Annotated in this window: 52 protein-coding genes, 3 tRNA genes and 1 other annotated feature (2 of these 56 running past the window's edge); of the genes, 28 read left to right on the top strand and 27 right to left on the bottom strand. The window is 42.5% G+C overall.

The genetic code is table 11. The annotated features are described in order from the left end of the window. The 4 genes from uppS to rimO form a co-directional block, all read right to left on the bottom strand. Positions 1-448: the 5' portion of a polyprenyl diphosphate synthase gene (gene uppS / locus M0N77_RS03240; RefSeq protein WP_353103484.1), read on the bottom strand. It extends 308 nt beyond the left edge of the window; only the first 448 of its 756 coding nucleotides appear in the window; the start codon lies at positions 446-448; the stop codon falls past the left edge of the window. A 143-nt stretch (positions 449-591) separates the two neighbouring features. Further along, positions 592-1,146: a ribosome recycling factor gene (gene frr, locus M0N77_RS03235; protein WP_353103482.1), complete on the bottom strand. Its 555-nt coding sequence runs from the start codon at positions 1,144-1,146 to the stop codon at positions 592-594. A gap of 73 nt (positions 1,147-1,219) precedes the next feature. Next, a complete protein-coding gene (gene pyrH, locus M0N77_RS03230) occupies positions 1,220-1,945 on the bottom strand; it encodes a UMP kinase (protein ID WP_353103480.1) in 726 nt (241 codons plus the stop codon). Positions 1,946-2,124: 179 nt separating this feature from the next. Then, the gene (gene rimO / locus M0N77_RS03225) at positions 2,125-3,696 is read right to left on the bottom strand and encodes a 30S ribosomal protein S12 methylthiotransferase RimO (protein WP_353103478.1); all 1,572 of its coding nucleotides are present in this window, start codon (positions 3,694-3,696) and stop codon (positions 2,125-2,127) included. A gap of 159 nt (positions 3,697-3,855) precedes the next feature. Between rimO and glnL the strand changes: the two genes are divergently transcribed. The 4 genes from glnL (at position 3,856) to M0N77_RS03205 (ending at position 8,037) form a co-directional block, all read left to right on the top strand. After that, a complete protein-coding gene (glnL, locus tag M0N77_RS03220; RefSeq protein ID WP_353103476.1) occupies positions 3,856-5,064 on the top strand; it encodes a nitrogen regulation protein NR(II) in 1,209 nt (402 codons plus the stop codon). Between the two features lie 93 nt (positions 5,065-5,157). Continuing rightward, positions 5,158-6,858, top strand: a complete 1,701-nt coding sequence (locus M0N77_RS03215; protein ID WP_353103474.1) for a sigma 54-interacting transcriptional regulator — start codon at positions 5,158-5,160, stop codon at positions 6,856-6,858. Between the two features lie 389 nt (positions 6,859-7,247). Continuing rightward, positions 7,248-7,332 (top strand) — tRNA-Leu (locus M0N77_RS03210). A gap of 192 nt (positions 7,333-7,524) precedes the next feature. Further along, positions 7,525-8,037, top strand: coding sequence for a hypothetical protein (locus M0N77_RS03205; protein WP_353103472.1), 513 nt, complete (start codon positions 7,525-7,527; stop codon positions 8,035-8,037). Between the two features lie 19 nt (positions 8,038-8,056). On the opposite strand, the gene M0N77_RS03200 is transcribed toward M0N77_RS03205, so the two are convergent. Beyond that, entirely contained in the window at positions 8,057-9,007 is a 951-nt protein-coding gene (locus M0N77_RS03200; RefSeq protein WP_353103470.1) for a serine/threonine-protein kinase, read from the bottom strand. 203 nt (positions 9,008-9,210) lie between these two features. Between M0N77_RS03200 and M0N77_RS03195 the strand changes: the two genes are divergently transcribed. Further along, the gene (locus tag M0N77_RS03195; protein ID WP_353103469.1) at positions 9,211-10,173 is read left to right on the top strand and encodes an ATP-binding protein; all 963 of its coding nucleotides are present in this window, start codon (positions 9,211-9,213) and stop codon (positions 10,171-10,173) included. On the opposite strand, the gene M0N77_RS03190 is transcribed toward M0N77_RS03195, so the two are convergent. The 6 genes from M0N77_RS03190 to M0N77_RS03165 form a co-directional block, all read right to left on the bottom strand. After that, positions 10,170-11,321 (bottom strand): ribonuclease Z, encoded by a 1,152-nt coding sequence (locus M0N77_RS03190; RefSeq protein ID WP_353103467.1) that lies wholly within the window; start codon positions 11,319-11,321, stop codon positions 10,170-10,172. The two genes, M0N77_RS03195 and M0N77_RS03190, sit on opposite strands and share 4 nt — an antisense overlap. Positions 11,322-11,386: 65 nt before the next feature. After that, positions 11,387-11,614, bottom strand: coding sequence for a hypothetical protein (locus tag M0N77_RS03185; protein ID WP_353103465.1), 228 nt, complete (start codon positions 11,612-11,614; stop codon positions 11,387-11,389). A gap of 173 nt (positions 11,615-11,787) precedes the next feature. Then, positions 11,788-12,456: a glutathione S-transferase gene (locus M0N77_RS03180; RefSeq protein WP_353103464.1), complete on the bottom strand. Its 669-nt coding sequence runs from the start codon at positions 12,454-12,456 to the stop codon at positions 11,788-11,790. Positions 12,457-12,676: 220 nt separating this feature from the next. Beyond that, entirely contained in the window at positions 12,677-13,747 is a 1,071-nt protein-coding gene (gene rarD / locus M0N77_RS03175) for an EamA family transporter RarD (protein WP_353103462.1), read from the bottom strand. A gap of 176 nt (positions 13,748-13,923) precedes the next feature. Further along, positions 13,924-16,758: a DNA gyrase subunit A gene (gene gyrA, locus M0N77_RS03170; RefSeq protein ID WP_353103461.1), complete on the bottom strand. Its 2,835-nt coding sequence runs from the start codon at positions 16,756-16,758 to the stop codon at positions 13,924-13,926. Positions 16,759-17,246: 488 nt separating this feature from the next. Beyond that, positions 17,247-19,133, bottom strand: a complete 1,887-nt coding sequence (locus M0N77_RS03165) for an autotransporter domain-containing protein (protein ID WP_353103459.1) — start codon at positions 19,131-19,133, stop codon at positions 17,247-17,249. Between the two features lie 330 nt (positions 19,134-19,463). Here M0N77_RS03165 and M0N77_RS03160 point away from each other — a divergent pair, with 330 nt between their 5' ends. Further along, a complete protein-coding gene (locus M0N77_RS03160; RefSeq protein ID WP_025647099.1) occupies positions 19,464-19,739 on the top strand; it encodes a hypothetical protein in 276 nt (91 codons plus the stop codon). Positions 19,740-19,821: 82 nt separating this feature from the next. After that, a complete protein-coding gene (locus M0N77_RS03155; RefSeq protein ID WP_353103457.1) occupies positions 19,822-20,700 on the top strand; it encodes a methyltransferase domain-containing protein in 879 nt (292 codons plus the stop codon). Between the two features lie 35 nt (positions 20,701-20,735). Here the strand turns inward: M0N77_RS03155 and M0N77_RS03150 are convergent, their stop codons facing one another. The 7 genes from M0N77_RS03150 to M0N77_RS03120 form a co-directional block, all read right to left on the bottom strand. Continuing rightward, positions 20,736-21,944 carry an ABC transporter ATP-binding protein gene (locus tag M0N77_RS03150; protein ID WP_353105553.1) on the bottom strand — a complete coding sequence of 403 codons (1,209 nt, stop codon included), beginning with the start codon at positions 21,942-21,944 and terminating at the stop codon, positions 20,736-20,738. Between the two features lie 371 nt (positions 21,945-22,315). Further along, the gene (locus tag M0N77_RS03145) at positions 22,316-23,980 is read right to left on the bottom strand and encodes an iron ABC transporter permease (RefSeq protein ID WP_353103456.1); all 1,665 of its coding nucleotides are present in this window, start codon (positions 23,978-23,980) and stop codon (positions 22,316-22,318) included. A gap of 84 nt (positions 23,981-24,064) precedes the next feature. Further along, positions 24,065-25,186 (bottom strand): Fe(3+) ABC transporter substrate-binding protein, encoded by a 1,122-nt coding sequence (locus tag M0N77_RS03140; protein WP_353103454.1) that lies wholly within the window; start codon positions 25,184-25,186, stop codon positions 24,065-24,067. A gap of 180 nt (positions 25,187-25,366) precedes the next feature. Continuing rightward, positions 25,367-26,104 carry a 16S rRNA (uracil(1498)-N(3))-methyltransferase gene (locus M0N77_RS03135; protein WP_353103452.1) on the bottom strand — a complete coding sequence of 246 codons (738 nt, stop codon included), beginning with the start codon at positions 26,102-26,104 and terminating at the stop codon, positions 25,367-25,369. Then, complete coding sequence (locus M0N77_RS03130) at positions 26,097-27,671, bottom strand: 3-deoxy-D-manno-octulosonic acid transferase (protein ID WP_353103450.1); 1,575 nt, start codon at positions 27,669-27,671, stop codon at positions 26,097-26,099. The genes M0N77_RS03135 and M0N77_RS03130 overlap by 8 nt, the downstream gene beginning before the upstream one ends. Positions 27,672-27,814: 143 nt before the next feature. Beyond that, complete coding sequence (locus M0N77_RS03125; RefSeq protein ID WP_353103448.1) at positions 27,815-29,371, bottom strand: tetratricopeptide repeat protein; 1,557 nt, start codon at positions 29,369-29,371, stop codon at positions 27,815-27,817. Between the two features lie 46 nt (positions 29,372-29,417). After that, on the bottom strand, positions 29,418-30,956 hold the full coding sequence (locus M0N77_RS03120) for a cardiolipin synthase (RefSeq protein WP_353103446.1): 1,539 nt from the start codon (positions 30,954-30,956) through the stop codon (positions 29,418-29,420). Between the two features lie 500 nt (positions 30,957-31,456). On the opposite strand from M0N77_RS03120, the gene M0N77_RS03115 reads away from it, so the two are divergent. The 5 genes from M0N77_RS03115 (at position 31,457) to M0N77_RS03095 (ending at position 35,171) form a co-directional block, all read left to right on the top strand. Continuing rightward, positions 31,457-31,532, top strand: a tRNA-Val gene (locus tag M0N77_RS03115). 62 nt (positions 31,533-31,594) lie between these two features. After that, positions 31,595-31,671: transfer RNA gene (locus M0N77_RS03110), tRNA-Asp, on the top strand. A gap of 563 nt (positions 31,672-32,234) precedes the next feature. Then, positions 32,235-32,816, top strand: a complete 582-nt coding sequence (locus tag M0N77_RS03105; RefSeq protein ID WP_353103445.1) for a hypothetical protein — start codon at positions 32,235-32,237, stop codon at positions 32,814-32,816. Then, positions 32,813-33,340, top strand: coding sequence for a hypothetical protein (locus tag M0N77_RS03100; RefSeq protein WP_353103443.1), 528 nt, complete (start codon positions 32,813-32,815; stop codon positions 33,338-33,340). The genes M0N77_RS03105 and M0N77_RS03100 overlap by 4 nt, the downstream gene beginning before the upstream one ends. Before the next feature lie 436 nt (positions 33,341-33,776). After that, complete coding sequence (locus M0N77_RS03095; protein ID WP_353105552.1) at positions 33,777-35,171, top strand: hemagglutinin repeat-containing protein; 1,395 nt, start codon at positions 33,777-33,779, stop codon at positions 35,169-35,171. On the opposite strand, the gene M0N77_RS03090 is transcribed toward M0N77_RS03095, so the two are convergent. Both M0N77_RS03090 and M0N77_RS03085 read right to left on the bottom strand, forming a co-directional pair. Next, positions 35,158-35,718 (bottom strand): transposase, encoded by a 561-nt coding sequence (locus tag M0N77_RS03090; protein WP_353103441.1) that lies wholly within the window; start codon positions 35,716-35,718, stop codon positions 35,158-35,160. The genes M0N77_RS03095 and M0N77_RS03090 overlap by 14 nt on opposite strands. Continuing rightward, a complete protein-coding gene (locus M0N77_RS03085; RefSeq protein ID WP_353103439.1) occupies positions 35,657-36,016 on the bottom strand; it encodes an IS630 transposase-related protein in 360 nt (119 codons plus the stop codon). Before M0N77_RS03085 ends, M0N77_RS03090 begins: the two co-directional genes overlap by 62 nt. A gap of 856 nt (positions 36,017-36,872) precedes the next feature. Here M0N77_RS03085 and M0N77_RS03080 point away from each other — a divergent pair. The 7 genes from M0N77_RS03080 to M0N77_RS03050 all read left to right on the top strand — a co-directional run bounded on the left by M0N77_RS03080 (position 36,873) and on the right by M0N77_RS03050 (position 40,816). Next, a complete protein-coding gene (locus tag M0N77_RS03080; protein ID WP_353103438.1) occupies positions 36,873-37,121 on the top strand; it encodes a hypothetical protein in 249 nt (82 codons plus the stop codon). Positions 37,122-37,193: 72 nt separating this feature from the next. Continuing rightward, positions 37,194-37,571, top strand: a complete 378-nt coding sequence (locus M0N77_RS03075; protein WP_353103436.1) for a hypothetical protein — start codon at positions 37,194-37,196, stop codon at positions 37,569-37,571. After that, positions 37,555-37,815, top strand: coding sequence for a hypothetical protein (locus M0N77_RS03070; RefSeq protein WP_353103434.1), 261 nt, complete (start codon positions 37,555-37,557; stop codon positions 37,813-37,815). The genes M0N77_RS03075 and M0N77_RS03070 overlap by 17 nt, the downstream gene beginning before the upstream one ends. A 586-nt stretch (positions 37,816-38,401) precedes the next feature. Then, positions 38,402-38,665 carry a hypothetical protein gene (locus M0N77_RS03065; RefSeq protein WP_353103432.1) on the top strand — a complete coding sequence of 88 codons (264 nt, stop codon included), beginning with the start codon at positions 38,402-38,404 and terminating at the stop codon, positions 38,663-38,665. 218 nt (positions 38,666-38,883) lie between these two features. After that, complete coding sequence (locus M0N77_RS03060; protein WP_353103430.1) at positions 38,884-39,078, top strand: hypothetical protein; 195 nt, start codon at positions 38,884-38,886, stop codon at positions 39,076-39,078. A gap of 362 nt (positions 39,079-39,440) precedes the next feature. Then, complete coding sequence (locus M0N77_RS03055; RefSeq protein ID WP_353103429.1) at positions 39,441-40,448, top strand: hypothetical protein; 1,008 nt, start codon at positions 39,441-39,443, stop codon at positions 40,446-40,448. Positions 40,449-40,450: 2 nt separating this feature from the next. Further along, positions 40,451-40,816 carry a hypothetical protein gene (locus M0N77_RS03050; RefSeq protein ID WP_353103427.1) on the top strand — a complete coding sequence of 122 codons (366 nt, stop codon included), beginning with the start codon at positions 40,451-40,453 and terminating at the stop codon, positions 40,814-40,816. A 272-nt stretch (positions 40,817-41,088) separates the two neighbouring features. On the opposite strand, the gene M0N77_RS03045 is transcribed toward M0N77_RS03050, so the two are convergent. Beyond that, positions 41,089-42,308 (bottom strand): IS3 family transposase gene (locus tag M0N77_RS03045; protein ID WP_353103426.1). Its coding sequence is split into 2 segments (ribosomal slippage): positions 41,089-42,026 and positions 42,026-42,308, totalling 1,221 coding nucleotides; the frame shifts between segments, so codons are not numbered across the junction. Then, positions 41,917-42,033, bottom strand: a sequence feature (AL1L pseudoknot). Its footprint overlaps the gene before it by 117 nt. A gap of 52 nt (positions 42,309-42,360) precedes the next feature. Between M0N77_RS03045 and M0N77_RS03040 the strand changes: the two genes are divergently transcribed. After that, a complete protein-coding gene (locus M0N77_RS03040; protein WP_353103424.1) occupies positions 42,361-42,642 on the top strand; it encodes a hypothetical protein in 282 nt (93 codons plus the stop codon). Between the two features lie 148 nt (positions 42,643-42,790). Further along, positions 42,791-43,156 carry a hypothetical protein gene (locus M0N77_RS03035; RefSeq protein WP_353103422.1) on the top strand — a complete coding sequence of 122 codons (366 nt, stop codon included), beginning with the start codon at positions 42,791-42,793 and terminating at the stop codon, positions 43,154-43,156. Positions 43,157-43,992: 836 nt separating this feature from the next. Here the strand turns inward: M0N77_RS03035 and M0N77_RS03030 are convergent. Further along, the gene (locus M0N77_RS03030) at positions 43,993-44,433 is read right to left on the bottom strand and encodes a CopD family protein (protein WP_353103420.1); all 441 of its coding nucleotides are present in this window, start codon (positions 44,431-44,433) and stop codon (positions 43,993-43,995) included. Between the two features lie 694 nt (positions 44,434-45,127). Here M0N77_RS03030 and M0N77_RS03025 point away from each other — a divergent pair. From M0N77_RS03025 to M0N77_RS03015, 3 genes are all read left to right on the top strand, one after another. Next, positions 45,128-45,889: a DUF5020 family protein gene (locus tag M0N77_RS03025; RefSeq protein ID WP_353103418.1), complete on the top strand. Its 762-nt coding sequence runs from the start codon at positions 45,128-45,130 to the stop codon at positions 45,887-45,889. 159 nt (positions 45,890-46,048) lie between these two features. Next, positions 46,049-47,035, top strand: coding sequence for a D-cysteine desulfhydrase family protein (locus M0N77_RS03020; RefSeq protein ID WP_353103416.1), 987 nt, complete (start codon positions 46,049-46,051; stop codon positions 47,033-47,035). A gap of 110 nt (positions 47,036-47,145) precedes the next feature. Beyond that, entirely contained in the window at positions 47,146-47,754 is a 609-nt protein-coding gene (locus M0N77_RS03015) for a DedA family protein (protein ID WP_353103414.1), read from the top strand. Positions 47,755-47,803: 49 nt separating this feature from the next. Here the strand turns inward: M0N77_RS03015 and M0N77_RS03010 are convergent, their stop codons facing one another. The 5 genes from M0N77_RS03010 to M0N77_RS02990 form a co-directional block, all read right to left on the bottom strand. Then, positions 47,804-48,103 (bottom strand): DUF4298 domain-containing protein, encoded by a 300-nt coding sequence (locus M0N77_RS03010; RefSeq protein ID WP_353103413.1) that lies wholly within the window; start codon positions 48,101-48,103, stop codon positions 47,804-47,806. A 108-nt stretch (positions 48,104-48,211) separates the two neighbouring features. Next, positions 48,212-49,195 (bottom strand): glutathione S-transferase family protein, encoded by a 984-nt coding sequence (locus M0N77_RS03005; RefSeq protein WP_353103411.1) that lies wholly within the window; start codon positions 49,193-49,195, stop codon positions 48,212-48,214. A 143-nt stretch (positions 49,196-49,338) separates the two neighbouring features. Further along, positions 49,339-50,487, bottom strand: a complete 1,149-nt coding sequence (locus M0N77_RS03000) for a catalase family protein (protein WP_353103409.1) — start codon at positions 50,485-50,487, stop codon at positions 49,339-49,341. 42 nt (positions 50,488-50,529) lie between these two features. Beyond that, positions 50,530-52,095 (bottom strand): peroxidase, encoded by a 1,566-nt coding sequence (locus M0N77_RS02995; RefSeq protein ID WP_353103407.1) that lies wholly within the window; start codon positions 52,093-52,095, stop codon positions 50,530-50,532. A gap of 51 nt (positions 52,096-52,146) precedes the next feature. Beyond that, entirely contained in the window at positions 52,147-52,758 is a 612-nt protein-coding gene (locus tag M0N77_RS02990) for a hypothetical protein (RefSeq protein WP_353103406.1), read from the bottom strand. A 587-nt stretch (positions 52,759-53,345) separates the two neighbouring features. Between M0N77_RS02990 and M0N77_RS02985 the strand changes: the two genes are divergently transcribed. The 4 genes from M0N77_RS02985 to M0N77_RS02970 form a co-directional block, all read left to right on the top strand. Further along, entirely contained in the window at positions 53,346-54,227 is an 882-nt protein-coding gene (locus M0N77_RS02985; RefSeq protein WP_353103404.1) for an IS982 family transposase, read from the top strand. Between the two features lie 140 nt (positions 54,228-54,367). After that, positions 54,368-56,011 carry a glycosyltransferase family 2 protein gene (locus tag M0N77_RS02980; protein ID WP_353103403.1) on the top strand — a complete coding sequence of 548 codons (1,644 nt, stop codon included), beginning with the start codon at positions 54,368-54,370 and terminating at the stop codon, positions 56,009-56,011. Between the two features lie 149 nt (positions 56,012-56,160). After that, on the top strand, positions 56,161-57,429 hold the full coding sequence (locus M0N77_RS02975) for a glycosyltransferase (RefSeq protein ID WP_353103401.1): 1,269 nt from the start codon (positions 56,161-56,163) through the stop codon (positions 57,427-57,429). A gap of 85 nt (positions 57,430-57,514) precedes the next feature. After that, positions 57,515-57,671, top strand: partial view of a hypothetical protein gene (locus tag M0N77_RS02970; protein ID WP_353103399.1) — the start only. The gene runs 1,079 nt beyond the window's last position; only the first 157 of its 1,236 coding nucleotides appear in the window; the start codon lies at positions 57,515-57,517; the stop codon falls past the right edge of the window.

Below are 57,671 nucleotides of genomic sequence, written 5' to 3'. Positions count from 1 at the left end.
CCGCATGGGCAATATCCCACTGACCGCCATAGCTGATGGCGATGACCAAACTCATAGCTTGATAATGAGCGGTTTGCGCTTCAGCATCCGCCATTTGCGCTTGTAGCTCTTGAGACAACTGACTACGATCACCGATAAAACGCAGCTGAATTTGATACTTTTGCATGCGCGGCAATTGCTCACTGATAGTCACCGATAACAGATGCATCAACAATGCCACCTCACTGGGAGGTCGCTGCCAGTTCTCACTAGAAAAAGCAAATACGGTCAATACTTGAATACCGACTTCACGGCAATACTCGACCACAGGATCTAGCGCATCTTTGCCTTTTATATGGCCCTCGCCTTTAGCCAATGCATTTTGCTTTCCATAACGGTTATTGCCATCCATAATAATAGCAATATGCTTGGGTTTGAGCTCTATATCTATGTCGGTTTCTGTAAGCATTGTTTAACCGTCTTAATAATGATAAATTCTTAGCCATAAAAGCTAACTATGAAAAAACTGGCGTCTCGACAATAGCACTTGCAAGAGGCCAGTTCTTAGTTGATATTCAGGTTTTGGACTTTGCGTTGAACCTAAAAAGCAGTTTACACTTCCATCAAATCGCTTTCTTTTTTGGTCAGTTTGCTATCAATAATATCGATATATTTGTCCGTGATTTTTTGAATGTCATCGCTAGCACGGCGCTCATCATCTTCTGAGATCTCTTTTTCTTTGGCTAGATCTTTGATATCATTCATCATATCACGGCGGATATTGCGGATAGAGACGCGGCTGTTTTCCGCTTCACCGCGGGCCAATTTTTGCATATCACGGCGAGTTTCTTCTGTCAAAGATGGCATCGGTACACGGATAACATCAGCAGTCATCGGGTTCAAACCCAAATCCGCCTCACGAATAGCCTTATCTACTGCTTGTACCATAGTACGATCAAAGGGCTGCACTAATAGTGTGCGCGAATCCTCAACGTTGACGCTAGCCACTTGGTTAAGTGGCGTATCAGCACCATAATAGCTGACCATAATACCTGATAGCATACCAGGGTGAGCCCGGCCGGTACGCACTTTACTAAAGGTGCTCTCTAAAGCATCTATGGTCTTTTTCATGCGCTCTTCGCCGTCTTGCTTAATCTCTTTAATCATCATATTTCCTTAATTTATCTATACGATAATATTTGTGGTTAATCATTTTTTGAAAGGTATAGCTAGATATAGATTAGTGATAAACACGGGTGCCTTCGTTCTCGCCCATGACCACATTTAATAAAGCATTTGGTTTGGTCATATCGAACACTTGTAAGGGCACATTGTGCTCACGGCACAAAGCAATAGCGGTCAGATCCATGACGCCAAGCTTTTGCTCGAGCACTTCATCAAAAGTTAGGCCATCATACTTAGTCGCATCGCTATGTAAGCTTGGATCTTTATTATAAACGCCATCAACTTTAGTGGCTTTCAAAATTAACCCAGCTTCGATCTCGATACCGCGCAGACAGGCGGCAGTGTCGGTAGTAAAGAAGGGATTACCCGTACCGGCGACAAAGATACAAACCTCACCGTTTTTTAAGTAGCGAATAGCGTTACGGCTGCTATAGCTCTCAGTGACCTCGCCGATTGGCAAAGCTGACATCAAGCGGGTTTTGATATTGCGGCGCTCAAGCGCATCACGCATCGCAAGGCCGTTCATAACGGTCGCTAGCATGCCCATCTGATCACCAGTAACTCTTCCAACCAAACCCTCTTGCTGTAGTTGCGCGCCGCGATATAAATTACCGCCGCCGACAACGATACCCACTTGCACTCCAAGACCGCGCAAGTGGGCAATAGATAAGCTCATTTTGTCCAATACTTCGGTATCGATACCCATGTCTTTGCCGCCCGCTAAGGCCTCACCTGACAGCTTGAGCAAGATACGCGAATAACGGGGATTTTTATCAGACATAAGAGTACCTTTTCATCATTAGTCGTTAGTTAATCATTATTTAAATAATTTCATTAGCTTATATTTGAACTGAGTCAAATTGCGCTAATTGTAGCAAAAACTACTCGCTATTGGGCAATTTTCATTGATTATCAGTGTCATTACTAGCCCAGCGTCTATCTACAAAGTCGCTCTGCTAGTTACTCATTGTAGCTGGCAAATAAATCATACTCGCTAGCATCATCGATAGTCACTGTTATAAATTGCCCAACTTTTACAGCAGCGTCAATATTATCGACATAGACATGACCGTCAATCTCTGGCGCATCAGCATAGCTGCGACAAATAGCAATATTCTCTTCTGTGTCAATCTCATCGACTAGTACTTGCAGCGTTTTGCCAACTTTTTCTTGCAATTTTTGTGCTGAGATCTGTTGCTGTAGCGCCATGAAACGCTCGTAGCGCTCCTGCTTCACCGCTTCTGGCACCGGATTAGGCAAATCATTTGCGACCGCGCCTTCTACCTCTGAATAAGTAAAAGCGCCAACGCGATCTAGACGCGCCTCCACCAGCCAGTCAAGCAAACATTGAAAGTCCTCTTCGGTCTCGCCAGGGAAGCCAACCACGAAAGTGGAGCGAATAACGATATCAGGACAAATCGCACGCCATGCTTTAATACGTGCTAAGGTATTTTCGCTATGAGCTGGACGTTTCATGGCTTTGAGGATACTAGGGCTTGCGTGTTGAAAGGGAATATCTAGATAAGGCAGCAGCCTACCTTCGCTCATTAACTCAACGACTTTATCAACGTGGGGATACGGATAAACGTAATGCAAACGTACCCAAATACCAAGCTGATTCAGCGCTTGGCACATGTCATAGAATTTGGACTTAATAGGCATGCCATTCCAAAAGCTAGTTTTATATTTCAAATCCAAGCCGTAAGCGGAAGTATCTTGCGAGATGATTAACAGCTCTTTTACCCCAGCATTTTTGAGTGCCAGTGCTTCATTCATCACATTATCAATAGGACGCGAGACTAAATCACCGCGTAAGCTTGGAATAATACAAAAAGTACAACGGTGATTGCAGCCCTCGGATATCTTTAGATACGCGTAATGGCTAGGCGTTAATTTAATGCCCGCTTCGTTGATCAAATCTATTTTGGGATTGTAGTCTTTATCTTTTTCTTTATAAGGACGTGGCACATGCTGAGCCACCGCGGTGATTACTTCATCATAAGCATGCGCGCCCGTCACCGCCAAAACGGCTGGATGCATGGCTCTAATCTTCTCCGCCTCTTTGCCCAAGCAGCCAGTGACAATGACTTTACCGTTTTTACTAATCGCCTCACCAATGGCATCGAGCGACTCTTGTACCGCTGACTCAATAAAGCCGCAAGTATTCACTACTACCAAATCAGCGCCGTCATAGTCGCTTGCCACTTGATAGCCATCGCGGCTTAATTCTGTGATAATACGCTCGCTATCGACCAAAGCTTTTGGGCAGCCTAAAGACACAAAACCAATCTTTGGCGCCGTTGTTAGAGCATTAGCAGTTGCAGCATTGCCACTACTCTCGCCGCTTTGTTCGATACTACGGTTTTGGTTATGGTTGGCCTTATGATGATAAGGCTCATTAGACTCAGTGCGCTGACTTAAATTTGATGTGGCAGGATTGAACACGCTAGCGGTATTTTTCAATACTTGAGCGGCGGCGTTTGTTGAATAAGCAGAAATACTATCAGCGGCGGGTGTAGAAGTTTTGGACATAGCGAACCTTGCTTGAGATAAAATGGCTGAGCGCATTGTACGTTTTTTTTGTGATAACCGCTAGTTTTGCCGCGCTATCCTGTTGATTTGTGGTTAAATGTTTAGGTTTAAATCATCAGCGCCTAAAACTTGGCGTCATTTTACTCTATAGGCTTTTTTATGATCAGTCATTTAGCAGCTTCTGCGCGCACGCCAGACTTAGCCTTTATCTCGCAGCAGTTGTTTACCGCTATTTTATGGATCGATGAGTCGCTACATATTAAGTGGGTCAACGCTCAGGCAGAGCAGCTATTAGCTATCAGTTATAGTAGATTATTAGAGCAATCGGTACTGAATTTGCTTGCGCCTAAAGAGCTAAATAATAAATGCACAAAGACCGATCACTTATCAACCGATTCGCTGACGGAACGCTTTTGCCAAGCGCAGCAGTATCAGCAGCCTTTTATCACTCACGATCACACTATAAAGCGCTCATCAAATCCTAGCGCGCCGCTATTGATAGACTATAGCGTCACGCCGGTCACTTATGAGAGCGAAAGTTACTTTATCGTTGAGATGTGGGGCAAAGACCGGCAAAGTCGTATCACTGATGAGCAGCGTCAGCAGCAACAATATAGTGTCGCCCGGCAAATGCTGCGTTCAGTCGCTCATGAGGTCAAAAACCCCTTAGCAGGTATTCGCGGCGCGGCGCAATTATTAGAGCGTCAATTTAATAAGCTTAACGAGCAGACTCTAAAGCAAAAGCTACAGACTTATAGCGATGTTATTATCAATGAGACCGACCGCCTAACTGATTTAATCGGACAACTACTAGGCTCCAATCAGCTCGCTAATTGGCAGAAGCTCAATATTCATCAGCCGCTAGAGCACGTTTTGACTTTAATGCTCAGCCAATATCCCAATATTACCTTACACCGCGATTACGATTTATCATTGCCAGAGCTAGAGGCGGATAGAGACCAGTTAATTCAGCTGTTTTTGAATCTAGTGAATAATGCGTGCGAATCTATGACTGAGTACGAAGAGCAGCTGTCTTTAGCAGACCAACGGCAAGCTTATTACCCAAAGCTCTCTATTCAAACCCGTGTCGCGTTTCAGCACACTATAGGTCATCAGCAGCATAAGCAAGTACTGCAAATTAGCATTACCGATAATGGCAGCGGTATTGATCCGGCGTTTATTGAACAAATATTTTTCCCCATGGTTACTAGCCGCGCTGCCGGAACAGGTTTGGGCTTAGCGATTGTACAAGATATCGTCAGCCGCCATCATGGTATGATTGAGGTCAGCTCAGCGCTCGATGAGGACGATAACCAAACTAGCTTTGTCCTCTACCTGCCTTTTGCGCAGCCTTTAGATCGTCAGTAGAGATTGCTAGCTTATGCTACTATTATTTAAAGCGTACTATTTTGTATCACACCTTTGGGTATATCTTGATTCTATAGCACATTAGGCCTTTATATGACTGTTGATAATAACTTGCAAGCTAGTGCGGTAACTACCGTAGCGACCCTGTGGCTTATCGATGATGATGCCGCTTTGCGTCTGGTATTAAATGATACTTTTAGCGATGCCAATCTAGAGGTAATTAGCTTTGTACAAGCTCAAGCGGCCTGGACTCGGCTCAATGATATCCTAGCGCAGCGCGAGTCAAGAGCGGCCTTACCCGATGTCATCCTTACTGATATTCGTATGCCGATGATGGACGGACTCTCCTTTAGTGACTGGGTCAATAAGCATTTTCCTAAGCTGCCTATCGTTATTATGACCGCGCACTCAGACCTTAGCTCAGCGATTAATAGCTACCAAGCAGGCGCTTTTGATTATCTACCCAAGCCTTTTGATTTGGACGACGCGGTAGCGCTTATTTATAAAGCTATTGGCTATTCTCCTAAACAAGCCGCTACTGACCATAAAACCACTACCACGCCCGCCGCTCAAGTCCCCATCAACCATAAGCCTCCTATTGCTATAAAAAGCAGTCAGCAAACAGGCGATAAAGAGCCTAATAAAAGCGGCGCTAATAGTAGTGATAATACTATTCACAATGTTAACGCTATCACCAATCCAAACGCTATTATCGGTCAGTCGCCAGCGATGCAAACGGTATTTCGCGCTATTGGTCGCCTAGCGCACTCGCCCATTACCGTATTGATCACAGGCGAGTCAGGCACCGGCAAAGAGCTGGTCGCTAGCGCCTTACATCAAAGCTCTCCGCGCGCTAAGCAGTCCTTTATTGCGCTGAATATGGCGGCGATTCCACATGATTTAATTGAGTCAGAATTATTCGGTCACGAAAAAGGCGCTTTTACTGGTGCCACCACCCAGCGACAAGGACGCTTTGAGCAAGCTGATGGCGGTACGCTATTTTTGGATGAGATTGGCGATATGCCCTTTAGCACGCAAACGCGCCTGCTACGCGTCCTAGCGAATGGCGAGTTTTATCGCGTGGGCGGTCAACAGCCCATTAAGGTTGATGTGCGTATCATTGCTGCCACTCATCAAAACTTAGAGCAGCTGGTGCAGCAAGGCAAGTTCCGCGAAGATTTATTTTATCGGCTCAACGTTATTCGTTTGCCGCTACCGCCATTACGCGAGCGCTTGGATGACATTCCGGCGCTTACCCATCATTTTATGCAGCGGGCAGGCAAGCAGATGAATACCTCGGTCAAGCAATTAAGCGTTGACGCTATGCATATGATGCAAGCCTTTGACTGGCGCGGTAATGTCAGACAATTAGAAAACGTTTGTCTTTGGCTGACAGTTATGGCTACAGGTGATACGGTAACGGTAGCAGATTTACCTCCTGAGCTACTAGCCGCTCACGCTGTCAGTGACAATCAAGCCCTGATTCGCTCAAATCGCGCTAAGCAAGTCGATAGCTTAGCTACTGAAGCACAACCCAACGCCGTGGTAGATAGCCAGCAAGCTATCAGCTGGCAACAAGCCTTAGCAGATTGGGCTGAACAAGCACTACAAGCAGGTGAAACCGACATCCTACAACTAGCAGCGCCACAATTTGAACGGGTGCTTTTGACCGCAGCACTCAAGCAAAGTGGCGGCCGAAAAGTAGCGGCGGCTAACCTTTTGGGCTGGGGACGCAATACTTTAACTCGCAAAATGCAATTACTGGCTACAGAAGATATAGTTAATACACTTTAAAACAGATACAGTGCTACTGGAATAAGTTTTGTGCAGCCTCTGGAGTGCGAAGCGCACAGCAAGCAAGGAAAATTTGTACCAGTAGCACGGCACTATAAACGTATCGACTTTATTTCGATTTGACTATACTAAATAAAAAACAGGGTATAATGATAAATATTAGTTTTGTAGTTTAACCTTACTTAAACCCTTGATAAATCTAACATTCCTATAAAACAGCTAGAAAATATGAATAAATAATAGAAAAAATTTAAATTAATTTAAAAAAAGGGCTTGCCAAACTCTTTAAACTCTATATAATAGCCAACCACTGAGACGCACTACCGAATCAGTTATCTATCTATATGTCGTTTGAATTTAATCTTTAACGATGATAGAGTTTTGATAATGGGGCTGTGGCGGAATTGGTAGACGCACCAGATTTAGGTTCTGGCGCCGCAAGGTGTGAGAGTTCGAGTCTCTCCAGCCCCACCATTTTTCGATAGTACCTCTCAAACCAGATTCAACATTAAGCCTGCTTTTTAGCAGGTTTTTTTGTGTCTAGAGTTTGAGATTTGAACCGTAATCCATAGAGCCTAAATAATAGCGTTGGCAAAGCCTTGCCTACCAGAAATATGCCATACTACGCCCTGAGTATGAATACAATAAAACCTCTAGGTGAAATGAATGAGTAAAGGGTTATGGGTCGTTATAGGCTTACTAGTATTGGCTTTAGCTTGGCTGGTAAGTGTGAAGGTTTTATATAAAGCTGATAGCTCGCTCGATGCTACTTCAGCGGCTAATACTAAAGTGATGATGAGCTTAGATAAATTTAGCGGTTACCATCACGATGCAGACATCCTCTTAAAAGAGCTGACAAAGCTTAGATCAGATACGCAAATTGCTATTGAGTCTAAAGATACTAAGCTATTGGCACGAGTTATCAATAATAGCTATCGCGTGATGGATAATATCAATATTAACCGTCTGCCCACTATCAAGCCCTTTGAGGTTTGCGATGAGTCTTTAGATAGCCTGAGTCGCTACGCCACTAGCGCCAAAACTTATTATGCTAACCCTAACGACACCGATGTGACTAACGTTGATAAGTTACAACAAGACTTCGACAGCAAGTTTACTGCCTGTCAAAGCATCGTTAATGATAAGCCGGTCGAAGCGCTATATCAGGATTATCAATAACTGTAAGTTTAATAGCGCTTTATCCAACGTTCAACGTCTGTAAATCTGTTACTAGCTGCTGCATACTTTGATATCTATTTTGCAGCTGCTTTGCCAATGCTTTATTTATAATTGTCTGATAGCATTGATACTGTTTCGGTAGTTTGGCTACTGGCTGTTGGCAATGCTGCATAGCCCATTGTTGTAAACTAGCGCTTTTTGCTGAATCAATGATAAAAGGTCTTTTGCCTAGCAATATCTCATATAGCATAATGCCAAAAGCATAAATATCGCTTTGTAGTGTAGCGCCCTGTCCTTGCCAACGTTCAGGGGCTAGATAAGCAGGCGTGCCAGCATTATTTCCAGAGTTATTTCTATGGTTATTATTAGCTTCAATTGGCTGTGCTAAAGCAAAATCGGTCAGCAGCAAACCGTAATCGGGACTCATTAAGATATTGCTTGGTTTAATATCATTATGTAGCCAACCACTACGATGTAAATTAGCTAATAGCTGCGCCGACTGCACTATAAATTGATGTTTTTGCTCATGAGTTAAAGGCTGCTTTAGATATTTTGCGAGACTACCATGCCAATAATAAGGCATCACTAACAAGGTCAATAGCTGCTCTTGCGCTAAAACCTTTAGATGCATGTTTTCAAAAGCCAACAACAGCGGTGCCATAGTGTTTGCCTGCATATTCTGCCAATTATTTAGTGCTATTAAAACTGCTATTTCATGCTGCAACGAGGTTAAATTTGATGAATGATCAGTATTGACTTGCCATTTAACCATCACTTGCCCAAATTGACTATGAGTAGCGCGCGTTAATCCTTGATAAATACTAGTTTCGCTATCTTGTTGACTGATACTCTGATGAGCTATGGCTTGATAGCCTAATTGCGTAAGCTTGTGGGTGATAATAGGCAAGAGCTTATCCGCTCGTTGCTGCAAGCTTTGCTTGTTTAAGATATGACTTTCACCCTCTTTCATAGTAAAGTAATGCCTTTATCGTATTGTTATATGGTCAGTTCAAAGTAAAATTGTTACGAAATTAAGCGCGCTACTGGTATAAATTTTACTGGCGTGCTGTTATCACAGAGGCTGCATAAAATTCATCCCAGTAGCGCTATATCACTTTTATAGTGAATCGACTATAGTCTATCTTACATTTAATCCTAACTATTAGAATAACTATGTCTGAATTAAATCCCTCCGCTCAGTATGCCCTACCCGAAGCGCTGCTATCCCTACTCGGCCAATACCTGCAAGAGCGAGTCACGCCCAAGATTAAAATAGATCCTGAGCAGTTAGCTTATCGCTGGGTCGGTGGTCGCAGCGGACATCTAGAGCCGCTCTCAGTAAATCTGTTTTTAAGCTTGGATGATCTGCAAGGTATTGAGACACAAAAGTCAAAACTTATTGAAAACACTCGCCAGTTTCTTAAAGGCTATCCGGCCAATCATGTGCTCATGACCGGTACTCGCGGCGCAGGCAAATCCTCACTGATACGCGCTTTATTAAAAGAGTACCACTCTGAGGGGCTACGGATTATTGAGATTGCGCGTGATGATCTGCAAGTCTTAGATAAGATTCGCGCCGCTATCAATGAGCTGCCGACTGATAGCCATTGCCGCTATGTCGTCTACTGCGATGATTTGGCTTTTAACGGACAAGATGAGAGTTATCGCACCCTAAAAAGCGTATTAGATGGCGCGCTGGACTCTGAGCAAGATAAGCTACTGGTTTATGCCACTAGTAATCGTCGCCATTTGCTGCCGCAGCTTATGAAGGACAATCTAGATATTTATAATGGGCAAACCGATGAGGTTAACCCTTATGAGACTATTGATGAGACGGTGTCGTTATCGGATCGCTTTGGCCTATGGCTATCATTTTATCCGATGAATCAGCAAACCTATTTGCACATTGTACAGCACTATTTAAGCTTATCTAATTCCTCAGCACTAGCAGAGAGCAACAATAGTAGTAGTAGTAGCGAAAATAATCTAATAAACGCAGATTTAGCTGATGATATTCGAGCGGCGGCGCTGCGCTGGGCGTCAGAACGTGGTGGCCGCTCCGGCCGCGTAGCTTATCAATTTAGTCGCTATTGGCAAGGCAAAGCTCAATTAGATGCAGCGGATAGTAAGCTTTAGCCTTTGCGTGCTGAGCCTAAATAGTCAACTTTATTGTCTGCGCCATCGACTCTATATTGGGCAAAATCCTCTGCTAACCACAAATTACCCTGATAGACGCTTTCAGCCTCTTTTCGAATATGACCCATATTAGCAGTACGGCTCTGCGGTTCATCAAAGCTTTGATAACGGGCGCTAAAATGGGTCAATATAAGATTATTAATCTCACTTTTCTCAGCAAACTGCGCGATTTGCTTAGCACTACTATGCATTGGATCAAAATTAGTATTTAGCCTTGTTGTTTTGTCTTGAATATTAGCTAACACATCAGTCGTATAAGTGGCTTCATGTATGAGCAGATTGGTGTCTTTTACAGCCGCGCTTAAGCAAGTCGGCGTATCATTATCGCCAGCGACCACTATGCGCGTACGCCGCTTATTATCATGCACATAGTCGGCAGACAGTAGCCGCTGCCCTGCATCGGTGTAGACATCTTGACCTTGTTGCAGCTCCCCCCATAGTTTACTTGGCGTGATACCTTGAGACTTTAATTTATCAGTATTTAAGACTCGCTGACTAATAGTTTGCGTGATAGCAAAAGCGTGCGAAGGTACTCGGTGCGACAGCTTAGTGATATCGATAGCTACGCTATGCTGATTATCTAGTGTTATGGTTAGTTGGTGCTCAGTGCTCTCATCACTGGCTTTTTTATTAACACTACTTTGCTTATGCTTATAAGCGCTTGGATTTTTATTGGCTAAAATATCTTCTATCGCTATAAAGTCGATAGCAAAAGACAAATGCAATTCGGTGGTAGATTTTATGGCTTCAAGATAAGCAGCAATCGCTTGTGGGGCGATAATAGTCAGCGGCGTAGTACGTCCAGACATAGCTGCACTAGCGAGCAGACCTGGCAGGCCATAACAATGATCGCCATGCACATGAGTGATAGCAATGGCTAGTAGCTGATGCAACGATAGCTTAGTGCGTAGCAGTTGCTGCTGCGTGCCTTCACCGCAATCTATCAAAACCCAAGGCCGACCCTTTTTATTTTGCTGAGCGTTTTTGGGATCTTGATAAGGATTGAGACATTCGACAGCTAAGGCGGTGACATTGCGCTGCTTGGTAGGAACGCCAGCTGAAGTACCCAAGAAGGTCAGTTGTAGCATGATTATGAGTCCTTATATAAACTGATACATCCCTCAAAAAGCGATAAAAACTGCTGTCAAATAAACTAAGGCAGTTGACAGATAATAGTACGCTCGCCCTTTATAACCTGACCGCCACTGGCATAGCATTCGTTTGCCATATTGGACTCGTAGGATTTCCAGCCCCCATAAAAGCTGGCTATGCATAATAGCGCAACTAGTAATTTTTGCCCCCAAGATTTGATAGATATCGGTTGCTGCTCAATACTCTGCTCATCAAAAGGCTCATTATTTAGTTTTTTTGGATCGCTCATAGGATAACCTTATATTAGGGTATGGGGCTTGTTACGGATATAAAATATTCATAGCAGCAAGTAGTATAGAGGTGTAGTAGTATAGCAATAAGGGCATGTCATCGATGAAATTTTCGATAACACGCCCTTAGGTATTTATAGGATGATTAAAGTTGCAAAGCTAGTCGTTTGTTTTAAAAACTGACGCGTCCGCCCTTCTCTACGGCTTGCTTAAAGGCTGGACGTTCCTCACAGCGCTTGAGCCAGTTAAGAATATTGGCGTATTTTTTTCTATTTAAACCTTCCCCTGCATTAGCTCCTAATACCGCTAAATGCATCTGAATATCAGCGGCGCTAAACTCGCTCCCTGCAAACCAGCGCTTATCTTCTAAATGCTTCTCCATCATCTTTAGCATGGGCTCTAAACTTGAGCTGATCATGCTTTTTTCGACTTGGCCTTGAATCTTTTTGCTAATAGGCTTGATCAGCATGGGAGATTGCTCAACCACCTTAGTAAATACTAGGCGCATAACCAGCGGCGGCATTAGTGAAGCCTCAGCGAAATGTAGCCAAAAGGTATAATTCTCCCAAGCACTTTCATTATCATCAGCAGGCTTAAACTTCTGCTCTGAATCATAATGCTTGATTAGATATTCGATGATAAATCCCGACTCTAATAACGGGCGACCATCCACCTCCAATATCGGCGCGTGTCCTAGCGGATGCACCTCCTTTAGACTATCCGGAGCGCGGTAAGCCTTATTACGATCATAACAAGTCAGCTGATAGTCTACTGCCAACTCCTCTAACAGCCATAAGATACGAAACGAGCGAGAGTTTTCTAAATGATGAAGATGTAACATAGAGTATCCTAATATAAAATGTCTGTGAGTAAAAATAACCGCTAGCTTTAGTTAAGTAAACTATCACGTTGAAGGTTATAAATGAAAGTGATGTTAATAATAGTTAGATTATTTCATTTATAGCTCGTCTTTACCTACTGTCAGTTACCAAAAATAATATCTTAGTAGTCAATATAAACTTTAGGAACTGATTAAACTCGCTTATTAGCTAAACTGCCTTTTATTTTGAATGCAATTGCTCAATTTTTTGTTCAATTCTATTAACTCGCTGCTGATAGCGACGAATTTTGCGAAATCGCCGCGCTCTTAATACCCCTTTTATACGGCGTTTTATTAAGCGCTGGCGCGGCGGGAAAGTATCGATTTGTGGCTCGTTATAGCCATGTAACCGATCATCACGGCGCCGCGTAATATAACCTGCTGCGCTATCGATAATCATAAACACTAAAGCTAAGCTGACCATGCCATACATGAATAAAGAGCCGCCTTCATCTAGGCTTTGCTTTAATACTGTCACCGATAATACAAACAACAGCATAGGCTCAAGATAGCTCAGTGCCCCAAATAATGAAACGGGCAGCTTGCGACTAGCCACCATCGATAGCGACATCGCAAGCGCACTAAAAGCGCCTAACAGTGGCAACAGATACCAAAACTTGCTGGTCTGTGTCGCCATACTAAAGCCGCCGCTGCTATAAAGCATGATTAATACCACCGGCGATAATAAAGTCAAATCAGAAAGCAGACCAGTAACCGGCGGTACCGCAAGCTTACGTCGCAGTAAATAATAAGGAGGATAGCCCAAGCAGGCAAACAGCGTCACCCAAGATATCGAGCCATATTGAAAAACATCGTAGCTGACGCCCATCGCTGCACAGAGCGCTGCAATCCATTGCCAAAGACTCATGTTTTCTTTATACAGAAACCGCCCAAGCAGTATCATCACCAGTGGCAATAAAAAATAACCCAAGGTCACATCTAGCCCGTAACCATTAACAGGCCCCCACATAAATAACCAAATTTGTCCGCCCAGAATCGGCGTTGGCAATACAAACAACAACCAATCTTTTGGCGTCTTTAAAGTTTTTAGATACTCAAAAACGTGCTGCCACTGCTTGGTAAAGCTCACCAATAGTACCAAACTTAATAACATCATCAGCACACGCCATGAGGCCACCTGCGTACCTGACAAAGGCTGCATAAACAAGCCAAACAAGAACATCAGTGAAAACAAAAAACTTGATGATATTGATGCTACGGTTCCTTGAAAGGTACGATTGGTGGTAATCATGACAACAGCCTTTTAATTTAAAACCCGTTTTGGGACAAACTATTTTTTATAATACGCTCTGCTTAAAATCCTAGTTATTTGAAATATCAGATAAAAAACTAAAAACCTCCAACGATAACGTCAGAGGCTTTTTTTAAAAAAGTTTAAAATTAATATAAGGTGACTAGCGGCAACTATTAATCCTCGTTATCGGCGTCACTATTATCGGCTAAACTCTCATCTTCTAAAGTATAGTCATTAGCGATATCAATAGAATTACTTATTTCTGAATTAGCGCTGCTATCAGTCTTAGCATCTATGTCTCTTTGTTCTTGCCCTTCAACCTCAAAGGTGCCGTCTTCGCGCATAGCATCGATCAAAGCGTTATCTTCTTCTTCATGCTCGACACGTGCCATAGCGACTAGTTTTTCATCCTTCGATAAACGTATCAAAGTCACGCCTTGGGTGTTACGACCTGAGCTTGCTACGTGCTCAACTGGCGTGCGTACAAGCGTACCTTTATCAGATATCAAGATAATATCATCTTCTGGATCAACTTTAGTAGCTCGAACCAAAGCGCCGTTACGCTCGCTAGTTTTGATAGCGATTACACCGCCGCCGCCGCGATGCTGAGTATTAAACTCATCAACGAAGGTACGCTTACCAAAGCCATTTTCGCAAGCAATTAGGATCTCGCGTACATCATCTTCAATCACTACTAATGATCTAATAAACTCATCATCAACCAGACGCATACCACGCACACCTTTAGCGGTACGGCCCATAGCGCGAGCATCGTTTTCATCGAAGCGGATCGCTTTACCACTAGAAGCAAATAGCATCACTTCTTGGCTACCGTTAGTGATACGGGCGCTGACTAATTTATCACCTTCCTCTAAACCAACAGCAATCAGACCGTTAGAGCGAATATTAGCAAACTGCTTGAGCTCTACGCGCTTGACCGTACCATTGGCGGTCGCAAAGAACACAAACGGTGGCTCAGCGGTATTGCTGTCCTCTGCTGAGTCATCTAAATCTTCTGTACCAGCAGAGCTGTTCGCTGATAGCTCTTCTACAAACTTTGGAATTGGTAGGATTGTCGTCACCGACTCATCACCACTTAGGCCAATCAAGTTCACTAATGGACGACCACGCGAGCCGCGGCTAGCGATAGGCACTTCAAAGCCGCGCAGACTAAAGACTCGGCCCGTATCGGTAAAGCATAGCACGGTGGCATGCGTAGATGTGACGACCAAATGATCAATGACATCATCTTCCTTCATCGCCGTGGCTGACTTACCTTTGCCGCCGCGTTTTTGTGCCACATAATCATCGATAGGCTGGGTTTTGGCATAACCGGTACGCGAAACCGTCATTACTACCGTTTGCTCTGGAATCAAGTCTTCACGACTAAAGTCAGTCCGTGAGTCGATAATATCAGTACGGCGCGCATCCCCAAAGTTCTCGCGAATCTCAATCAGCTCATTAGAGATAATCATCATCAGCTTATCAAAATCACCTAAGATCGATTCCAAATTAGCAATCTCACGTAGCAAGTCTTGATACTCTTCAGTTAGTTTATCTTGCTCAAGACCCGTTAGGCGGTGCAGTTGCATCTCCAAAATAGCATTGACTTGCTCTAGTGATAAGCGATAGCCTTGCTCGCCTTGGACGCTATCATCAATCAACCCAAACGGCGCTTTTGGATCTTCGCCTTCGATATAATCCGGACGTACCGATTGGCTACCGGCGGCCGCTAACATCGCCACCACGCTACCAGAGCCCCAAATATTACCTAGCAAGCTCTCACGAGCTTCACCGCGGCTAGCAGAAGCTTTAATCGCGGCGATAATGTCATCGATATTGGCTAAAGCGACGGTCAGACCTTCAAGCAGATGACCACGGACGCGTGCTTTATTTAGCTCAAATATAGTACGGCGCGTCACCACTTCTTGACGATGACGCACAAAAGCCGCAATCAGCTGACGTAGCGTCAATAGCTTAGGCTGACCATTATCGAGCGCTACCATATTGATACTAAAGCTCGACTCAAGCGGCGTTTGCAAGAATAAATTGTTCACGATAACTTCAGCGGTCTCACCGCGGCGCAAGTCGATCGCGATCCGCATACCGTCTTTATCAGACTCATCGCGTATCTCAGTGATACCTTCGATTTTTTTGTCACGGACCAGCTCAGCGATACGCTCAATCAGCTTAGCTTTATTGGCTTGATAAGGCACTTCGGTAAAGACAATACGCTCACGGTCACGGTTGACGCCCATCTCACTCATCGGCTCGATGTGATAACGACCACGCACATGCAAACGGCCTTTACCAGTGCGATAAGCATCTTGAATACCAGCGCGACCATAAATAATACCGCCAGTAGGAAAATCAGGACCTGAGATATGAGTCATCAGCTCCTCAGCTGATATTTGCGGGTTTTCGGCGTACGCTAGGCAAGCATTAATCACCTCAGTTAAGTTGTGCGGCGCCATATTAGTCGCCATACCGACAGCGATACCCGTCGCACCATTAACCAATAAGTTAGGAACACGTGCCGGCAATACGCTAGGCATGCGCTCAGAGCCGTCGTAGTTATCTTCCCAATCGACAGTGTCTTTGTCCAAATCGGCAAGCATCTGATGGGTTAGCTTAGTCATGCGCACTTCGGTATAACGCATTGCTGCCGGTGGATCATCGTCAATGGAGCCAAAGTTACCTTGACCATCAACCATGGGGTAGCGCAGACTAAAATCTTGCGCCATCCGTACAATAGCGTCATAGACGGCACTGTCGCCATGCGGATGGTACTTACCAATCACGTCCCCGACCACACGCGCCGACTTCTTATAAGGCTTATTGTAGTCATTAGAGAGCACGTGCATAGCGTACATCACCCGGCGATGCACCGGCTTGAAACCATCACGGACATCAGGTAGCGCGCGCGAGACAATCACGCTCATCGCATAATCTAAGTAGGACTGTTTTAATTCATCTACAATGCCAATAGGACTGACCGACTCGCTCATATACACTCCTTCACTCATATCCACTTTATTAATTTTGCAGGCTTTATAGATCGCTCACCACACTAAGCGGGCTTTGATAACCATCAAAGAATTAGCCAGTAAAGCAACACCATAAAGCGTGAAAAATCTTAGGAAAATGATGATCGTTTTAGTAGTAAATAAAGAGGACTATTTTAGCACAAATCTGCAAGCTTAGGGGTATCCATATACCAATAAAATCAAGCAAAACAGCTGATTAGCGGGCTTTATTTGCACTTGACAAAACGCTAGTAATATTACTCTGATAACCCGTCTGTTTTTCTATATTTATAGCTGCTTTATCAACAAAAAAACTGCACCCTTTCGGATGCAGTTTTTTTGTATTTGAGCTGTGGTTTTAAATCAGTAGTGAATGATACTTAACGCTTTTAAATCAAAAACAGTCTTAATACCTGCAGTATTACATACAATCTTAGGCAATAGTTATCGCCTTTTATATAAAAAAACACTTAGAACGCGCCGCTAAGGCCCACAAATACACTAGTAGAATCATCGTCGTCACCTTGTGTGTGGTTGACCCCAGCATTAGCTTTTAGCAAACCAAAATTGCGTGACACTCCAAGCGTAACGCCAAAGTTATCGTCATCAGTATCGATAGTGGGCGTCTCAAAGCTGATATTTCTTAGAGTATTTAGACGAGCTGTCGCAGCTTCACGGTTATCATCTAACTGTTTTTGATAATGTAAATCACCAAAAACGTTGAGATTATCTGCTAAGAGTCGATTGGCTTTGATACCGATTTTACCGTAAGTGGTTGTATACTTTTGCTCATCAAAGCTCATAGCAACACCAGAGTTTTCTTGCTCGTCTAATCCATCTATTTTGACACGATTGACACTAGCACCTAAGTAAGGAACGATATCGATGCTACTAACTTGCATCGGATAGCCTGCCTGTAGGTTGGCATAAAAGCGTTTGCCGTCAGCTTCAGATTTAAAGTCTTGCTTAGAGTTACCCAAGGTAACAGCGCGGGTAACTTCAACATCCATGTTACCAAAGCCTGCAGCTGCATCAAGACGGATGTTTGCCAGTCTCTCTAAAGTGGTGCTGTGATACACGCCTAAACCGAATTCATCTATATCTATGTTGCTAAGACCTGCTCTAACATTGTCATTATCAAATTCATTTTGAGTAATATTAGCATATATACCTGACACCGCTGTATCAGAGCCAGGATGAGCAAAATCTACACCTAGTAATACTTGAGTATTGCTATCGCTATCATATCCAGCAGTTTCCTGATCTGCTACTTCTCCAATAGCCCACAAGGTACGTGCAGGATTTAATTCGTTGTTTTGAAGTTGATTCATATGAGACTGAAGACGTTCAGTAGTCGCCAAACCTGCAATCGTCGCCATATGAGGGAGTAAACCGATTTGACTTGGCGCCGTGACAACCGCATTAGCGTAATCAGCAATCAATTGGTGCGTGCGTCCCGTAGGATGGATGCCATCGGCAAAAAAGTAATCGTTTTCCGCATTATCTGCAACGAGATTATCTCGCCCGCAAAGTAGCGAGCTGCCAGCGCCGCAAGCTCTATCAGTAACGTTAGTGAAACCGTAGGCGCTAGGGTTAGCTGCAACTAGCTGGGTCAAGCTAAAAGTATCTAGTGGTATAATATTAGCGCCCGTAGAGGCAACCCCATTAAGCATAGACTGATTGTAAAAGTTAGTAATAGCCGTACTTTGTGCTTGCGCAGCAGGACCGCCACTAATGGCATTAGGCGTTAGACCGACGTCAGGGATATTAGGCACTAAAATGTAGTTAGCGCCATTGTTTTTTAAAGCATTTACTGTTGCAATTTGGCTTTGTACTGCCGACCCGACAATACCTAAAGCATTTGCAGGATTATCATTCACTGCAAGTAGGTCATTAGCACCAGCCCAGACTACGTATAAACCATTAGGATCAACACGGTTATCAGCCAAATAACTGTTTGCTTGAGTATTGGCAGACGCTATATTGATAGGGAATCCAAAATTATTATTGACGACATCTTCACCAGCTCTCGCTCCACCGATCGCGTAGTTGTTACCGGTTTTCTCACTACCAAAAGTATTAGCAACGGCTGTGGTACCTAGCTGTTCGGCAAAAGAAGTCGCCCATACGTTATCGGGATTGGTCGTAAACTGTCCCGATTCAGCAAGTCCTAAGTTGCCTTGAGTAATAGGACTAAAAAAGCCACCATCAGTCAAACTATCACCAAAAAAGGTGACGGTACTGTATTCACTTGCATGAGCAATACTAGCGGTAGCTAGGCTACTAGCGACAGCTACCGATAATAGACAGAGCGACATCGTTGGGATTTTAGACAGATTGGCATGGGGAATGGTCATATTCGCTATCCTTAGCATTGAGTGACAGGGTTTTAATGTTAATTTTAGAATATTAATACAGCGCAATAGCCAATTTATCAAAAACAGCTCTAGTGATTAATAATCTATAATGCATACACCTTACTGTTTATACCGTAAAAGAGCATAAAAAGATACTTCAAATCGATAATTCCGGCTCTTGTATAAGCTCTTGAGCTCTAAGCACTCTAATATCGTTCATTCTAATATACTTATAGACAAAATATTCTTAATCGCTAAACTGACTACTGGTTTTGCCTAGGGTCTGTTAAAGAAGAACCCTCAAACTATTATTTTATAGGTCAATATTTTATGGATATCGTTCTAGCTATCGTTTGGATTTTGGCAATGGTGCTCTATAGCTTCTCTAGTGATTATGCCCAGTACTTTCCTGATCATAATAATCGCGCACTGCCTTTTGTGCGTTGGGGTTCGCTATTAGTCGCGATGGGCTTATCTGCATACCTTGCTCAAGCCTATCAACAACACTTACAAGGCACTGGTATTTGGGTCTTTGTCATTGTCGTCTTTGTTATTATCATATTATCTAAACTCGTCTTTAAATGGGTGCTCAAACGCCGCCGCTAAAGTACAAAATAAAGCTCTAATAAAAGTAAACTCAACATAACTACGCAGCGGTAGTAAATTTAATAATAAAGAAAATCAATTTATGACAGACAACAAAAAAGATGACTCACAAAACCAGCAGAGACAGATACGTACCGATCGTAGCTTTGAGCCGATTGCTGATCATTTTGAAAAAAAGGTTTACGGCGGTTTAAAAGGAGGGATTCGGCTTGCGGTATTGCGCCGAGATATTTTTGAGTATGTGGAGACACAAAGTCAAAACTTAGGACGTCCGCTGCGCATATTAGATGTCGGAGCCGGCTTAGCGCAAATCGCTATAGAGCTGGCAGCGCAAGGTCATACGCTTGTCATCAATGATATCTCTGCCGCTATGTTAGACAAAGCGCAAACTCATGCTGCCGCCCTTGAGACAGACACCAAAACCAAGCTAGATATCAGTTGGCTGGTTTGCCCTTATCAGGAGCTTGCATCCAAGCTTGCTACAGACAGTACTGCAGAAAACAGCGATACTAAGTTTGATCTCATCCTTTGTCACGCGCTGCTCGAATGGCTGGCCAAGCCGGCTGAGGTAATGAGATTTTTTGATACTCAGCTACGCCCTCAAGGCGCATTATCGCTCTGCTTTTATAATCCAGCGAGCTTCGATTATCGCAACCTAATTATGGGTAATTTTAATCTGCTAGATAGACAGCTTGAAGGCAACTATGCCGCCGACAATAAAAAAAGCCTAACGCCCAATCATCCAGTCGCCAGACAAGAGGTAGAGGCGTGGCTCCAACAACATCATTATAAAATAGTGCTTGAGAGCGGGCTACGTGTCTTTCATGATTACGCGCCGCTTAAGCGCGGCGGTCATAACGACCCTGAAGCAGTGATAAAAATGGAGCTACGCTATTCTCAGGTAGAACCGTACAAATGGCTAGGACGCTACTTGCATATCTTAGCGACTGCGAACGGCTGATATTGACTGATATGTTTACTCCTGTTTAAGCGCGCTCAATGTAATCTATCGTACTCTGACCACGTGGTGGCATTGACGTCTTTTTCATCGAACACCACCACATGCTCAAGTAACGGCAAGATACCGACATGGCTACCAACTGCGTGGTTATGGTGGCTCGCGACTAACGACAATACCGTCTGACCACTGTCTAATTGCAGCCGATACAGATAGTTGGCACCGCGAAACACTCGTCCAACGACTAATGCAGTCTGCGGGCTATCATCATCATGAATGATATCATCAGGACGTACGAGTACTTTGATGGGCGTGCCATTAGGATAGTCATACTCGCAGTATTGCGGCTGCCCTGAGGCATCGTACACCTCCATGCGCCGATAGATATCGCCAAGTGCCGTCTCGACATGACCTTCTTTGATAATACCATCTATCATCGCGCCCTCGCCGACGAACTCAGCGACAAAAGGACTAACCGGCTCATGATACAGCTCGCTTGGCGTTGCCCACTGTACCAGCTTGCCTTGATGCATAACCCCGACTTTATCTGCGAGCGCAAACGCTTCGTTTTGGTCATGAGTCACTAAAATAGCAGTAGTATTGGTGCGTTTTAGAATATCACGCACGCTCATCGCTAGTGACTCGCGCAGCACCACATCAAGGTTAGAAAAAGGCTCATCAAGTAATAGTAACTTTGGCTTAGGAGCCAGTGCCCGAGCTAACGCCACGCGCTGCTGCTGACCACCCGATAGCTCAGCGGGACGTTTATCAGCGTGCTCGCTCAGCCCCACCAGCTCTAACATCTCCGCCACGCGCGCTTTTTTATCAGCGCTAGACCATTTATTAAGACCAAATCCAATGTTTTTGGCGACGCTGAGATGACCAAATAGCGCATAGTCTTGAAACACCATACCCATACCGCGCTTGGCAGGAGCCACCGCAAAGGAATGGCGGTTATCTTGTTCGGTTAGACGCTGATGATTGAGTTCAATTTTGCCTTGGCGGGTAGGCTCAAGCCCAGCAATAGCTCGCAGCGCTGTGGTTTTTCCGCAGCCGCTATACCCCAAAAAACAACCGATCTCACCTTGTTGCAGGCTCAATGACAAGCCATTGACGATAGTCACATCATCGTAGCCCACGATTAAGTTTTCTACTTTTAAAAAAGGCTCAGTATCGCTCTTTGAGGCGCGCGGGTCACGGTAGTTACGTTGCCCGTCGCTCTGCTCACTGCTGCTATCGCTACCCATATCCGCTTCACCAAGCGTTTGCGTATTTTGCATAGTTTGGCCTTTTTGCGGTAACGCTGATACCGGGAGCACAGATGATTTTTTGCTCACTTCTAGCCTAGCTTTGGCTTTGATAAGCTTTGGATCTAGACCTTTTGTAAGGGATTGACGGTCTTTAGAAGAAGGCTGTTTTGCATAGCTCTCCTCGGTATCTAAAGTATCATTAGTCAAGTTGGTATACATAGAAGGTACTCGTAAGCGATAAATAAATGAGACGGGCGATAATAAATATTAGGAATACTCGCTGCTATTTAAAGGTGACAAAATTAAAGGAAAAATCTAAAAGTGCTCATACTAACATGTTAATCATGAACGATTACCATTTATGCAGATTAGCTATGCTTTTCACTTTGGCGTAGTAATATCCATACAGGTATTAGCCCCACCAACACAATCAGCAAACTCGGTAACGCCGCTCTCGCCCACATGCCTTCGCTTGTCATCTCAAACACTCGTACCGCTAGCGTATCCCAGCCTTGGCGACGCGTCATTAGGGTGATTGGCATCTCTTTCATCACCTCCACAAAACCCATTAGCAAAGCCGTCAGCACTCCCGGACTAAGTACCGGCAGCACCACTTGTCGCCAGCGCTGTAACGGACTACTGCTTAACAGTTCAGCGGCAGCTTCTTGATTGACCGTCAGTCGCTGTAATTGCCGATCGATCGGCTGAAAGCTTACCGTCATAAAACGTGTTGAGAGTGCTAATAGCATCACAATGACGCTACCTGATAATACTTGCTTGGTGGTAATACCAAAAGCGATCAGCTGATTGTCTAGCCAAGCAATAGGAATAAACACGCCAACAGCAAGCACGGTGCCTGGTACCACATAGCCCAAATTAGCAAGCGTGGTCATCAATTTAGTGCTCTTATCGGCATACTGACGCTTAATCCAAGCAATGATAATAGCGAGAAAGGCAATCAGCACTGTGGTCATGCTCGCAATAAGCAGACTGTTGGTGACAAAATCGATATAGCGCGCATCAAAGTCTTGGCGGTAGTTCATCGCCGTCCAATACAATAGCTGCAAAAACGGTACTAAAAATGCCAATAAAAATACCAGACTACAAAGCAGCGTCATGCCCCATTTAGCTGCTGCGTTACTCGTCAGGCGCTTATTACTGCTTTGCGCGGTTATCGAGCCGCGACGCGCCTGCCAATACTGCTCAAATATCACCACGATAAACACTACGCCAATGAGTAAAGCCGCCAGTTGCGCGGCGGTAGTCAGGCTAAAAAAGCCAAACCAAGCCTTATAGATAGCAGTGGTAAAGGTATCGACATTAAATACTGATACCGCACCAAAATCCGCTAGCGTCTCCATGCTGGCAAGTAAAAGTCCACCAATAATCCAAGGCAGTGCTTGCGGCAGCGCCAAACGAAAAAACACGCGGCTACGACTGAGCCCAAGCATCTGCCCCGCTTCGATCGCGCGGTGACCTTGCGACAAAAAAGCTTGCCGCGCTAATAAGTAAACATAAGGATAAAAAGCAAGCGATAAAATAAAGCCTGCGCCCCAAACGTTGCGCACTGAGGGAATAGCAGTGGTCACGCCCAGCTCTCGCAAGCTCGTCTGCAAAGGCCCACTAAAATCAACCATACCGACAGTGACAAAGGCGAAAACATAGGCGGGTATTGCAAGCGGCAACATCAGAGCCCAAGAAAAAAACCGCTGACCTGGGAAGCGGTACATACTCGTAACCCAAGCCAGCGAAGTACCCACGCTACCCGAGATGACCGTCACCATCGCTAATAAGATAGCGGTGTTTTTTAGTACTTGCGGCAGCACATACTCGCCCATATGTGGCCAGATATCAGCCATCGGCTGTGTCCAAGACAGTAGGACGATCATAATCGGTATCAGCATAAACAACGAAATCAGTCCTAAGACTGATTTCGATAAAACACGTTTAAGAGAGGTACGATCTTTACGGACAATAAGGTCTGTATCGGCCATATCGTCTTGCGGATTAGACGCTTTTGGTATAGTTATCATAACGTTATTACCATCTCGTACCCTTTATTACTCTTGCTACTCTGGAGTTTATGCTAACAAGCAAACCCTTATTTATAACCAGCTTTATTTATAACCAGCTTTGTCCATTAGCTGAATAGCTTGGGTTTGTAGTGAGCCAAATTTTTGTACACTGATATCGTCTCTTTTGAACTCGCCCCATGATCTGAGCATCTCTGATTCGTCAATCCCTTCTTTTACAGGGTATTCTTTATCAGAGCTGGCATAAAGACCTTGTGCCTCGTCAGAAGATAACCACTCCATCAGCTTAAGCGCGCCATCTGGATTATCAGAGCCAGTAACTACGCCTGCGCCCGATATATTGACGTGAGTGCCGGTAGTGTCTTGATTGGCCCAAAATATCTTCACTGGGAAATCAGGTTTTTCATCTAAGATACGGCCATAATAGTAGCTATTGGATAATCCGACTTGGCACTGACCAGCGGCAATAGCCTCAAGCATACTAGTATCATTACTGAACACATCAGTGGCTAAATTATCGACCCAGCCGCGAACCACTTGTTCGGTTTTTTCCTCGCCCAAGTTCTCAATCATACTAGCGATCAAAGACTGATTATAAACAGCGTTTGAGGTGCGCAAACAAAGCTTACCTTTCCATTTAGGATCAGCCAGATCAGCATAGGTAGATAATTCTGAGGCATCGACTTTACTTGGGTCATACATGATAGTACGAGCTCGCAGCGATAAACCAGTCCACTGACCTTCTGGATCACGATACTTAGCAGGCACGTTAGCATTTAGCGTCTCTGAAGCTACTGGCTGTAATAACCCTTGCTCCGCCGCTTGCCATAAATTGCCCGCATCGACCGTCAATAGCATATCTGCTGGAGTATTATCACCTTCCGCCTTTAGGCGCTCCATTAATGGCCCTGCCTTATCGGTAACTAATTCTACTTTTACCCCAGTCGCTTCGGTATATTTATCCAATAATGGTTTGATAAGCTGCTCATTACGCGAAGAATAAATCGTTACCACTTGCTCGCTATCTGCAGGGGCAGCAGTCGTTTCAGTTTCGGTAGCTGGCGTCTCGCCTTGTGTCGTTTGTTCAGGCGTCTCAGCTTTATTACAACCGACTAGAGCTAACATCATGCTAACTACAGCAACAGACAAAGTAGCTTTGATAGGCTGACTTACTGCAAATGGGGCGTTAAGCGCTTGCAACGACATGGCTTTCTCCGAAATAAGGGAATAAATAATTAAGTTATAGTTGGGATTAAGGGGTAGATAAACCGCTTAGAAACTAAAAACACATACTAATAGAAATGAGAGTAATTATCAATAACTTTATACAATTCCTCGTGCTAGCTTTTACTATTGACTGGTTATTATTACGCTGCTGTGATTAGACTAATTATGCAAAAGCCATTGTCCGATAATGGCATTGACCGCCGCTTCTGTGCGCAGTATTCTTGGGCCTATATTGACCGCTTGACAGCCATGCTGCGCTAATAACTCAATCTCATAATCAATCCAGCCGCCTTCGCTACCAATACACAGCACTTGCGGTAAACCTGTCACAACCGCCGCTTGGGTCAAATATGCTGACAAAGATAACGAGCTATAAGGATGGGCAACGATAGCCTGCTGGTTATCTGCTAGAAGACTAGCTAGTTTATCCTCAACGAAAGGTTTAAAGCGTTTTTCTAACGTGATATTGGGCGCGATAGTATCGACGCCTTGCTGCAAACCGGCTAATACGAACTCGTCAAGACGCGCCAGCATCGGGCTTTGCCAATAGCTTTTTTGCGTGCGGTAGCTATTGATGAGCACGATATCACTTACGCCAAGCGCAGTCATATCCATGATTAAGCGGCGAAGCACTTTGGGGCGCGGCAGTGCTAATATCACGCTAAGATTTAACTTACTTGGGGGGTCAATATCTAGCTGCACCTCACGTAGTTCAATAGCATTACGCGTTATTTTATCAATAGTGGCGCTACCAAGTTTGCCGCCTATTTGACCGATTTTTAGGCTGTCGCCTACTTGCAAGCCTAATACCTGATTAATGTGAGTGATTTGCTCAGACGACTGCACTTGTGCCAAAGAGCCTGAGAAACTAGCCTTGGGCAATAAAATACTATTCATAAAGCACGCCACTGCTAGCTTGCTCAACCACCTCTTCTATCATCGTTAATTGACGCGGCAGTACTAATTGCTGCTCAGCGGTTAGTTTTGCGCCGGCTAATCCTGCCGCCTTAGCCGCCGCTGGATGACTTAACCAAAATGCTAGCTGCTGATAAATAAGCTCGTTATCGGTAATAATCTGTGATTTTGAAGGCGGTTTTGTAAATGTCGAATGTTTTGAGGTCGGATTTTTTGATGAAACGCCAAGGCGCGCGTTATCGCTACTGGCTTGATAAAACTCATTATCAGGCTGATAAAGCGCGCCAGCTTCTGCCAATTTGTCCACCACACTTTGACAAGACTCAGTGTACTGCCCCATCACTATCGGCGTGGCAACACTAGCAGGCTCTACCGGATTATGGCCACCGATATCGACCAAAGAGCCACCGACTAAAGCCACATCGGCTAACTCATACCAGCGCATTAACTCGCCCATGCTATCGGCTAGATAAACTTGAGTTTGTGCGCTGATAGGCTCGTTCAAACTACGTCTTGCCATCGTAAGTCCGCTCGCTTGAACTAAATTAGCTATCTCATCGAAACGCTCAGGATGGCGCGGTACAATAATTAATAAAGTCTCAGCTAGTTTGGAGTCAGCTAAAGTGCTAGACAAGAGCTGCTGTTGCCAAGCTAATGCTACGCTCTCTTCACCATCATGAGTACTAGCGGCTACCCATATCGGTCGATTCGATATCTCATCAGAGCGGTCAGATTCAGCGCTCTCAGATGAGGTCTTATTATCCACAGAGTTTAATTGCGGCGTATTAATCACCCATTTCAGCGAGCCGGCCACACGAATTTGAGAGCTACGCGCCCCAAGCTGACGAAAGCGCTTAGCCGACTCTTTATCTTGAGCAATGATTAATGTCAGATTTTGCATCATACTTGCGCTTACCGCACCAATCTTTTGATAGCGGTTAAAAGATGAGGCAGATAATCGGCCATTAACCAACACACTAGCAATGCGCCGCTCGGACAAGGTGCTCAAAATAGTAGCCCATAGCTCCGTCTCTACAAATAAGGCGGCGATGGGCTGCACGTGATTTAAAAAACTGTCGATGACTTTAGGGCTATCCACCGGTACGTAACTATGACTCAGGCGCCCTTGAGCAATATCATCAGCAAAACGGATAGTGGCGCGAGCAAAGCCAGTTTGGGTCGTATTAGTCAACCAAATAGCGTAGCCTTTCGCCATTAAAGCATCTAATAAAGGCGCGATAGTATTAGTCTCACCCAAAGACACCGCGTGGCACCAAATGACTTTTTGCACTTGTTGATCCAAAGCCTGTGATTTTGGCAGTGCTGGGTACTGTCTCCCAAAGCGCTGATCAACTTCCTCTTGATAATTATCGCGTTTATGTGAGCGCTGCCAAACCTGCAAGCGATATAGAGGCTTGAGCACAGCAATAGCGCCTCGGTAATACCAAGGCGGACTCAGCGGAGTACGCGACGACAATAGCGTTGACTTAGAGGTTTTCGTCACGGCGGGCAATGGTGCAGTATCATTTTGAGGTTCAGGTGGCAGCATAAAGGTAAAGGTTCAATTCAAGGGATTATTGAGATTAAAAAAGGGGGTAATTTTAGCCTAAATCATAGCGCGGTGTTTAATAATTATTAACCAAAAACACTTATTCTCAGAGCTTAGACAATACTAAATAAAGCAGCTACTCTTTAGACAAAAATAATAAGCAAAATAGCGGCTATTGAGATGATACCGATAAGCCACTGATAACGCTTAAAGCTATGCTGCTCTTGCTTTTGAGTTTCTATCAATAAATGCGCTTGCTGCCATTGCTTGTTGATAGTTATGGCTTCAGGATGACCATTCTCAGCCGCTTGCTCGAGCCAATACTTACCTTTATCCATATCTTGCTCAACGCCAACTCCTTGATAATAGAGTCTACTAAGAAGACGCTGAGCCCGACTGTCTTGAGCATTAGCCGCTTGCTCTATCAATGTCAATCCTGCTTGCTTCATAGGTGTATTACCCTCAGCACTGATTACAGAATTGGTCGTACTATTGGTTGTAGAGTTGCTTATAGCACTGAAATCAGTAGCTGCTAGTCCTTCGCCTAATAATTGATACATAGCTAAGCGCAGCATCGCTGAGGTGTTGCCTTTATTGGCAGCATCCCTCAATAACCGTAAGGCTTGCTGACGAGCCGCTTGATGAGTCTCAGAAAACTCAACTTGCGTACGTGGTTTGCCTTGCCGAGCGATATGGCGCTCAAATTGATCCAAAATTTTGCAAGCCTGCTGATACTCCTCTGCCCCAGCGTTTTGCGGCATCTCAATCTCAATAAGCTCAGCTAACAGCTTAGTAAATAGCTCTGGGGTGGGTTGAGCTGTTTTTTCAGCTTGCTTAGGCGCTTTTGCTTGTTCCTTTATCAGCGGCTTATTAGCTTCGTTAGCAATATCTTTTTTGACAGTGGAAGTTTTATAAGTACCGATTGCGACTGCACTGTTATTATTTTTAATTAAGGTAGGCTGAGTAGTGGTTGTCACTAAATCCTTATCAACTGCTAGGCTAGCTGCCTTACTCGCCCGTTGTTTTTGTTCAATAGTAGAGGGTTTTATGACTGAGCTATCCGCTTCTTTGGCTTGTCTGGGCTTGACAGTATCAGGCAAACGCTCTTTGACCGCTTGATACAGCCCACTAGCGACTTGGTTGCCTTGCACCGAGGCAAACTGCCTGTCCACATTACCAAATAGCCGCAAACCAATCGGTTCAAGGGCAAAAAACAACTCAGTCGTTAGCTTATTACCCTTATTATCCTCGTCTTCGCTTAGATCACTACTGCGATAAAGGACCGCCATTTCTTGATAAAAATCATCTGCACTCAAATTTAGCTCAGGATAGCGGCGACGTAGCTCCGACTGACTGTACCAATGCGGGACGCTTTGCCAATGAGGCGCTAACACTCGTCCGGCATAAAAAGCGAGAAATAATAATAAATGTCGAAAACGCTCATCTGCTAGGAGCTGTGCTTCATTTACCTCAACGTTACTCTGGTTAGCTTTTTTGAATAGGTCTCGACGTATTTGCGATAGCAGCGTATCTAGGCGCTGTAAGCTAGCCAATGATTCGTCCAACTCGCACGACCGCAGCTGCGGCTCATAAGCAATACCGCCTGCGATAGGACGCTTAGCCAAAAAGTCTTGCCAGTAGCCTTCGGCGCTATAATCAAGCGCCGTTTTGGTCAAAAAAGAATCTGTGGTGGCAGACATAGCTAAAAATCCTTTAAAGGGTTACAGGCTCTAATAATTGCAGACTCTATAATAACGGACTAAATAAGCGTATCACATTATCGAACAAACGCTTAGAGCTAGGACGCTGCTGCCAATACCCTAATTCTAAATATCGGCAGTTCTCTAAATAAGCTTTTTGACAATTTAAAACTTGTGACACCATCTCTGGAGTATAAATGGCTAAACTCACTTCCATATTAAGATAAAAGCTACGCATATCAATATTTACCGTGCCAAATAGACAGTAATCATCGTCAACAACTACGGTTTTAGCATGCAATAAACCGCCCTCAAAGCGAGCTATCTTCACCCCTGCCTCTAACAGCTCTTGATAATAAGCTTGTGAAGCGTGCTGTACCAAAAAAGAATCCACCTTTTTGGGGATAATCAAAATCACATCGACGCCGCGCCTTGCCGCTGTGGCTAAAGCTCCTGATAACGCCTCGTCCGGTACAAAATAGGGGGTAGTAATCTGAATACGCTTATTAGCACGGTGAATGATGGTCACTAAGGTATTATAAATAACGTGACCAGTCAGCTGCGGCGCTGAAGGAATAAGCTGGGCTATAACGTCCTCAACCACTGGCATCTGCGCGATAGCAATTGAGCTAGTTCCGAGAGCGGGCTGCACAGTATGCACCGCTTCATCGACATTAGCGTCAATCACTTGTACGCGGCTATTGATATCGTTGATAGTCGGATGCATGACATAGAGCTTACGAGTGTAATTATTCACCCGTTTATTAAGCTCATATAGATTGTCTTGACTCTCAGCACCAATATCAGTCACCACTACTTTGGTCATAGCAGTCGCGATACTAATCGGCTTGGTGCTGGTACTGCGAATCATCATATCGATCCACTGACCGACATTTTTATCTTGTTTAAAAAAATTAGGATCAACCAAATTAAAACTGCCGATATAGCCTATATAGTCATCGATGACAATGATTTTGCGATGATTGCGCAAGTCTGAGCGCTTAAATAAAGTCTTAAATAAACCAACTGGCAGCGACTGATGGACAAAAACCCCAGCTTCTTGTAACCCTCTATAGGATTGGTGATTTAAAAAACTTAAACTACCAACGCTATCGGCTAATATATGACAATCTACTCCGCGCCTAGCTGCACTCATCAGCGCCTCTAACACCTCAAGCACTTGACCTTTGGGATAGATAATATAAAACTCCATATAAATACTATAAGAAGCATTATGAATGTCAGTAATCAGCTGCTCAAAAATGGTTTTGGGGGTAGTGAGTAGCTGCATTTGGTGGCCAGCAAAGACGCCAAAGCCAGTTTTTCTTGTGCCAATAAGACTAACACCGCGATAATGATCATCTAAGAGCTCTTGGCCTTGATCAAAAACCAAACGCTCGCGAGCCGCTATATCATTGGTCAACAGCTGCGCTTGATCGACACGCTGGCGATAGCGCCGTCCAATCATCGGTTCGCCTAATAAAACATAAGCGATAAACCCCACTAACGGTAGCGTATAGAGCATAGCAATCCAAGCAATAGAGACGCCGATATTGCGCTGTACAGTGACGATGCGTAAGGTCATGACCACCATCAACAATACATGCAATACTAGACCCAGCCCGGCAAAGTCGATCCAAGACCAAGGCGCAAGAGTTGGTTCTGTAGCTAAAGGATCTATAGCGGCCTCCGTTAAAGGGTTTATCTTAGACTATATAGGTATAAATGATTCTAACTCACGCTAGTATACAAGCTTTAAGCTAGTATAAAATAAACGCTATAGTAAGCTGCTATACTATAATTTATCAAATATTCTTTGGTTATATTAGCTACTCATAAGGACTTATTTACGCTAGTGTTCAGCCCTAGTCATTATTTATTTGTGTTATTTATAAAATAGTATTTGACAGCCCTAAGTATTTGTATATAATACACACCCACAGCAAGGGGCTTTATTGGTTCTGAGTTGTTAGAGGTTATTTATCTTTAGTGTGACAGCTTTGGATCTTATGACTTTTAGAAATCCTATTTAAAGAATTTCTCTTGCGAACCTAAAATTGCAATGCAATTTTTTAACGGTTCTCAGGGTGATTAGCTCAGTTGGTAGAGCGTCTGCCTTACACGCAGAATGTCGGCGGTTCGAATCCGTCATCACCCACCACTTATTAGCAAGTGGGTCTTATCTTCTTATAAAAGAAAAAACAAAATGCTAGCACGACCTAAGCAGCGGTAGTTCAGTTGGTTAGAATACCGGCCTGTCACGCCGGGGGTCGCGGGTTCGAGTCCCGTCCGCTGCGCCATATTTAAAACTTAGTTTTAATACAAAAGTTTCAACCTCAAGTATTAGTTTGCTTGAGGTTTTTTTGTGTTTAGATTTCCTCTTAAACCCTTTCTTTATAGGGGCTAGATACTTTCTCTCTATCCATCTTTAACAAACGGTCTGCTCTTTAACAATGCATAGATGATAAGTTTTTGCGCATAAGCGATATCTTTTGAAAATCGGTGACCAACTGCTCGGTGACCAAATGGTGACCATTTTGTGACCAAGGTTGTTGAAAGTTGGAACTACCTTTCAATATCTCAGATTTAACATTGAGGAATTTAAAAAGATATTCAGGAAATGATCAAATTTAAGTTTTTGCTAGTATATATCAAGTAAGTAATAAAAAAACCATCCATAGACTATTCGTTCAAATCTATGAATGGTTCTTAATTTGGTGGTGTTCTAAAAAGTATGCTAGCGATAGAAGTCAATAAGAAATCTATGCTAAGTTCTCTGATTCTATAGGGCTTTAAAGGCTTCAAAAATTGTTCAAGTTTTAATCAGCATACTTTTTGACACACCACCAAAAATTTAAAAGGTATGGGATTTACAGACCAAGGTGCTAGAAATATACAGTTAGCAGCTGATATTCTTGGTACTGGCGGGTTAGGATATGCTGTGGCTGCTAACAAGGTTGTTAGTACTACAGGTAAATATGCTACGTCGAGTACAAATGTTGCTCAAAACACTAGACCTAATTTTATATACAATGACCGACTACAATTCCGAGAAGAACTCGCTCGAAAAGCTGGTATTCCAAGAGGAGTTGAGAAAAACCCTGCAAATATTTGGGGTGCTGATATTAATAAAATTAGACAGAGTTTTGAGATGGATGGTGCTTCATTGATTATAAGAGAACCCAAAATTGGAAAACATTCTGGAAGAAGTGCCTATTATGATATAAAAGGTCATAAAGTTTATAAAGAGGTTGAGTACCATCCAGGTGGTGGTACGCATGAAAGTTCAGAATATTATAAGCTTGTGAAAAACGACGGAACACAAATTAGAATTATCAATCCAGAAAAACCTTTTAAAACAGGCACAATTGCACCAAATCAGATTTACATGAATCCACAGGGTCAAGTGATAATTAAAGAAAACAATAAGTGGGTAAAAAAATGACAAACATAGAGCCAATAATGGATGGAGATATTGTTCCTGCTACAATGGCTGCTGGTATAGAGTTAGGAATAAGTTTTGATTTTTTTAAAAGGCATACAAGAAATATTTTAAAAAAAACTAAGGAGGAATGCTCGACAGATTATACCAATAATTTTTGGTTTATATTTCGTAGGAATGAGTTAACTATTGGCGGTTTCTATATAAATGACATTTATTGCTATTGGGATGATAATGTAGTTTTAGAATTCAGTGGAGATATCCCCATATTGACTGCAATACATGTATCAAATAAATATTCAGGAAAATTATTTAATGTTTTAACGATAGGTAGTAGACTTGATTTGCTAAAGTCTAAGCTTGGTTTTGGTTTTTATTATGGACCTGGCGATGTTCATTACTTGTTATCTAGTTTATCTAAACCAGATGAAATAGTAGAAGGTGTATTTATTAGAACAAATTATCTACTACCTTATTCTGAAGAGTATCAAGAACAGTTAGTTGAGACAATCACAGTATACTTATAAGTTTATTATATAGTTAAGTCTTTATAAAATCGATACAACCTATATCATGAAACAGTTTAGGCAGATTATTCTCCATCCACCCTTGGCGTAGAAACTTAGCCTGAGCCCATTTCTTTTTAATGGAATTAAGATCAGGGCTATAGGGTGGTAGCCAAAGGATACGATGGCCATACCTGTTCAGCTCGTAGGCTAGGTGGAGCTTGCGACACCCAGCGTTTTGAACATCTGAAATAGAAAAATACTGCTCCACCTAATCGTAAAGTATCTGCCCCTGCCGAGGGACGAGGCACAAAGCTAACTATTAAAGATAAATAACCCATGCCTCGCATATTTCACGACTGTTAAAGAACCCAAATCTACAGGCCAAGCTTTTTAATTTTAGTTCTTTTTTTAATCTAACTCTAGTAGCTACACTGAACAAAACCAAGCCTCTAATATCCAAACCAACAACCTAGCCCTGATCGCCACAGGTGCCGGTAAAGACAGTAATATCAATATTAATGGTAGTAACATTAATGTCACCAATAACGCCTTATTCCAAGCGGACAATGATTTCAACGTCAGTGGCGTCGCACAAAACAGTACTACTCGTAGTACGAACTCAAGCTCAAGTGCGGCTATTGGGGGTTATGCTTCAACAGGTAGCGGTGTCGGCATTACCGCCAGTGCCAGCCGCGGCAAAGGCTATGCCAACAGCGACTCAGTGACTTATGCCAACAGCCAAATCAACGTAGGTGGTACCACTACCCTAGATATAGGCAATGACCTCAACCTCAAAGGCGGGGTACTTAACACAGACAAGATCCAAGGCGCTATTGGCGGTGACGTCAATATTGAATCGCTACAAGATACTTACTCTTATGACAGCAAGCAAAAGAATGCAGGCTTTACCTTAGATGTTGACATCCTAAGCAATGGCGTAGGCTCAAGTCTCTCGGTCAATGGCGGTAAGACGGACATTAATGCGGACTATAAAGCGGTAGGCGAGCAATCTGGCATCTTTACAGGTGATGGCGGCTTTGATCTAGTGGTTGGGGGTAAGACCACGCTGATTGGCGGGGCGATTACTACTACCGACAAAGCGCTACAAGCAGGACTCAACAACTATGTCAGTAAAGGCGGTATCACTACTCAAGACATTGAGAACACCAGTAGCTATGAAGGCGATGCGATCCAAGTTGGCGTCAGTCTTGGTATGACTGAGAACAAACCACAGGCTAATACTAACGGTTTAGGCTATGGTACAGATGGTGATAGTGATAGCAGTATTACTAAAGCTGGTATCACCGGTATAGCGGGCAATAGTGGTATCACAACGGACAATCAAGCTGAGTATGCAGGTGCGCTTGAGAACGTATTTGATGAGACGCGTGTCAATGAAGAGCTGGGGGCGCAGACGCAGATTACTCAAGAGTTTGGCAAGGAAGCGCCTAAGGCTGTTGGGGACTTTGCGGTTAAACGGCAATTAGACCTTATTGAACAAGGCAGAGTAGACGAAGCAGATAAATGGGCAGAAGGTGGTGCTTATCGGGTAGCGTTACATACGCTAGTTGGTGCTATTGCCACTGGTAGTGTTGAGGGAGCGTTAGCTAGCGGCACTACAGCAGTCTCTATTCCTGCGGTAGGTCGTTACTTAGATGAGCAAGGAGTTGATGAGACGACTAAAAATGCGTTGCTCTTAGGATTGTCAGCAGGCGTTGGCGCTGTTGTTGGTGGAGACACAGCTAGTACGGCAACTAGTGTCAATCAGACGCAAAATAATTATTTAACCCATTTACAGGAAGCTGCAAGAACAAAAGAGTTGTCTGCTTGTATAGTCAATACAAAATAAAATTGGTACAACCCATATCATGAAACAGTTTAGGTAAATTATTCTCCATCCACCCTTGGCGCAAAAACTTCGCCTGTGCCCATTTTTTCTCAATAGGGTTTAAATCGGGACTATAAGGCGGTAGAAATAGCAGGCGATGACCATGCCTGTTGAGTAATCTCTGAACGCGTTTGTGAAAGCTAGCGTTATCCATGACAATCACGCATTTAGTTTTAAGGCTTGGTATTAGCGTGTCTTTGCACCAGTTGTAGAATATATCGCCATTGATATTCTTTTCGAAGTAATCTAGGGCAAATAACGCTTTTTCATATAAGGCACCAATAACGTTGGTGCGCTTTTTACCTTGCCAGTTATAGCAATCAATGCAAGGGGTTCCAATAGGTGAATAACCATGAGAACGAATGGTTTCAGACTCAAAGCCGCGCGCGTATATGTATACAATTGCATAGCCTTGAGCGATGTAGTCGCCCAGTTTACTTAGATATTTAGCTCTGTTTAATGGGCAAGCTTTTGGATGCTCTAAGGTCTTTTTTTTGACTGATACCAAGACGTTTTAAAGCGGCCTCGATGCCCGACTTACTACAGCCAAAACGCTGTGCTCTCTCGTACATGTAATCGTCTGGATGCTGTTCAACATCTTTTAATAAAGCTTCGTTAGGTATTTTACTGGGTGGTTTATTGCGAGTGAGTTTAATACTAGGATCTTTGAGCCAATTCTGTAGCGTGGCCTTACTAATGTCATAAAATGCACAAGCTTGTCTGATACTCATATCTTGTTGTTCGACACTTTTAATCACTTGAGCACGGAAGTCTGCTGAATAAGTCAAAATCTTTTTACTTTTCATTTATTTTAAAACTACTGTACCACTTTTATAAAGGCTCTACTATAGTCTAACAGATAGAAGAAAAGTTCCAACTCCTTATAATATTGATACTGGAACTATATTAGGTAATTTGCCTAATGCAAATAAAAACTCGAATTCGATTTTGGGTCAAAAATATTACGAAAAAATTATCAATGATAAAATTAACAATGCTACTAAAGCATTTGAGAAAGAGAAATAAGCCAATGAGAAGAAAGGAAAAGTATATATATATAATTTCGTTCTTAATTATAATGATACCGATAATATTTTTCATATATAGATTTATAATGTCAACTATATTTTTAATGGGTGTATAAATACTATTGAAGAATTTAACAGGGTATAGAAATGAAAAATAAATACTTATATGCTTCGATTATAATCATCGTTATTGCTATTCTCATTTTCGCTTATTCATTCATTAAAGGAGTCAATAGCATATTATGGAATGTATAAAAAATATCCCATAAATGGATTGGTCATAAAGACTTTGATGTAGATCCATATATAGATTTTGGTAGTGGTAAAGGTGATAAAACTAGTCTAGAAGATAGAAGAAAGGTTCCAATTATTTCATTAATTGATAGTGATTATATATTTGGTGAACTTCCACGTAAAAATAAAAATCATAATTCAATTTTAGGTAAAGGTTTTAACGATAAAAAAATTGATGATATAACACGAAAAGCTAAAGGGTGCTTCGATAAGTCGAGTAAATAGTATGAATAAGAAATTAAAGTATTTGTTAATAATAACTATAATAATTTTATTGTTATTTATTCTAAACTCATTTATAGATGCTTACGATACAATATCTATTAGTGTATAGGCTGTAGTGCTTATTTATATTAGGCAATTTGCCTCAGAGTTAATGTATGCTGGATATGACAAGTTTAATGATACTTTAGGTGGCAAACTGCCCCTAACCAATTCAGAAAAACTCAATCAAGATATCTACCTTGATGCTATGGACAAAGGCTTACAGATTGACACCAGTAACCATAGTCGAGGCGGGTTGACAGGTAGCGTCGCGCTAAAAGACTTAAATAACAATCAAGGTGTTACACAAGTTCCCATTCGCTAGTCACGCTTTTACGGCACCGCTACTAACGTACAGGACTACGCTGATCAGCTTGCCAAAAATGGATATACTTATGTGGGTATAGACAAAGATGGTAATGAAGTTGTTTATCAAAGTGGTGCTTATTCTGCGGTACACAAAGCGGACTTTGTCGGTCGTCCTCCTATCATACTAGGCGGCAACCCTGCGACAGGCGGCGAGTGTTGGGGTTGCTATTCGCACAGTAGTTATTTTGCGGAGATACCAAACGAGTATCTTACAAATAATCAGGGTCAGTACATTGATAATGCAGGTAAAGTTGTTCCAGAAGATCAAAAAGTAGGTAACCCTGATTTTGAAAAGTTTTTAGATATATGGGGCGAACCAAAAGACAATATTAATCCATCAATTCCTGTTTTAGTAAAACCTAAAAACCCTCAATCAGAAGGAGTTTATGATGAAAATCCTTATTAAAGTTATGGCAGTAGTTTTCTGCTTAAATCTATCCGCTTGTAACTACGGTATTTTTGATTGGAATTCACAACATTATGATAAGACTAGAGCTTATAAGCTGACAGAAAAATGTCGAGTAGAACAGCAAAATATTGCAAGAAATAATCTAGGCGCTAAATATAATGATGAAGTTGATATCAATATTTATAAAATGTGTATTAAGAATCATAATTACAAATTCAAATCCGACCCTAAATATAGGTAGTGATGTTAAGAAGAAAACTATGAAACCAGTCCTTTAGTTATTTTGCGGAGATACCGTCACAGTATCTGAGGGACAATCAGGGTCAGTACGTTAATACAAACGGCAGAGTTGTTACCGTAAAAGAACGTGTAGTCACAGATGAATATATAGAGTATGAAAAAATATGGGGCACCCCAAATCAAACAAATTTATCAGCGCCTATTTTAGTTAAACCAACCGCCACTAACAATGAGTTCAAATACAATGAAAAGCCTTATTAAGATTAACGTTATCATGATGTCGTGTCTGATACTATCAGGATGTTTTCCCTGTAAGTTAGGAGACTGGAATTGTAGCCAAATAGATCCTCAACTCTCAAAAAATGTTAATGAATGTACTCGCACACAGCAAGCGGTAGCTAGAACGATATTGGGTTCCCAGTACACCGATAAAGTGGATTCAGCTATATTGAGTAGCTGTATTAAAAATACAAACTACAAATTTAAGATCACAAACTAAATTGCGGTCTTAATCAGGCTTTAAAAAGCAGATTCATACTAAATAGATTTAAACCAATTAAACTCAAAATCTCAATCAGAAGAAATTTATGATGAAGATGCTTTTCAATATTATGACAGTCGTTTTCTGCTTAAGCCTGTCGGCCTGTAATTACGGTATTTTTGATTGGAATAAACAGAATATAGATAAAACAATTGGTTATAAAAAACTAAACTCTTGTGTTTCTTCTCAGCAAAATATTGCTAGAACAGCTTTAGAAGGCAACTATAGCAAGACTATTGATGATGATATTCTTTATAAATGCTTAGATAAGTCATCTTATAAGTTTAAATCTGATCCTAAGTATAAGTAGGAATAAGGAGTTCAAATACAATGAAGAGCCTTATGACAATTAATGCTTTATGCTTATTTCTTACAAACTATCAATCTTGTCGCTTTCTTGACTAAAATTGTAGTGAGCCAAATCCCAAATGGTCTGATTCAGTTGATGAATGCCAATTAAGCCAAAGCCAAAAAGCCAAAAAGCTAAAAAGCTAAAAAGCTAAACAGATTTTATAAGGAAAATTCGTAATGAAAATAGTTAAGGTCACACTCATCTTTTTAATGTTAAATATGAGTGGCTGTGTTTTAAGTGATTATTACCAACAAGACTGTGCAATCAGTGGAGACTACTACAAGCAACTACCATCGGATGAACAAAAGCGTCTAAATAAGAAGTGTGGCGGCGCACCGCAATGGAAACTGGTGAAACCAGATAATAATTAAGGTGTTTATGATGAAAACCCGTATTAGCCTTGTTGTGTTTAACAAGCAAGCGTAGGCTGATTGAAACTTGTAATCTAAACATCACCAACAACGCCCTGTTCCAAGCCGACAATAACGTCATCATCACCGCCAGTCGTGGCAAAGGCTATGCCAATATCGACTCCCAACATCTTAAAATAAAAAATAGCGTAGCACTGTCCAATTATAAAGCCATACTTTCCCCTGCCGAGGGACGAGGCACAAAGCTAACTATTAAAGATAAATAGCCCATGCTCCGCATATTTCAAGACCATTAAAGAACCCAAATCTATAGGCCAAGATTTTTAATTTTAGTTCTCTTTTCAATCAAACCACAAGCCAACATGAATGGTTTGGGCTATGGCACTGATAGTGACAGTGATAGTAGTATCACCAAAGGCGGCGTGAGTGGCTACAATGATTCACAAGGCATGCTCACTACTGAGAACCGTGAAGCTCTCGGCGGCAAGCTTGATAACAACTTCAATGCTAATGCAGTGTTAAAAGACCTCAACGTACAAGTTGAAATCACCAAAGAATTCCGTAAAGAAAGCTTTCAAGCCATCAACGACTACACGGGCACTCGCCAAGTTGACTTACTCAAGCAGCTTGAAACCGCTAGTGACGAGCAAAAAAATGCTATTTATAATGAGATCTACAAACTACAGTACCAAAAGCGCTTATTACAAACCCTAGTAGGCGTCCTAGCAGGATTACCTGAACCTGCCATTACTCAAGGTAGCTTACAACTGGCAGCCACCAAAATGCGTAAAGAGAGCTTGGATAATTCAAGACAGTCACCAGGCGTGGTATATACTGATGAAAATGGCAATAGCCAAGTTATTAGTAACGTCTCCTATGACAGTGGCTATTTTGATGGGGTTAAATTGGGTGGTACACGTTTATCTACCGATGTGATTTGTGGGGAGGGAAATACACGTTGTGCTAGAGATGCTAATAATCAACTATTGACTGATGTAAATGGTAATTATATTTATGAAGGTAATGATAAATATCCCACCTACCAAAGCTTAAAAGATGATAAGAAAGAATTCAAACCTCAAATTGGCGCTACAGGTGGCTTTCAGGCAGAACAAGGGACGTTATTTGGCTTTGAATACAAGCCTGGAGGACTTATCGATATGAATATTGAAAGCTTCGCGGGTCCGCATGATTTGGCAGGGGGCCAAGGGCCAGGCTATTACGGTGATGATGGTAATACCAAGCCTGGTGATAAGCCATTTCAAGGAGTAGTCACAGGCGCTGCCATTCCAGCCGTCGCCCCATTTGCATTAGCAGACTTACTCTCGCCCGATATGATGATTATGCTATTAAAACTAGGAGGTAACTAATTATGAGAGTTCTATATTTACTGATGTTTGGCGCTGTATTAAGTGCTTGTAATACATTTAACGTTGTCCCTGGCTATAGTCCTTATGTATCATTGTCGCCACCTTATATACAACATTGGCAAAAGTCAGATACTATTGGTCGTACCAACGTTGATAAGCGTTGGCAAGACTTTCAGAGCTGCGGGGTTAAGAAGTATTTTGATGGTAACCTAGATTTAACAGTAGTGTATCCAGACATGACTGTTGAACAAATGTCAAAACGTAGAAAAAAAATAGAATCTTGTATGAAAAATAAAGGCTACGTTTATCTTGGTGCAACCGAATGTGTCGATGGTAAGAATAATAAGCTAACAGGGTTGTGTAATTAGCTTTAGCTTATCTAAATCATTTAACATGGCGCAGGCATTTAGCTTGCGCTTATTTTTTTAGTATCCCAGCCGTCGCTCCATTTGCGCTAGCGGACTTGCTCTCGCCTGACATGATAGCAGTACTCTTACAATTATCAGGAAATTAACCATGAGAATGATTTTTTTATCCATACTTGCAGTTTTATTAAGCGCTTGTTCCGCTTTTTATGTAGTGCCTGGTTACGATCCCTATGTGAACCGCCCCGACTATATCGGAGGCTGATCTACTTGAGTCAGGCAGCGATGCCTGACAGGGTTAAATTATCATAATACCGCTTTTCAAAATCAAAAGGTGACACATAACCAATCGTACTATGCAGTCGTATTTTATTGAACCAATCTACCCATTCAAGGGTTGCCAGTTCAACATCGTTCACACCAGTCCAGTTCTGCTTTAAATAATGAATCACCTCAGACTTGTAAAGCCCATTGACCGTTTCAGCCAATGCATTGTCGTATGAATCGCCTGTTGTACCAACAGAAGCAATCACGCCGCAGTCTGTCATCTTATCGGTATAGCGAATAGATAAGTAATGAACCCCTCGATCACTGTGATGAATGACATCTTTGGGATTGTTTCTATCTGCTATTGCTTGGTTTAATGCCGCCATCACCATATCGGTATTCATGCGATTCGATACTTTCCAGCCCACGATAGCGCGAGCAAACACATCAATAATAAAAGTGGTATAGACCCAGCCGCTTGTCGTCTTGATATAGGTGAAGTCCGCCACCCAGAGCTGGTTAGGGCGATTAGCGCTAAAGTTACGATTAACCAAGTCATCAGCACGCTTTTGGTCGTCACGGCTGTTGGTGGTAATCTTACCCTTACCGCGCCAGACACCTTGTAAGCCGTGCTGACTCATTAAACGCTCGACGGTGCAGCGTGCGATATAAATGCCATCTGCCTTCATCTGCCGCCAGACTTTGCGAGCACCATAGCGACATTTGCTGTCCTGCCAGATGCGTTTAATCTCGCTGAGATAGTAGTCGTCATGCTGACTGCGCAGTGAACGCCTTTCAGGGCAGCACTCTAGGTCTTTAGTACGGTGATAGGTTGACGGGGCAATCGGTAGTACTCTACAAATCAGCTCGACCCCATAACTACCTCTATAGTCATCAATAAACTGAACCATTATCTGGGTGGACGGTCGAGCTCCGCCTGGACTTCAAGACCAGCAGCCTTACGTATAATCTCATTGGCTTGCTTGAGCTCTTTGTTCTCGCGTTCAAGCGCTTTGATACGCTCTTTGTCACTTTGAGCCTGCACTGAGGCGGGAATGGTTTGGTCTATGTGCTTTTTATGCCAGGATCGCAGTGTCTCAGGCGTACAGCCAATCTTTGACGCTATGGCTTGAATGGCTGACCATGTAGAAGGATAGTCGCTCGACGCTTCAATCAGCATGCGAACGGCGCGTTCTTTAATCTCAGGAGTGTAGGTTTGTCTTTTCATTGTCGTATTCTCTCAGAATGTTGAGTCTCCGACAATCCCGGGGCGGTTCAATGTGTCTTTATCACCACCTTATATACAACATTGGCAAAAGCCAGACACTATTGGTCGTACTAATGTAGATAAGCGTTGGCAAGACTTTCAGAACTGTGGTGTCAAAACTTATCGTGATGGTAGCCTAGATCTAAATGTCGTATATCCAAATATGACTATTGAGCAGGCACGTCAACGTAGTAACAAGATAGAATCGTGCATGGATAACAAAGGTTATATCTTTATAAAAACTAAGGAATGTGTCGATCGCAAGAATAATAAGCTAACAGGATTATGTAATTAGTCTTAGCTTATCTAAGCTGTTTAACATGGCGCAGGCATTTAGCTTGCGCTTATTTTTTTAGCGATCCAGTCTCTACACTATTTGCGCTAGCTGACTTATTCTCACCCGATATAATGATTATGCTATTAAAACTAGGAGGTAACTAATTATGAGAGTTTTATATTTACTGATATTTAGCGCTATATTAAGTGCTTGTAATACATTTAACGTTGTCCCTGGATATATTCCTTATGTCTCATTGGCACCACCTCAGATACAAGGTTGGCAAAAGGCAGATACTGTTGGTCGTACTAATGTAGATAAGCGTCGGCAAGATTTTCAGAGCTGTGGAGTGAAAAACTTTCGTGATGGTAGTCTAGATTTAAGTAATGAATACCCAGGAATGACAACTGAAGATGTCATTAGACGCAGTAAAGCTATTAGAAGTTGTATGAAAAACAAAGGCTATATCTACTTGGGTGAAACAGAATGTGTCGATGGCAAGAATAATAAATTAACAGGATTATGTAATTAGCTTTAGCTTATCTAAATTATTTAACATGGCGCAGACATTTAGCTTGCGCTTTTTTTTAGCTTCCTATCCGTCACCCCATTTGCGCTAGCTGACTTACTCTCGCCCGATATGATGGCAATACTGTTACAATTATCAGGGAGTTGACTATGAGAATTTTTTGTTTATCCATACTTGCAGTTTTACTCAGCGATCGCTACTGTCAATCCTGCACAATTAAAATCAGGAGATTTTAGTTACGCAGATTAACTGTAAAATTCAACCTTTATCTGACTTAGCAACCGTCGGTAGTCGTTAGCCATTCGCTAACAATAAAACAGTATGATACGATTTTTGGAGTAGTAAGGGTGTATATTGATTTTCTTTTAGCGATACCTATATAAAATAAAAGTATAAAATGTATACCTATTTTTTACATAAAAGTATAATTTTTATACTTTATTAGTGACCAAAATCAGTATATTTTACTTGGTAAATAACTTTAAATTATGCTAAAAGTCGTTAGGATTATTTCTCTATATGCCTTTTCATACAAGGGTTTGTAGATTAATATACTCTAATATACTTTAACGAAATATGGTGGGTCTAGCCTGTCACGCCGGGGGTCGCGGGTTCGAGTCCCGTCCGCTGCGCCATATTTAAAACGAATTTAAACTTTCGAGTTTAAACAAGTTTCGCCTCAAGTATTCGTTTACTTGAGGTTTTTTTGTGTCTGTATTTTTGTTTCAAGCGGTTATCGAGTAAAAACGCAGACTTCGCCTTTATCAAGTAAAACAATGTGTTAAACCATCGAAACTAACTTTATTAGCAGCTTATAAAATACCTGTCAACGTATTCTATCAACCTAGCCCTGTACGAAATAAAGTGCCAACGATGACAAAGGCTACTGACAATAAAGTCACCAAAATAATATTCACTGAAAAAGATTTTAGCGTATCCGCAGTTAAGTTAGGGATTCTATAAAAACGAGCGTGCAAAGCGACAATGATCGTCAATAGCAGTAATAATAGCTTGAGACTAATAAGAATACTTAAATCATTATCAAGCTCAAACCATGAACCAATATTAGGCAATAACTGATAAGCCATCCAAATACCAGTGATAATTTGCACCGCTAGCGCTGGCATACCTACCTTTTCAAACTTCTCCTCAAAAGCCATTAACCCTTCAATGCTATGCGACGATAGCGCCTTTGGCAAAATAACCAAGGCCAAAATCAGGTGTCCCCCTGTCCAAATAGAGGCGCCTAATAAATGTAGGATTAGCAAAATATTGAGCATAGACAACTTTCCTAAAAGAGTAACGAGATATCAAACTTTTACTAAAATACTTAAATCTTATCAGCGGTAGATTTATCAGCTGTTAGATAAGTAGCTGAACTTTAAGCTCTGCAAAAACCGAAACTGAAGCTCTTGCAGTCAGCTGAGCTTAATAAACTATTCTATTATACGCAGCTTTTCATTTTGATACGTAAGAGTAGTTTTAGAGCCTTTGTTACAAAAAAAATAAAGCTGACCATTTGGTCAGTTATTGTAGCTAAATCATAAACTTAGCTAACATTAGTATCCATTTATCTGTATATAGCTGATTTCATTGATTAAATTAATGTTGTCAGCAGCTATAGAACGTGCTTAACTGTTTCAAAGTGTTAATAAGTATTGCAAAGGGTAACCATATTTGAAGCTCTTTTGCTGTAATTAGAGCCACTTTTGTCTCAAACCTCTACGCTACTTAGCCTTAATGTTAGCGATTATCCGCTAAAGGTTTTCTAGCAGTGATTAAGCGTTTTGACAAGGAGTTGGATACTGTTGATTTAGACCTAAAGTCTTATTAAGCATACTAGGTTTTTCATTAAAGCAGCCAACGATAGTCATGCTTTTGCTAGAAACAAACGACTGTATATAAAGGAGTATTACTGTGCGTTATTACCCATCTCTAAATCTATCCCCTACTAAACCAATGAAAAAAACTAGCGTGAATATTAAACGCTCTATTGCCAAACCTATAGCTACGGCTCTAGTCGCCACCTTGTCGCTAGCCGCTATCAGTAATGCCCAAGCTAAAGTACTATTTTCAGATACTAGCGTCTCATTACTATACGGTGAGGATTACGAGTTAGCCAAAGACGGTGAGTTAACTACGCTCACGCTTGAGCATGCCTCAACACACACATGGGGCGGAGTGTTTTTCTTTGTGGATCGTTTGCAAGGCGCAAGCGACAATGAAAAAAGTCGCGCCAAAGATATCTACGGCGAGCTGGCTCCTAAGTTCAAAGTCGCAACTTTTGATGATAGTTTTATCAAGCAAGTCAACTTTGCTACTCAATACGAGTTTGGCTCTAACTCTAGCGGCTTTAGCCAAGATAACTATATGATTGGGGTCGGTGCTGATCTCGACGTCCCTATTCCAGGTATGAAATACGCCTCTGCCTCTTTGTATCATGTGTTCAATAACAACTCTGGCCCCAACGACGCCGATGACCAGCAGATTACCTTGACTTACGGCTGGGAGAAAAACAACTTTGTAGTTGATGGTTATATTGATTACTCTTTTAACAATGATGACTTAGAAGATCAGCTGCATATCAATCCGCAAATTAAGTACAATTTGCAAGAGGCGCTAGGTATTGATAACCGTATCGAGGTCGGTATAGAATATAGCTACTGGCGAAACAAGTTCGGACTTGATGGCGTCAATCAAAGCGTCCCAAGCGCTTTATTAAAAGTGCATTTTTAAAGTTTTTTTTGCTCTAACATTTACTTTTAAAATCGAATATAGTGTTGCTACCTTTATAATTATTAGTATAGCTATCCATCCTCATTCAAACCTAAAAGTTGAATGAGGATTTTTTTTGGTACAGAATGACTTAATACTGACTCTAATAATGGACTTACCATGAATCATAACTTAGCCAAAGTCTCGCTAGGGTTCTTTCCTACCCCTTTGATTGAGCTCAAGCGTTTAAGCGCCAAACTTAACGGTCCAAAAATATTTATGAAACGCGATGATAATACGGGACTGGCGCTTGGGGGCAATAAGACCCGTAAGCTTGAGTACATCATGGGCGACGCCCTAGCCAAAGGCGCAGATACGGTGATTACCGCAGGCGCTATTCAGTCCAATCACTGCCGGCAAACGGCTGGCGCGGCGGCAAGCTTAGGGCTTGAATGTCATTTGGTGTTAGGCGGAGCCGAGCCTGAGCAGCCGCAAGGTAATTTATTACTTGATAAAATCTACGGCTGTCATATCCACTGGGCGGGCGAGAACCGTAAGGGCGAGGATATCCCAGAACTGGTTGAGCGCTTAAAGACACAAGGTAAAACCCCTTACGTGATTCCCTACGGCGGCTCTAATGAGCTGGGCGCGGCCGCTTTTGTCGCCGCTTATGAAGAGTTAGAGAGCCAGCGTCAAAGCCTAAACGTTAACTTTACTCATATCGTTTTTGCCTCTAGCTCTGGCGCGACCCATGCAGGGTTAATGCTGGGCAATAAAATAGTTGATAACGGCTGTCAGATAGTGGGTATTAACATCGATAAAGGGGAGATGGATAAAGTTCCTTTTGATCAGCATATTATTACTCTTGCCAATAATACAGCGCAGTTGATTAACGCTGATTTTAGCTTTACAGCAGATGATTTGATTTTAAATTCCGATTATGTTGGCGAGGGTTATGGCGTGATTGGAGAGCTTGAAAACGAAGCCATTGCTATGACCGCGCAAAACGAAGGCATCTTACTCGATCCGGTTTATACGGGACGGGCGATGGGCGGACTGATTGACATGATACGCTCTGGAGATATTAAGCAGACAGATAGCGTCCTGTTTTGGCATACTGGCGGCGCGCCTGCTCTATTTGCCTATGCTGATGATTTGACTGTGTAGTAACCAAACTAACACAGCAGATAAAGACTCTAAACTGAAAAAACCACCATAAGCTAGTAAGTTATTTAGTCGATTATGATTTATAACGCTAGCTTTATAAAGGTTTTTCTATGAGTCAAGTCAGCGAATGGGTACTCTCAATCATGGCCAAGTTTGGCTACTTTGGTATTATCTTTGCCATGTTTGCCGAAAATGTCTTCCCCCCTATTCCCTCAGAAGTCATTATGCCAGCCGCTGGCTTTGCAGCCTCTAACGGTGAGCTTAATCTTATATTGGTTATCCTTGCTGGCACGCTTGGCGCAGTCCTTGGCGCGTTACCTTTATATTATCTGGGTCAGGTATTTAATGAGGAGCGGCTGATAGCTTTTACCGAAAAGTACGGCAAATTTGTCTTTGTAAAACCTGATGATATTCGCGCTACCAATGAGTGGTTCGATAAGCACGGCAAAAAAGCAGTATTCTTTGGGCGTATGGTGCCTGGCATTCGCTCTTTTATCTCTATTCCTGCCGGAATGAATAACATGCCCATGCTACCGTTCTTAAGTTTATCGGCATTGGGAGCTAGCATTTGGACTACTATTTTGGCATTAGCAGGCTATTATTTAGGGCAAAATTATGAGCTGGTTGAATCAACTCTAGCGCCTTATTCAAAAGGCATTGGCATTTTAATCATAGTCATTATTATTGGCTGGTTTATCAAGCGGCGCAGATCTCATTGATCTATTTATTAATAAATACTTAATTATCAAGAAGTGCTGTTATTATGATTTACTTATCAATACTATCTAAACCTAGCCGCATCCATCCGATAGCTTGTTCTTGATGCTCGCTCATCGCATTCCAAATGCCATCTTCACTAAAGATAGAATAGGTCTCGCCAGAGTGCTCGATAGCCACATCGTTTTCGCGATCTTGCGCCCATTGCGGACTAAGATAATACTGTTGCACCTCAGCTAATAAAGCCTCCGCCTCTACCCAATCTTGCTGGGCTTGTAGTAGCTTTTGTTGCAAAGCATACCAGCGCTCAAACTTGCGTTGTATCTCTTGTGGATCGACTGTATGGCTCATTTTAGGGCTCCTAATAATTGCTAAAAGTTCAATTTTATAAAACCCACTACCTTATAGATAGTGAGCTTTTGCAAAAACAGCTAACTCGCTGTAGTTATTCTAAAACCCTTATTGGCTTATTTGTGCACGGTTATGCGGCTCATTAAAGTCAATAATTGGACCAAGCGGTATAATCTCTGTCGGATTGATCGTATCGTGGCTAGTATAATAATGCGCCTTGATATGCTCCATATTGACGGTCTCGCTAATACCCGGCACTTGATACAGCTCTTTGAGATAATTCCAAAGATTGGGATAATCGACAATGCGGCGGATATTACACTTAAAATGACCGACATAAACCGCATCAAATCTGACCAAAGTAGTAAACAGTCGCCAGTCCGCTTCAGTGATGTTAGCGCCCACTAGATAACGACTGGTCGCTAGCCGCGCCTCTAACTTATCTAAGCCAGCAAATAACTCAGTAACCGCTTCTTCATAAGCGGCTTGCGTCGTGGCAAATCCTGATTTATACACGCCATTATTCACCGCTGTATAGACCAGCTCGTTGACCTCATCAATCTCGTCTTTTAACTGATCGGGTAGCAAGTTAAGCGGCGTGGCTCCGACTTTATCAAAAGCTGAATTGAACATACGGATAATCTCAGAGGACTCATTACTAACGATAGTATTGGTCTTTTTATCCCACAGTACCGGCACAGTGACGCGGCCTGTATAATCGGGCTTGGCAGCGGTATAAACCTGATACATATAATCGGCATGATGGATCGGATCTTGAATGACGCCATCGCCTTGTTTAAAAGTCCAGCCGTGATCGCGCATAAACGGATGCACCACCGATAGCGATATCATATCCTCAAGCCCTTTTAGCTTACGGTATATCGTGGTGCGGTGCGCCCAAGGACAAGCTAGAGACACATAGAGATGATAACGATTTGGCTCAGCTTTAAAGCCGCCCTCTCCTGTTGGTCCAGCGCTACCATCGACCGTGACCCAATTGCGAAAGCCTGACTCTTCGCGCTTAAAACGGCCGCCAGTGGCGTCAGTATCGTACCACTGGTCCTTCCATTGTCCTTCTACTAATAAGCCCATGATGCTGTCCTTTTCATTACTTTATTTGCTGAATGTTATACATTAAAGAGTAACACTAATCCGTAAGCTTCATTGTTGATAATAAGCTAACTATTTGTGCTGCTTGCTATAACAATAGAGTCCATAATAAAACTCGCCAGCTTCTAAAAAAATGTCTTTGCAAACACTTCTTTGAGACTACTAGGTTCACGGCGCTTGACCTCATTTAGCTTATGGCGCGTCTCTGAGGCTATCTGATAAGCCTTGAGGCGTGATTGTTGCAGATTACCGATAGGACGGTTCTGTTTTAGGCAGCGAAACGGCGTAAAGGATAAATGCTCCATGATATCGAAGTGCCCATCGTCAGGAACGTCTTGGCAAGGAATCGTTAAGCATGCGACAGTGACAAAAGGCGCATCCGACTCTCTCCATTCGGTGGTAATCTCTTCGATAGGCTGCTTTTTTAGGTTGCGGCACAGCTGAATCTGCACCTCGAACTGATAATCGTGCTCGCGTATCTCCTCAATAATGAGCGGACGAATCGCCTCTTCACGCGCCTTGACATCGACTTCACGGCGGGTGACTTTCTTAGCTGACTCGGCCGTCGGAGTGACTCTAATTTTGGCCATATAATCGCCATGGCGCACCACACCTTGTGAATGAAAATCGTATAGCAAAGTGTTTTTGGGCTCAATTGTGGTAAAGCCCAATACCGCTTTAAAGGTTTTGATAGACTCTTTGGTAGGCAATCTTGAGCCATAATTGGTCAACCAGTTAAAAGCTAATTTAGCTTTGCCAACAGCGCCATTATCAGTGTACTTAGGCAGCTCTAAAAACAGACGCGAGAGGTAACTATACTCTTGAATTCTATTGCAAAAGAACACTGGATGATTGATCAGATTAAAATCAAAAGTGGCGCTGTCCTCCTCCCCTGGTGCTAGCTTTTCGCCCGGCACATCGAACACCTTAATCGCCAAACCTTGGGCAAAGCCAAGCTTACGATCGGCAAACACTCGTGAGGAGCCGTTAGAGAAGCGAATCACCGCATCATGAATCCCTGCTTTGGCATACAGACCTTGCGCGTACTCCGCAGGAATGTCATCTAAAATCTCAAACTTGGCTTTGAGTGCGCAGTAGCCTTTGGCATGGGCATCACGGGTGTGATAATCGACATTGCTAGCTTTATCACTACGAGCGATATAGCTCTTGATATCATCAGTGATCGTACGAATATTACGCTCGTCATCGCGGCTCAGGGCTATGTATTTGGGATCGTAAGGGACGTACTTTGGTTTAAAGAGTTTTTTTAGCATATTACTTCCTGAGTTTTATTGTTTTTAAAGGTATTACAAAAATTATGACAGCTCGCTTATCCATTTCAGCGCTGATAAGCTTGGAATAAATAAATACTCGCCGCCGTATAAAGTGTTAAAGGTTTCGATACCGTGATAGCGCTTACGAATAGGGTCAGCGGGTACGGTAAATTTGTCCGCGTCGCTGTCTTTATCGCCCCCATTTTTTTTAACATTGTGGAGGCCGAGCATCGGATCTTTTTCCTCCCCCAAGCTCATAAAGTTGCCGTCGTTTATCCACTGCGATTGTAAGAATTCAACCGTTTCCATCGCGTGAGCGTTGATACCAATAAAGAACAGTCCGCGCTGTTTGCCATCGTCCTCAGTGACATCAGGCGGCAATACTTCACCAAAGCCAACGCTGCGCCTAACAATACGGTGAATACGCACATCAGATAGAATAAAGTCTTTACTATCGCGCGGGTTCATACGCCTGATGTGCGCGCCAAACGGGCACTTTTTGCCATAAGGATCATCTTTATAACCAAAATCATTATTACGGCTTGGATCATCGCCCAATGCTTTATTATCCTTATCGGGAGCTAGTATCAATGGCGCGCCAGAGCGCCAGCGTCCCCACATTTTTGCGCCCAATAGCTCAGCTTCCTCCTCGCTATCAGTGTTATCTTTGCGAAACTTATTGAACTCTGCGACGTGGCTGTTATAAGCGCGCAGTACCATAAACGAGCCATTTTTGCCTAAGATTTCAGGCTGCGGCATCGGTGCAATAGTGCCAGCCTCACCTTCATAACCAAGTACAAATTCGCCTGCGGCAATGGGCTTGCCATTATGACTTGGCGGCGTCTGAATACCGCTGCCTTGAATCTCAGGATTGCTGATACCATCGTGGTAGCCAAAGACGTTTTTGACATTATCATCTGAGCCAAAGTCATGCTCCATCAAGATCTCGATATCGCCATTAGCAGGATTGTCATAATCGATATGAGCCTTTATCGTCTCTTTTAGCTCATTAAATTTGGCTTGCCATTTCTCCTTACTATCGGCGATAACGGCAGCGCCAATATGAATATCGCCTTTATCACCAAAAGGTGCCATCCAGTTATCGGGATCATTGATATCGAAATCGCGTAACTTATCAGCGCGCCTGGCCATACCCGCTTTGAACGATTCAGGGAAGCTCTCTAGCGAGGACTGCGGTACACCCAGTGCCTTTAGACCTTCATAAGTCATGACGATAGATAGTGTCGCTTGCATGTCTTTATGCCACTCTTTACTGCCCGTTACATCAGGCAACACTTGTGCCAGCATCTGCCGCCCAACCTTGGCCTCATTAACCTTAAAGGCGATGATCGTGCCATAATAAGGCGTCGGACGTTCGCGCAAGATGATGGACTGAATATCCTCTAGCTGCATAGTCACTAGGTTTGGGTTAAAGACGCCGCGAGCCCTGCGGCTCAACATCTCTATACCATCGCCAACCTCTGCTTTGATCCCTTCAAGCCAACTCTCAAAATGACTATCCTCAATACGGTTACCGAACTCATCTTTTAAGTCCTGCCATTTATCAGTCAATCCTGATAACGCTTTGTTATGGTTATTATTACTCATTGGTAGACCTGTTCTTAAAATTATCTGTTAAAAGCTTTAAACACTTACAAATCAATTGGCTTGTGCTTCATCTAGCGCTTTATTAACCCCTTTAACGATGCGCTCATGACGACGTATATCTTGTACCGTGAGATGCGGAACCCCAACATACCAGCCTGCAGCGGTAATCTGATGATCCAGAATAAACTGCTTAACGCTAGGATCTTTGATGCCCGGCCAACCTTTGACGTTGCCAAATAAGATATCCATCAGCTCAGGTATCTTGGTGGCGAAGTCATCGATGTATGGATCCCAGTCGCCATCATAAGCGGTACAGAACAGCACTCTAGTGTCGTCATCAATAAATACAAAGCGCAAGTCATGCAAAGTGCCTACGCGCGTCGCTCCTTTGAGATTGCCGCCTGCGATTTTTAGAATCTCTTTTAGGCGCTCAGCTCCGCCTTCTTTTAGAGGTGCAATCACCGTAAGCTCCGATACCTTTCCTGATCTCAAGCCTTTCTCGCCGGCTGTGGTAGTAGAATGATCATAGCCATCATCGCCGCCCTCTTTTAGATTGGCTACTAGCAACTCTGCTCGCAGCTTAAAAGCCTCTAGCGATTCGGTAAACTTGTCTTTTAGATCTTCTGAATTAGAGTGTTTATTTTCATTATTATGACTACTCATATTATTATCCTTACTTTATTTATTAAAAAATTAGCTATCAATGTCATATATTATTATAAGTAATAGTTATACAAATATTTTGGCTGATTAATTCTATCTAAATTTTTCTGCATCTATCTATATCTAAAAACTCTCTGTATTTAAGCATTTAAGTATCTAGACATTTAAGTATCTAGGCATCCCAAGCATATAAGAATAGGCTTTGATATTTACGAACTCCACCATAACAAAAAGCACTTGCTTAAATCTAATTAGCCACTTTAATTCAACAAATAGCTACAGAGTTTAGACAGCGGTATTGCCTAGTTTCTAAAGAAATTACTGACACTTATCTTTTTATAACCAAATATTATCAGATTATTTATGGGACGCTATATGAGCTAATTCGGACGCTAAGCATTCTTTGAATAACACTTTTTTACTTAAATTACCCATCGTTACACTTAGGCTATTTTTGCCACAATTTGTCTATAATTTAGCTTAACCATTCATATTATTACCCCACTCTCAACTTCGAAAGTGATTGAAAAAAGAAGAGCACCTCACTAATCTATTGTTTTCGACCAAGAATACAATGGAGTTGTGAGATGTCCATAGACGAATTTATCATCAATATCTATTTAATGGTAGAGCAATATTACAAAATAGTCGTCACCAAACCCTTGCGAAGTGCAGGTTACGCGCCAAAGCTAAGTGATCCTGAGGTTATTTGCATGGAGATGGTCGGTGAATTTTTACACCTAGATCAAGACAAACAAATTTGGCAATACTTTACCCAGCATTGGCAAGACTGGTTTCCAGCCATCGGCTCATACCCTAACTTCGCAAAGCACTGCGCCAATCTGTGGCAAGTCAAACAGCAGATACAAGATAACGTCAGTCAAATTGAAGGCCGTGACAACATTCATTTTATGGATGGCTTTCCGATACCCGTCTGTCATTATGGACGCGCTTATCGGCATAAGAATTATCAAGACTTAGCAGCTTTTAGCTACTGTGCCGCTAAGCAAGAGAGGTACTATGGCTTTGAAGGCCATTTGCTTGTTAACTTATCGGGCATGATTAAAGGCTTTACCTTTGCTCCTGCCAATGTTGATGAAAGAGCGGTTGCCCCAGAAATCACCACTCATATTCATGGGCTACTTGGCGCTGATAAAGGGTATATCAGCCCGAGTCTGACATCGTACTACGACGCTCAAGGAGTAGATTTACAAACGCCACTCAGAGCTAATATGAAAGAAGATAGACCCAAACCTGTGGTAAGGCGGCTAATGAAAGCCCGCCGTATCGTTGAAACAGTCATTGGTCAGTTATCAGAACGATTTAATATACAAAAGGTACGAGCAAGAGATTTATGGCATTTGTCTCATCGATTGATTCGTAAAATCCTGTCACACAATCTGTGCTTTGTACTCAACAAAAAACTTGGTAATCCGCCTCTTCAGTTTGATTTGCTTATTTCAAGTTGAGAGTGGGGTATTATTATAATTTCCTATAAAAACCCTATTCTTTAAGTGGACTAATTTATTTCTAATAATAGCCTTTAACTTTTTGATTTATAACACCTATAACACTAGCCACAATTTGCGTGGATGCTCAAGGACAGACCATGAACGTTAATACCGTGACTACTCTAAAACCGCAAACGAATAATAAGAACTATAGCAAGCATCCAAATTTTGAAGACAGTAACGCCATTCGTTTGAGCTTTCAGATTATGACTCGCGCTGAGCCTATTCAAGTAGTAATAGCGACTATCAAATCTTTATTAGCTATCAAATCAGCGGCTGATGAGATAGTTATTATCGATAATAATCATACTGATAAAGCGCTTTATGAGCCACTAGCTCATTACTGTGACAAACTCACCGAACAAAAAGTGCGCTTTTATCATGTCGATAAGGTCGATAACTTTAAATCAGGTGCGCTTAATCTAGCTTTAGAGTTAATGGATGCACAGTGTAGCCACATCGTAGTGGTTGATAGTGATTATCAAGCTTTGCCTCATGCTAGAGCGGCTATTGTCAATGCTATCAAAAACTATCCGCAACATGCTTTGTTGCAGTTTCCGCAGTTCTACCGGGATGAAGATCGTCTCGATGTGCATAGCGAGCTAAACCATTATTTTAACTATCATTTATATCGTCCTTTTAATCGGCAGCGGGCGCTATCGACAGGGACTTTTGCGGTTATTCGCCGCGATGCATTGATTGAGCTTGGCGGCTGGTCTGGTGCATCTATCACCGAAGATGCGCAAATGGGCGTGTTGATGCATAGGCAGGGTTTTAGCAGTGAATTTATTCCTGAGGTGATTGCTACTGGACTACTACCAACAACTTTGCCCGATTTAGTCAGTCAAAGACAGCGCTGGATTTATGGCAATATGCAAGTACTAACCTCTTATTTTTGCAAAAATGATCAAACGCTAATAACTGATAAGTTACCTTTCAATAACTTGAACCCTTCACTTAGCAAGTACGAGCGTTTAAATGATATAAGAGCACATTTATCACAGTTGAGCGCTTGGGTTAACTTTACCGGACTGTTTATTTTATTGCAGCTGGCTGTAGTTATCACAGTAGTTAGCGCTTTATTATTTGATTTTAAAGCTGATTTTAATTTACTTTTACTACCGTTATATGCCGTTTATACCAGTTATGCAATATTTTTAGCCAGACGGTTTTGGGCTTATAGTCAAGATAAAGCACCATTAAATAAGCAAGTTGCGGATACTACTATTGATAATAATACGGACGCCACCGTTATCCATAACACACGCTCATTTTTTCGCAGAATCAAGCAACAAACTCGAGCTTGGTTACTGCATTTAAATTTTTGGGAATTAGGCGCTTTGTCATGGCTGCCAGTATTATGTGGTCAAAAAAAGCCTTTTGTCTGTACGCCTAAACAAGTTATTAGTAGTACTACGCAGTCGAGATTTATCGCCAATTTTATTGCGTTACCAAAGTTATTATTAGGCCTTAACATTATAACCGCTCTATTAGTAGCGCCCTTTTCTACCTTATATTCGCCATTATTATTTATTAGCGCTTTGATAGTCTGTGTCATAAAAATATTAGCCGCTAATGTTATATTAGATAATTATCGCTATAAAAAACCTAATGCACGAATTATAAAGTTTGCCGCGCATACTAATAAAAAATCTTTACGTAAATCTGGGAGTGTCAACTCGCTGACAAAAGCTAAATCTGCTAATAGCCAATATAGAGATAATAAAATGGCTAATTCTTAGCTTTAGCTGAGCTTACTATATGTATGTAACAAAATATAATTTTACTAATGTTTTTTCAGCATGTTTAGCTAACACCTTTTGTTTACTGCCTATTACTTTAGAACCTATTACTCTATGATTTATCAAAAATCACCTAGCATGGACACTTTATGTCACTTACTCATTCAAATGTTTCAATAAAAGATGCTCTTATCAATGCCGATTATCGTCCATTAAAAATAGCCATCATCGCCCATTCGCTGTATCCGATTGCGCAGCCTTATGCAGGCGGGCTTGAGATGATTACTCAGCTATTATGTGATGAGTTAGTAGCGCGTGGTCACAAGGTGCTGCTTTATGCGCATAAGGACAGTCAGACGCAGGCAACCTTAATACCACTGATGACTCGTGAGCAATTCGATGCTCTAGTTTATGATAATGAGCATGATGCTGTCGGTATGAGCCGTGAGGATATGTACCAGTATCTCGTGTACCAACAGGCGCTCGGTGATATTATCGCTAGAGATAACCGCTGCGAGATCGATATCGTCCACAATCACAGCTTGTATCATGTGCCGATGCTAGTCGGACAAGCCTTTGGCAAGCGCTTTTTTACCACCTTTCATACCCCTATCTTCCCGCACTTGCGTTTGGCTTTATTGACACTCAAACAAGGCACTACTACTCAGTTTACTGCGATTAGCGCGCATCAGCAGCAGCTATTTGATGAGTTTGTGCCATCAAAGGTAGTCTATAACGGTATCGATGTCGATTCATTTAGAGCCAACATTGAGCCCATTGATGATGAGGTGTATTTTTGGTATGGGCGTATCTGCCCCGAAAAAGGCACGCATCTAGCGATGCAATATTGTCAGGCAGCAGGTAAACGTTTGATTATCGCAGGCCCTGAGAGTAATCAACAATACTTTGATAATGAGGTTGCGCCATTATTAGCCGCTGATGCTAATAAGGAGAACGGCGAAGCCCTATTCAATTACGTGGGGCATTTAAGCAAAGAGCAAATCAATAACTATTTATGTCAATCGACCGCGATGCTGTTCACTAGTACATGGGATGAGCCGTATGGATTGACCTTGGCTGAAAGCTTGGCTTGTGGTACGCCAGTCATAGGCTTCGATGTAGGTGCTGGAGCTGAGATTATAACTAAAGAGACAGGCATTATCGTCGCCAAATGTGATGAGCCAGCTTTTATTAAAGCTTTTGAGGATATCAAAGATATTTCGCGCAAGGCTTGCCGGCAGCGAGCTGAGCAGTTTTGTTCGGTTGCGGCGATGGTCGATGGTTATATTGATTTATATAGACAAGCTGTATCGTCAGAATCGCCAATAGCTAATGTTGCCTCTAAAGCTCATAGCGTTACTTTTAATAATCACTATACACAAGGTGATAATTCTAAAAATAAGCAAAGAGTTATTTAGTATTAGTAATTATTTTTGTAAAAAGCGTTCACTCACCTCTTATTAATATAAAAATTATCATCAAAGATCTCTGGAAATTAGTCTTATGCGCATTGGCTATTATGCTCATCATCATGGCTCAGGACATTGCCGTCAAGCCGATAAGTTAGCGGCGCTTTTGCCTCAAAACTTGCAACGAAACCTAGTCGTATTTACTAGTCTATCTATAGATGCTTATCAATTTATGACGGTAGACGAAGAGC

This window comes from Psychrobacter sp. AH5, assembly GCF_040371085.1.
Classification (GTDB): domain Bacteria; phylum Pseudomonadota; class Gammaproteobacteria; order Pseudomonadales; family Moraxellaceae; genus Psychrobacter.
The sequence above is the reverse complement of the archived record's forward strand: the minus strand, read 5'-3'. Positions and strand labels throughout refer to the sequence as shown.

Bases quoted from the DNA above. Each gene is read 5' to 3' on its own strand.
- frr (WP_353103482.1), bottom strand. From the start codon at position 1,146: ATGATTAAAGAGATTAAGCAAGACGGCGAAGAGCGCATGAAAAAGACC.
- pyrH (WP_353103480.1), bottom strand. From the start codon at position 1,945: ATGTCTGATAAAAATCCCCGTTATTCGCGTATCTTGCTCAAGCTGTCA.
- rimO (WP_353103478.1), bottom strand. From the start codon at position 3,696: ATGTCCAAAACTTCTACACCCGCCGCTGATAGTATTTCTGCTTATTCA.
- glnL (WP_353103476.1), top strand. From the start codon at position 3,856: ATGATCAGTCATTTAGCAGCTTCTGCGCGCACGCCAGACTTAGCCTTT.
- M0N77_RS03215 (WP_353103474.1), top strand. From the start codon at position 5,158: ATGACTGTTGATAATAACTTGCAAGCTAGTGCGGTAACTACCGTAGCG.
- M0N77_RS03205 (WP_353103472.1), top strand. From the start codon at position 7,525: ATGAGTAAAGGGTTATGGGTCGTTATAGGCTTACTAGTATTGGCTTTA.
- M0N77_RS03200 (WP_353103470.1), bottom strand. From the start codon at position 9,007: ATGAAAGAGGGTGAAAGTCATATCTTAAACAAGCAAAGCTTGCAGCAA.
- M0N77_RS03195 (WP_353103469.1), top strand. From the start codon at position 9,211: ATGTCTGAATTAAATCCCTCCGCTCAGTATGCCCTACCCGAAGCGCTG.
- M0N77_RS03190 (WP_353103467.1), bottom strand. From the start codon at position 11,321: ATGCTACAACTGACCTTCTTGGGTACTTCAGCTGGCGTTCCTACCAAG.
- M0N77_RS03185 (WP_353103465.1), bottom strand. From the start codon at position 11,614: ATGAGCGATCCAAAAAAACTAAATAATGAGCCTTTTGATGAGCAGAGT.
- M0N77_RS03180 (WP_353103464.1), bottom strand. From the start codon at position 12,456: ATGTTACATCTTCATCATTTAGAAAACTCTCGCTCGTTTCGTATCTTA.
- rarD (WP_353103462.1), bottom strand. From the start codon at position 13,747: ATGATTACCACCAATCGTACCTTTCAAGGAACCGTAGCATCAATATCA.
- gyrA (WP_353103461.1), bottom strand. From the start codon at position 16,758: ATGAGCGAGTCGGTCAGTCCTATTGGCATTGTAGATGAATTAAAACAG.
- M0N77_RS03165 (WP_353103459.1), bottom strand. From the start codon at position 19,133: ATGACCATTCCCCATGCCAATCTGTCTAAAATCCCAACGATGTCGCTC.
- M0N77_RS03160 (WP_025647099.1), top strand. From the start codon at position 19,464: ATGGATATCGTTCTAGCTATCGTTTGGATTTTGGCAATGGTGCTCTAT.
- M0N77_RS03155 (WP_353103457.1), top strand. From the start codon at position 19,822: ATGACAGACAACAAAAAAGATGACTCACAAAACCAGCAGAGACAGATA.
- M0N77_RS03150 (WP_353105553.1), bottom strand. From the start codon at position 21,944: ATGGGTAGCGATAGCAGCAGTGAGCAGAGCGACGGGCAACGTAACTAC.
- M0N77_RS03145 (WP_353103456.1), bottom strand. From the start codon at position 23,980: ATGATAACTATACCAAAAGCGTCTAATCCGCAAGACGATATGGCCGAT.
- M0N77_RS03140 (WP_353103454.1), bottom strand. From the start codon at position 25,186: ATGTCGTTGCAAGCGCTTAACGCCCCATTTGCAGTAAGTCAGCCTATC.
- M0N77_RS03135 (WP_353103452.1), bottom strand. From the start codon at position 26,104: ATGAATAGTATTTTATTGCCCAAGGCTAGTTTCTCAGGCTCTTTGGCA.
- M0N77_RS03130 (WP_353103450.1), bottom strand. From the start codon at position 27,671: ATGCTGCCACCTGAACCTCAAAATGATACTGCACCATTGCCCGCCGTG.
- M0N77_RS03125 (WP_353103448.1), bottom strand. From the start codon at position 29,371: ATGTCTGCCACCACAGATTCTTTTTTGACCAAAACGGCGCTTGATTAT.
- M0N77_RS03120 (WP_353103446.1), bottom strand. From the start codon at position 30,956: ATGACCTTACGCATCGTCACTGTACAGCGCAATATCGGCGTCTCTATT.
- M0N77_RS03105 (WP_353103445.1), top strand. From the start codon at position 32,235: ATGGGATTTACAGACCAAGGTGCTAGAAATATACAGTTAGCAGCTGAT.
- M0N77_RS03100 (WP_353103443.1), top strand. From the start codon at position 32,813: ATGACAAACATAGAGCCAATAATGGATGGAGATATTGTTCCTGCTACA.
- M0N77_RS03085 (WP_353103439.1), bottom strand. From the start codon at position 36,016: ATGAAAAGTAAAAAGATTTTGACTTATTCAGCAGACTTCCGTGCTCAA.
- M0N77_RS03070 (WP_353103434.1), top strand. From the start codon at position 37,555: ATGAAAATCCTTATTAAAGTTATGGCAGTAGTTTTCTGCTTAAATCTA.
- M0N77_RS03065 (WP_353103432.1), top strand. From the start codon at position 38,402: ATGATGAAGATGCTTTTCAATATTATGACAGTCGTTTTCTGCTTAAGC.
- M0N77_RS03060 (WP_353103430.1), top strand. From the start codon at position 38,884: ATGAAAATAGTTAAGGTCACACTCATCTTTTTAATGTTAAATATGAGT.
- M0N77_RS03055 (WP_353103429.1), top strand. From the start codon at position 39,441: ATGAATGGTTTGGGCTATGGCACTGATAGTGACAGTGATAGTAGTATC.
- M0N77_RS03050 (WP_353103427.1), top strand. From the start codon at position 40,451: ATGAGAGTTCTATATTTACTGATGTTTGGCGCTGTATTAAGTGCTTGT.
- M0N77_RS03035 (WP_353103422.1), top strand. From the start codon at position 42,791: ATGAGAGTTTTATATTTACTGATATTTAGCGCTATATTAAGTGCTTGT.
- M0N77_RS03030 (WP_353103420.1), bottom strand. From the start codon at position 44,433: ATGCTCAATATTTTGCTAATCCTACATTTATTAGGCGCCTCTATTTGG.
- M0N77_RS03020 (WP_353103416.1), top strand. From the start codon at position 46,049: ATGAATCATAACTTAGCCAAAGTCTCGCTAGGGTTCTTTCCTACCCCT.
- M0N77_RS03015 (WP_353103414.1), top strand. From the start codon at position 47,146: ATGAGTCAAGTCAGCGAATGGGTACTCTCAATCATGGCCAAGTTTGGC.
- M0N77_RS03010 (WP_353103413.1), bottom strand. From the start codon at position 48,103: ATGAGCCATACAGTCGATCCACAAGAGATACAACGCAAGTTTGAGCGC.
- M0N77_RS03005 (WP_353103411.1), bottom strand. From the start codon at position 49,195: ATGGGCTTATTAGTAGAAGGACAATGGAAGGACCAGTGGTACGATACT.
- M0N77_RS03000 (WP_353103409.1), bottom strand. From the start codon at position 50,487: ATGCTAAAAAAACTCTTTAAACCAAAGTACGTCCCTTACGATCCCAAA.
- M0N77_RS02995 (WP_353103407.1), bottom strand. From the start codon at position 52,095: ATGAGTAATAATAACCATAACAAAGCGTTATCAGGATTGACTGATAAA.
- M0N77_RS02990 (WP_353103406.1), bottom strand. From the start codon at position 52,758: ATGAGTAGTCATAATAATGAAAATAAACACTCTAATTCAGAAGATCTA.
- M0N77_RS02985 (WP_353103404.1), top strand. From the start codon at position 53,346: ATGTCCATAGACGAATTTATCATCAATATCTATTTAATGGTAGAGCAA.
- M0N77_RS02980 (WP_353103403.1), top strand. From the start codon at position 54,368: ATGAACGTTAATACCGTGACTACTCTAAAACCGCAAACGAATAATAAG.
- M0N77_RS02975 (WP_353103401.1), top strand. From the start codon at position 56,161: ATGTCACTTACTCATTCAAATGTTTCAATAAAAGATGCTCTTATCAAT.